Annotated in this window: 50 protein-coding genes (1 of these 50 running past the window's edge); 37 read left to right on the top strand and 13 right to left on the bottom strand. The window is 68.7% G+C overall.

The window, feature by feature from the left end; all coding sequences use genetic code 11:
- Window positions 1-114 precede the first annotated feature (114 nt).
- The 5 genes from GGQ80_RS18480 to GGQ80_RS12125 all read left to right on the top strand — a co-directional run bounded on the left by GGQ80_RS18480 (window position 115) and on the right by GGQ80_RS12125 (window position 8,460).
- Window positions 115-519, top strand: coding sequence for a hypothetical protein (locus GGQ80_RS18480; protein WP_183985173.1), 405 nt, complete (start codon window positions 115-117; stop codon window positions 517-519).
- A gap of 410 nt (window positions 520-929) precedes the next feature.
- A complete protein-coding gene (locus GGQ80_RS12110) occupies window positions 930-3,977 on the top strand; it encodes a TonB-dependent receptor (RefSeq protein WP_183985175.1) in 3,048 nt (1,015 codons plus the stop codon).
- Window positions 3,977-4,990, top strand: a complete 1,014-nt coding sequence (locus GGQ80_RS12115) for a phytase (protein WP_183985177.1) — start codon at window positions 3,977-3,979, stop codon at window positions 4,988-4,990. The genes GGQ80_RS12110 and GGQ80_RS12115 overlap by 1 nt, the downstream gene beginning before the upstream one ends.
- A gap of 13 nt (window positions 4,991-5,003) precedes the next feature.
- A complete protein-coding gene (locus GGQ80_RS12120; RefSeq protein ID WP_246347048.1) occupies window positions 5,004-6,158 on the top strand; it encodes an alkaline phosphatase in 1,155 nt (384 codons plus the stop codon).
- 187 nt (window positions 6,159-6,345) lie between these two features.
- Complete coding sequence (locus GGQ80_RS12125) at window positions 6,346-8,460, top strand: M10 family metallopeptidase C-terminal domain-containing protein (protein WP_183985179.1); 2,115 nt, start codon at window positions 6,346-6,348, stop codon at window positions 8,458-8,460.
- A 17-nt stretch (window positions 8,461-8,477) separates the two neighbouring features.
- Here the strand turns inward: GGQ80_RS12125 and GGQ80_RS12130 are convergent, their stop codons facing one another.
- Window positions 8,478-8,669, bottom strand: coding sequence for a hypothetical protein (locus tag GGQ80_RS12130; protein ID WP_183985181.1), 192 nt, complete (start codon window positions 8,667-8,669; stop codon window positions 8,478-8,480).
- A gap of 41 nt (window positions 8,670-8,710) precedes the next feature.
- A complete protein-coding gene (locus GGQ80_RS12135) occupies window positions 8,711-9,232 on the bottom strand; it encodes a DUF1993 domain-containing protein (protein WP_183985183.1) in 522 nt (173 codons plus the stop codon).
- Between the two features lie 139 nt (window positions 9,233-9,371).
- On the opposite strand from GGQ80_RS12135, the gene GGQ80_RS12140 reads away from it, so the two are divergent.
- The 4 genes from GGQ80_RS12140 (at window position 9,372) to GGQ80_RS12155 (ending at window position 17,986) form a co-directional block, all read left to right on the top strand.
- Entirely contained in the window at window positions 9,372-11,603 is a 2,232-nt protein-coding gene (locus GGQ80_RS12140) for a glycoside hydrolase family 3 N-terminal domain-containing protein (protein ID WP_221364370.1), read from the top strand.
- A 151-nt stretch (window positions 11,604-11,754) separates the two neighbouring features.
- Window positions 11,755-14,406 carry a TonB-dependent receptor gene (locus GGQ80_RS12145; protein WP_246347049.1) on the top strand — a complete coding sequence of 884 codons (2,652 nt, stop codon included), beginning with the start codon at window positions 11,755-11,757 and terminating at the stop codon, window positions 14,404-14,406.
- Between the two features lie 56 nt (window positions 14,407-14,462).
- On the top strand, window positions 14,463-16,514 hold the full coding sequence (locus GGQ80_RS12150; RefSeq protein WP_183985189.1) for a glucosidase family protein: 2,052 nt from the start codon (window positions 14,463-14,465) through the stop codon (window positions 16,512-16,514).
- Window positions 16,511-17,986: a tryptophan halogenase family protein gene (locus tag GGQ80_RS12155; protein WP_183985191.1), complete on the top strand. Its 1,476-nt coding sequence runs from the start codon at window positions 16,511-16,513 to the stop codon at window positions 17,984-17,986. The genes GGQ80_RS12150 and GGQ80_RS12155 overlap by 4 nt, the downstream gene beginning before the upstream one ends.
- On the opposite strand, the gene GGQ80_RS12160 is transcribed toward GGQ80_RS12155, so the two are convergent.
- Both GGQ80_RS12160 and GGQ80_RS12165 read right to left on the bottom strand, forming a co-directional pair.
- Entirely contained in the window at window positions 17,983-18,681 is a 699-nt protein-coding gene (locus GGQ80_RS12160) for a DUF6445 family protein (protein ID WP_246347050.1), read from the bottom strand. The two genes, GGQ80_RS12155 and GGQ80_RS12160, sit on opposite strands and share 4 nt — an antisense overlap.
- Before the next feature lie 58 nt (window positions 18,682-18,739).
- On the bottom strand, window positions 18,740-20,176 hold the full coding sequence (locus GGQ80_RS12165; RefSeq protein ID WP_183985193.1) for a GGDEF domain-containing protein: 1,437 nt from the start codon (window positions 20,174-20,176) through the stop codon (window positions 18,740-18,742).
- A 153-nt stretch (window positions 20,177-20,329) separates the two neighbouring features.
- Here GGQ80_RS12165 and GGQ80_RS12170 point away from each other — a divergent pair, with 153 nt between their 5' ends.
- Entirely contained in the window at window positions 20,330-20,554 is a 225-nt protein-coding gene (locus tag GGQ80_RS12170; protein ID WP_183985195.1) for a hypothetical protein, read from the top strand.
- A gap of 18 nt (window positions 20,555-20,572) precedes the next feature.
- Here the strand turns inward: GGQ80_RS12170 and GGQ80_RS12175 are convergent, their stop codons facing one another.
- From GGQ80_RS12175 to GGQ80_RS12185, 3 genes are all read right to left on the bottom strand, one after another.
- A complete protein-coding gene (locus GGQ80_RS12175) occupies window positions 20,573-20,827 on the bottom strand; it encodes a hypothetical protein (RefSeq protein WP_183985197.1) in 255 nt (84 codons plus the stop codon).
- Between the two features lie 112 nt (window positions 20,828-20,939).
- Complete coding sequence (locus tag GGQ80_RS12180) at window positions 20,940-21,131, bottom strand: hypothetical protein (RefSeq protein WP_183985199.1); 192 nt, start codon at window positions 21,129-21,131, stop codon at window positions 20,940-20,942.
- 137 nt (window positions 21,132-21,268) lie between these two features.
- Window positions 21,269-21,907 carry a hypothetical protein gene (locus GGQ80_RS12185; protein ID WP_183985200.1) on the bottom strand — a complete coding sequence of 213 codons (639 nt, stop codon included), beginning with the start codon at window positions 21,905-21,907 and terminating at the stop codon, window positions 21,269-21,271.
- 106 nt (window positions 21,908-22,013) lie between these two features.
- Between GGQ80_RS12185 and GGQ80_RS12190 the strand changes: the two genes are divergently transcribed.
- The 3 genes from GGQ80_RS12190 to GGQ80_RS12200 are packed head-to-tail and all read left to right on the top strand — an operon-like array spanning window position 22,014 to window position 24,413.
- Window positions 22,014-22,676: a response regulator transcription factor gene (locus GGQ80_RS12190; RefSeq protein ID WP_183985202.1), complete on the top strand. Its 663-nt coding sequence runs from the start codon at window positions 22,014-22,016 to the stop codon at window positions 22,674-22,676.
- Window positions 22,673-24,007, top strand: coding sequence for a sensor histidine kinase (locus GGQ80_RS12195; RefSeq protein WP_246347056.1), 1,335 nt, complete (start codon window positions 22,673-22,675; stop codon window positions 24,005-24,007). Before GGQ80_RS12190 ends, GGQ80_RS12195 begins: the two co-directional genes overlap by 4 nt.
- Before the next feature lie 55 nt (window positions 24,008-24,062).
- Window positions 24,063-24,413: a DUF3140 domain-containing protein gene (locus GGQ80_RS12200; RefSeq protein WP_183985204.1), complete on the top strand. Its 351-nt coding sequence runs from the start codon at window positions 24,063-24,065 to the stop codon at window positions 24,411-24,413.
- Between the two features lie 4 nt (window positions 24,414-24,417).
- On the opposite strand, the gene GGQ80_RS12205 is transcribed toward GGQ80_RS12200, so the two are convergent.
- Both GGQ80_RS12205 and GGQ80_RS12210 read right to left on the bottom strand, forming a co-directional pair.
- Window positions 24,418-26,049, bottom strand: coding sequence for an alpha-L-fucosidase (locus tag GGQ80_RS12205; RefSeq protein WP_183985206.1), 1,632 nt, complete (start codon window positions 26,047-26,049; stop codon window positions 24,418-24,420).
- Window positions 26,050-26,126: 77 nt separating this feature from the next.
- The gene (locus GGQ80_RS12210) at window positions 26,127-28,481 is read right to left on the bottom strand and encodes a putative bifunctional diguanylate cyclase/phosphodiesterase (protein ID WP_343051040.1); all 2,355 of its coding nucleotides are present in this window, start codon (window positions 28,479-28,481) and stop codon (window positions 26,127-26,129) included.
- Between the two features lie 100 nt (window positions 28,482-28,581).
- Here GGQ80_RS12210 and GGQ80_RS12215 point away from each other — a divergent pair, with 100 nt between their 5' ends.
- The gene (locus GGQ80_RS12215) at window positions 28,582-29,001 is read left to right on the top strand and encodes an EF-hand domain-containing protein (protein ID WP_221364371.1); all 420 of its coding nucleotides are present in this window, start codon (window positions 28,582-28,584) and stop codon (window positions 28,999-29,001) included.
- Between the two features lie 1,221 nt (window positions 29,002-30,222).
- Here the strand turns inward: GGQ80_RS12215 and radC are convergent.
- Entirely contained in the window at window positions 30,223-30,906 is a 684-nt protein-coding gene (gene radC / locus GGQ80_RS12220) for a RadC family protein (RefSeq protein WP_183985210.1), read from the bottom strand.
- A gap of 104 nt (window positions 30,907-31,010) precedes the next feature.
- On the opposite strand from radC, the gene GGQ80_RS12225 reads away from it, so the two are divergent.
- The 12 genes from GGQ80_RS12225 to leuB all read left to right on the top strand — a co-directional run bounded on the left by GGQ80_RS12225 (window position 31,011) and on the right by leuB (window position 41,736).
- Window positions 31,011-34,109: an intermembrane phospholipid transport YdbH family protein gene (locus tag GGQ80_RS12225; RefSeq protein WP_343051042.1), complete on the top strand. Its 3,099-nt coding sequence runs from the start codon at window positions 31,011-31,013 to the stop codon at window positions 34,107-34,109.
- Between the two features lie 41 nt (window positions 34,110-34,150).
- Complete coding sequence (locus GGQ80_RS12230) at window positions 34,151-34,324, top strand: YnbE family lipoprotein (protein ID WP_246347051.1); 174 nt, start codon at window positions 34,151-34,153, stop codon at window positions 34,322-34,324.
- 5 nt (window positions 34,325-34,329) lie between these two features.
- The gene (locus GGQ80_RS12235; RefSeq protein WP_183985215.1) at window positions 34,330-34,710 is read left to right on the top strand and encodes a YdbL family probable chaperone protein; all 381 of its coding nucleotides are present in this window, start codon (window positions 34,330-34,332) and stop codon (window positions 34,708-34,710) included.
- A 290-nt stretch (window positions 34,711-35,000) separates the two neighbouring features.
- Window positions 35,001-35,285, top strand: coding sequence for an AtpZ/AtpI family protein (locus GGQ80_RS12240; RefSeq protein ID WP_183985217.1), 285 nt, complete (start codon window positions 35,001-35,003; stop codon window positions 35,283-35,285).
- 27 nt (window positions 35,286-35,312) lie between these two features.
- Window positions 35,313-36,095 (top strand): F0F1 ATP synthase subunit A, encoded by a 783-nt coding sequence (locus GGQ80_RS12245; RefSeq protein ID WP_183985219.1) that lies wholly within the window; start codon window positions 35,313-35,315, stop codon window positions 36,093-36,095.
- 60 nt (window positions 36,096-36,155) lie between these two features.
- Window positions 36,156-36,368 carry a F0F1 ATP synthase subunit C gene (locus GGQ80_RS12250; protein WP_010544368.1) on the top strand — a complete coding sequence of 71 codons (213 nt, stop codon included), beginning with the start codon at window positions 36,156-36,158 and terminating at the stop codon, window positions 36,366-36,368.
- A gap of 19 nt (window positions 36,369-36,387) precedes the next feature.
- Window positions 36,388-36,882, top strand: coding sequence for a F0F1 ATP synthase subunit B family protein (locus GGQ80_RS12255; protein WP_183985221.1), 495 nt, complete (start codon window positions 36,388-36,390; stop codon window positions 36,880-36,882).
- Window positions 36,875-37,426: a F0F1 ATP synthase subunit B family protein gene (locus GGQ80_RS12260; protein ID WP_183985223.1), complete on the top strand. Its 552-nt coding sequence runs from the start codon at window positions 36,875-36,877 to the stop codon at window positions 37,424-37,426. The genes GGQ80_RS12255 and GGQ80_RS12260 overlap by 8 nt, the downstream gene beginning before the upstream one ends.
- A gap of 99 nt (window positions 37,427-37,525) precedes the next feature.
- Window positions 37,526-37,912: a DUF3597 domain-containing protein gene (locus tag GGQ80_RS12265; protein ID WP_183985224.1), complete on the top strand. Its 387-nt coding sequence runs from the start codon at window positions 37,526-37,528 to the stop codon at window positions 37,910-37,912.
- An 86-nt stretch (window positions 37,913-37,998) separates the two neighbouring features.
- Window positions 37,999-39,921, top strand: coding sequence for an excinuclease ABC subunit UvrC (uvrC, locus tag GGQ80_RS12270; RefSeq protein WP_183985226.1), 1,923 nt, complete (start codon window positions 37,999-38,001; stop codon window positions 39,919-39,921).
- An 8-nt stretch (window positions 39,922-39,929) separates the two neighbouring features.
- Window positions 39,930-40,661: a DNA repair protein RecO gene (gene recO, locus GGQ80_RS12275; protein WP_183985228.1), complete on the top strand. Its 732-nt coding sequence runs from the start codon at window positions 39,930-39,932 to the stop codon at window positions 40,659-40,661.
- A 28-nt stretch (window positions 40,662-40,689) separates the two neighbouring features.
- Complete coding sequence (gene leuB / locus GGQ80_RS12280; protein ID WP_183985230.1) at window positions 40,690-41,736, top strand: 3-isopropylmalate dehydrogenase; 1,047 nt, start codon at window positions 40,690-40,692, stop codon at window positions 41,734-41,736.
- Between the two features lie 130 nt (window positions 41,737-41,866).
- On the opposite strand, the gene GGQ80_RS12285 is transcribed toward leuB, so the two are convergent.
- Window positions 41,867-43,111 carry a phospholipid carrier-dependent glycosyltransferase gene (locus GGQ80_RS12285; protein WP_343051043.1) on the bottom strand — a complete coding sequence of 415 codons (1,245 nt, stop codon included), beginning with the start codon at window positions 43,109-43,111 and terminating at the stop codon, window positions 41,867-41,869.
- Between the two features lie 196 nt (window positions 43,112-43,307).
- On the opposite strand from GGQ80_RS12285, the gene GGQ80_RS12290 reads away from it, so the two are divergent.
- From GGQ80_RS12290 to GGQ80_RS12305, 4 genes are read left to right on the top strand one after another with little or no spacing between them, the layout of a single operon-like run.
- Window positions 43,308-44,513: a trans-sulfuration enzyme family protein gene (locus GGQ80_RS12290; protein WP_183985232.1), complete on the top strand. Its 1,206-nt coding sequence runs from the start codon at window positions 43,308-43,310 to the stop codon at window positions 44,511-44,513.
- Entirely contained in the window at window positions 44,510-44,905 is a 396-nt protein-coding gene (gene apaG / locus GGQ80_RS12295) for a Co2+/Mg2+ efflux protein ApaG (protein WP_183985234.1), read from the top strand. The genes GGQ80_RS12290 and apaG overlap by 4 nt, the downstream gene beginning before the upstream one ends.
- A 52-nt stretch (window positions 44,906-44,957) precedes the next feature.
- Entirely contained in the window at window positions 44,958-45,743 is a 786-nt protein-coding gene (locus GGQ80_RS12300) for a LysR family transcriptional regulator (RefSeq protein ID WP_183985236.1), read from the top strand.
- A complete protein-coding gene (locus GGQ80_RS12305) occupies window positions 45,740-46,288 on the top strand; it encodes a GNAT family N-acetyltransferase (protein WP_183985238.1) in 549 nt (182 codons plus the stop codon). The genes GGQ80_RS12300 and GGQ80_RS12305 overlap by 4 nt, the downstream gene beginning before the upstream one ends.
- Before the next feature lie 111 nt (window positions 46,289-46,399).
- Here GGQ80_RS12305 and GGQ80_RS12310 read toward each other — a convergent pair whose 3' ends face one another.
- The gene (locus tag GGQ80_RS12310; protein ID WP_183985239.1) at window positions 46,400-47,251 is read right to left on the bottom strand and encodes an ABC transporter permease; all 852 of its coding nucleotides are present in this window, start codon (window positions 47,249-47,251) and stop codon (window positions 46,400-46,402) included.
- Window positions 47,252-47,309: 58 nt separating this feature from the next.
- On the opposite strand from GGQ80_RS12310, the gene GGQ80_RS12315 reads away from it, so the two are divergent.
- The gene (locus tag GGQ80_RS12315; RefSeq protein WP_183985241.1) at window positions 47,310-48,014 is read left to right on the top strand and encodes a GcrA family cell cycle regulator; all 705 of its coding nucleotides are present in this window, start codon (window positions 47,310-47,312) and stop codon (window positions 48,012-48,014) included.
- A 443-nt stretch (window positions 48,015-48,457) separates the two neighbouring features.
- Here GGQ80_RS12315 and GGQ80_RS12320 read toward each other — a convergent pair whose 3' ends face one another.
- A complete protein-coding gene (locus tag GGQ80_RS12320) occupies window positions 48,458-49,297 on the bottom strand; it encodes an outer membrane protein (RefSeq protein ID WP_183985243.1) in 840 nt (279 codons plus the stop codon).
- 290 nt (window positions 49,298-49,587) lie between these two features.
- On the opposite strand from GGQ80_RS12320, the gene parE reads away from it, so the two are divergent.
- From parE to queC, 6 genes are all read left to right on the top strand, one after another.
- Window positions 49,588-51,564 carry a DNA topoisomerase IV subunit B gene (gene parE, locus GGQ80_RS12325; RefSeq protein WP_183985586.1) on the top strand — a complete coding sequence of 659 codons (1,977 nt, stop codon included), beginning with the start codon at window positions 49,588-49,590 and terminating at the stop codon, window positions 51,562-51,564.
- Window positions 51,561-52,193, top strand: coding sequence for a DUF1275 family protein (locus GGQ80_RS12330; RefSeq protein ID WP_183985244.1), 633 nt, complete (start codon window positions 51,561-51,563; stop codon window positions 52,191-52,193). Before parE ends, GGQ80_RS12330 begins: the two co-directional genes overlap by 4 nt.
- A gap of 104 nt (window positions 52,194-52,297) precedes the next feature.
- The gene (locus GGQ80_RS12335) at window positions 52,298-53,488 is read left to right on the top strand and encodes an acetylornithine transaminase (RefSeq protein WP_183985246.1); all 1,191 of its coding nucleotides are present in this window, start codon (window positions 52,298-52,300) and stop codon (window positions 53,486-53,488) included.
- 160 nt (window positions 53,489-53,648) lie between these two features.
- A complete protein-coding gene (argF, locus tag GGQ80_RS12340; protein ID WP_183985248.1) occupies window positions 53,649-54,566 on the top strand; it encodes an ornithine carbamoyltransferase in 918 nt (305 codons plus the stop codon).
- Between the two features lie 172 nt (window positions 54,567-54,738).
- A complete protein-coding gene (gene hslO, locus GGQ80_RS12345; protein WP_183985250.1) occupies window positions 54,739-55,632 on the top strand; it encodes an Hsp33 family molecular chaperone HslO in 894 nt (297 codons plus the stop codon).
- A 289-nt stretch (window positions 55,633-55,921) separates the two neighbouring features.
- On the top strand, window positions 55,922-56,564 hold the 5' portion of the coding sequence (queC, locus tag GGQ80_RS12350; RefSeq protein WP_183985252.1) for a 7-cyano-7-deazaguanine synthase QueC. The gene runs 56 nt beyond the window's last position; 643 of the gene's 699 nt are visible here — the first part of the coding sequence; the start codon lies at window positions 55,922-55,924; its stop codon lies off the right edge, out of view.

Raw genomic sequence — 56,564 nt, forward strand, 5'->3', positions numbered from 1 at the left:
TCCGGTTCCGCTTCGCTCCACCTACGACCGGCAATGGCAGCGGAGACGACAATGCACTAACTAACAACCCGGACCACCCCGTGGGGGCTGCTCATCCTGCCGACCGATCCGGCGGTGCTCTTCGGCACGCTCGGCTATACCTTCAACTTCGGCCGAGCAGTGAACACGCGGATCGGCTCTGCCATCGTCGATCGGGTGACGCCCGGTGGTGCGCCCGCCGTGAGCGTGGGCGTCGCCATCTCGCTCAACCCGCGTACCTCGATAAGCCTCGGCTACGCCCAGACGGTCGCACTCGGCACGAGAACGCGGCTGCGCACGATTGATCCACAAACCGGCGCGATCAGCGACCCTATCGACGTCAACACGCGCACGTTGCAGCTCGGACGCCTGCTGTTCGGCGTCAGCTATCGCACCAGTCCGGCGACAACGATCAACTGGAACGTCGAGCTGGGCGCCACCGACGATGCGACCGACGTCCGCACGACACTGCGCATCCCGCTGAACCTGAGCTTATTCTAGCGATCGCCGCGAAGTGGGATCAGGCGTCAAGAGGCGGCATACGACGCACGGGAGCTTGGCCGACGTAGCAGTCCTGACGTGATGTCCGTCGATAACGCGGGCAGCGAGGTCGCGGCTGAGAGCACGCTAGCGTTTAATAGCACCCCAATCAGGTCGGTTCGATCAGCGATGGCAGTCCTTGCCAGCGACGAGCAGCGTAGCTTCCGTCAGCGAAGCTCCGCCGGCGGCAGTACGCCCCCCGCGCGCCACCGTGTCGGCGCGGGTGGCTGCAGTATAACGCGCAGCAACGTCGATCGATCGACGTCATCAACCTGTCATCCCAGTTTCATGCAAGCGCCACGAGCCGGCCCTAGGCGCGCCGCAGGAGGCGAGCGGATTACCGCCGCCGCGCACCTTGGGGGCTTATCATCATGCACATCATCCTGCGCGGTCGCGCCGGTCGGACGCTCGCCTGTGTCCTGCTCGTCGGTTGCGGCCAGGCGGCGCTGGCGACGGGGGCGGCCGCCGTCGATCTGTCGGCAACCGCGGCTATCAATGCGGCGATATCGGCACCGGGCAGCATCGAGGGCAGCGTCACCCAGGCCAATGGCGACTATCTCGACGGTGCGTCGGTCTCGATCCCCGCGATCGATCGCACGACGACGGTCGACCGCTCGGGCCGCTATCGCATCGGCAACCTGCCCGCAGGCTCCTACGAGCTGGTCGTCCGCTACGTCGGCCTGCCCGACCAGCGCCTGTCGGTGACGGTCGGCGATGCCGCCGTGACGCAGAACGTGACGTTCGCCGAGACGATCGACGCGGCTGGCGAGGGCGCCGGCGAGATCGTCGTCAACGGATCGCGCCCGATCGCGGAATCGGAAGCGGCCGCGCTCCAGATCCAGCGGACCAGCGACTCGCTCGTCTCGGTCGTCGCCTCGGACTCGGTCGGCCGGTTGCCCGACCAGAACATCGCCCAGGCGGTCAGCCGCCTGCCCGGCGTCGCGGTGCAGCGCGACCAGGGCCAGGCGCGCTACATCAACCTGCGCGGCGCGCCGATCAATTGGACGACGCTGTCGTTCGACGGCATCAACGTCGTCAGCCCCGAAGGGCGCGATGCGCGCTTCGACAGCATCCCGTCGGCGATCGCGTCGCAGATCATCGTGCGCAAGGCGGTGACCCCGGACATGACCGGCGAGACGATCGCGGGCAACGTCGACATCATCACCCGCTCCGCCTTCGACTATCCGGGCTTCAAGGTGCAGGCCAAGGGCGGCATCGGCCATGTCGAGCTCGGCAAGAAGACCGAATATGAAGGCTCGCTGGTCGTCTCCGACCGGTTCGACACCGGCATCGGTGAATTCGGCCTCGTCTCGTCGGCAAGCCTGTATCGCCGCGGCATGGTCACCGACAATTTCGAGACCGATTGGGAAGCGGTGGGCGAGGATCGTCGCCCCGGCTTTCAGGATCGGATCTGGGCGCGCGAAACGGAAAACAAGCTCTATCGCCTGACGCGCAAGAACTATTCGCTGTCGACCCGGCTCGACTGGCGCCCGAACGACGGCAATTCGCGTCTTTTCGCCGAGACGATCTATTCGGCGTTCCAGGACGATGAGCTGCGCAACAACTATATCGTCGATCTCGACGACCAGCAGTCGCGTGCGCCCACCGGCACCGCCGCCTGCGCCGTCAACGCGACGCCGGCCGCCGGCACCACGGGCTATGCCGACATCTGCACCGGCAACACGCCGCTGCGCGGCACCGTCTATGGCATCGACCTCAATTCCAACTTCACCGTGCGCGCGTACAAGCAGTCGGTGTTCACCAACACGATCGGCGGCGATCACGAGCTGGGCGATTGGACGGTGGCGTGGCGCGGCAACTACACGCGGTCGATCGACGACCGGACGCAGCCGGCGCAGTTGAACTACGACAGCCCCAGCTTCGGCACCAACGGCGCGAACGCCGGCAACCGCCTGACCGTCGCCTACGACCTGTCGGACCCGCAGCTGGCGCGCATCCAGCTGTACCGCACGATCCGCAACGCCAACGGCACCTTCGCGCGCGGCGATCGGGTGATCGCGATCGAGGATTTCCCGCGCACCCTGGCGCGCCTCCGCTCGCTTAAGGCGAAGGACGTGACCACGGCGTACACCGCCAAGCTGGACGTGACGCGCGAGACGACGCTGGGCGCATTACCGGTGAAGTTCGCGGCGGGCCTGCGCTACGACGACCGCACGAAGACGTCGAAGGAGTATCTGCTCGAGCTTAACAGCGCCGCGCAGTTCGCCGCGGCCGGCATCAACACCGGCTATGCGGCGATCGCGATCCCCGGCGGCTTCCAGGGCGAAATCCCGCTCGGCTACACCTTCCAGTATTTCGGGCGCGACAAGATCCTGGGCCTCGTCGACCAGGCGAAGCGGGTCGGCAGCTACAACCTCGTCACCGGCAATTTCTACGATGTCGAGGAGAAGGTCTACGCCGGCTATGCGATGACGACGGCGACGACCGATTGGGGCAGCATCGTCGGCGGTGCCCGCGTTGAGCATGTCCGCAACATCAGCAACGCCATCTCGGCGCTGGGGCCGATCCAGGTGTCGTCCAATTCGACGCTGGTCTATCCCAGCCTGCACTTCAACTGGAACGTCAACGACGCGATGAAGGCGCGGCTGTCGTTCAACACCGGCGCGGCGCGGCCCGATTACGACCAACTGCGGCCGAACTTCAGCTTCAACGACGCCAACCAGACGATCTCGGGCGGCAACCCGGATGCGAAGCCCGAAAAGGCGCGCGGCGTCGACCTGTACGTCGAATATTACACCATGCCGCGCGGCTTCCTGTCGGTCGGCATCTTCTACAAGGACGTGGAGGACGTGCTGTTCGACTCCGCACGGACCTTCGGCAGCGACCGGCTGAACGCGAACGGGGTCGACCGGTCGCAGTACACCTTCTCGACCATCCTCAACGGCGGCGACGGTTCGATCTATGGCATCGAGGCGGCGATCCAGCAGCAGCTCGACCCGTTCGTCGGCGACCTCGGCCTGCCGGCGTGGATGGGCGGCTTCGGCGTCCAGCTCAACGCGACGCTGAACAAGAGCCGGTCGGTCACTCCGGACGGGCGTCGCGTCAAGCTGCCGGGCACGTCGGATGCGGTGTACAACCTGATCGCCTATTACGAGAAATACGGCTTCTCGGCCCGGGTGTCGTACCAGAACCGCTCGCCCTGGCTCGATGCGATCGGCGCGTTCGGGGCGGTCAACGGCGTCAATCGCGGCATCGACGGCGGCGATTTCTATTGGGCCAAGGACAATGAGCTCGACGCCAGCGTCCGCTATGCGATCACGCCCGCGGTCGAGATCTTCGGCGATTTCTCGAACCTGCTCAACGGCCCCGGCCGTCGCTATGTCGGCAATACGCAGTACACGATCGAGCATGAGACCTTCGGTCGCCGCTACACCGGCGGCGTGCGGGTGACCTTCTGATGGCGGCGTTGCTGGCTTCGCTGCTCGTGCAGGCGGTCGTCGCAGCGCCTGCGCCCGCTCCCGCCGCGACCGTCCCCGCTACGGCGGAGACGGCGCCGGTGGCGAGCGCGGACGATGCCGCCGACGATCCGGCGATCTGGCGCAATCCGCGCGATCCGGCGCGCAGCCTGGTCGTCGCGACCGACAAGCAGGCGGGGATCCACGTCTATAACCTGAAGGGCCGGCGCGTCAGCTACACGCCGGCGCCGCGCCTCAACAACGTCGACCTTCGTAGCGTGAAGGGCAGCGTCGTCGTCGCCGCCAGCGACCGCGCCGACGCGGCGCGGGCGCATGTGTCGCTGTTCCGGCTCGATACCGACGCCGGACGGCTGGCGCCGCTCGGTCGCCTGCCGGTCGGGCCGGGCGAGGCCTATGGCATGTGTCTGTGGACGCGGGCAAGGGACGGCGCGCTGTTCGGCTTTCTGGTGATGAAGGACGGGCGGATCGATCAGGTCGCGATCGACTTTGCCGGCACTTCGCCGACGGTGCGGCTCGTCCGATCGATGAAGCTCGGCACCCAGTCGGAAGGATGCGTGGCCGACGACCGCACCGGCCAGTTCTACGTCGCCGAGGAGGACGTGGGGCTGTGGCGGTTCGACGCCGACCCCGCCGCGCCCGTGACGGGCAAAGCGGTGGCGACGGTCGACGGCGTGCGGCTGGTCGCCGATGCGGAGGGGCTGGCGCTGGCACCGAAGGGGCGCCGTGGCGGCTATCTCGTCGTGTCGAGCCAGGGCGACAATGCCTACACGCTCTATCGGCTGCCGGACATGGCCTATGCCGGGCGCTTCCGCATCGATGGCGGCGCGATCGACGGGACCAGCGAGACCGACGGGATCGATCTGATGCTCGGCGATTTCGGGCCGGACTATCGCGAAGGGCTGTTCGTCGCGCAGGACGGCGACAATGCGCCTGACACGCAGAACTTCAAATATGCCAGCTGGGCGGCGATCCGCCGCGCGCTGAAGCTGCGCTGAGGGAGACGTCGGGATGATCGCACGCACGCTGGCGGCGGCGCTGGTCGCGGCCACGCTGATGGGACACGGCGCGGCGGCGATGCCGCGCGGCGCGCGCCACAAGGCGGTGGCGGCGAAGCCCGCCGCGCGGCCGCGCAACATCATCCTGTTCCTGGGCGATGCCGGTGGCATTCCGACGCTGAACGCAGGCGGGCTGATGGCGCATGACCGGCCGCAGGCGCTGTTCATCCAGTCGATGCCGCACATCGGCCTGTCCGATACCTCGGCGCGCAATCGCTGGGTCACCGATTCCGCTGCCGGAATGACCGCGATCATGAGCGGCCACAAGACCGACAACGGCATGGTCGGCATGGTGCCCGCCGCCGGTGACGGTGGCGCGCCGGTGGCGATCCGGTCGTTCATGGAGATCGCGCGGGCGCATGGCCTGGCGACCGGCGTCGTCACCAACCAGCCGATCTGGGATGCGACGCCCGCCGCCTGCTTCGCCCACGTCCCCTCACGCAAGGACAAGGATGCGATCTTCGCGCAGATGCTCGCGCCGCAACAGGGCAAGGTCGTCGACATTCTGGTCGGGCGCGGCCTCGGCGATGCCGACGCCGTCTTCGCCAAGCGCGGCACGACCGCCGCCGCCGCCTTCGCGCAGGCGGGCTATCGCTTCGGCAGCGACCCGGCGCTGATCGCGCAGGCCCCGCGCGCGGCGGTCCTGCTCGATACCGACTATGCGCCGACGCCTGCGGTCGAGGCGACGGTGCGCCAGCTTGCCCGCAATCCCAAGGGCTATGTGTTGATGGTCGAGTGGGACATGCACACCGACGATGCGCTGAAGGGTCTTCGTCACGTCGCCGAGATGGACGCGATGATCCGCCGCATCCGCGCGGTCGCTGGCCCCGACACGCTGATCCTGTTCACCGCCGATCACAGCTTCGGCCTGCGCATGACCGGGGGCGAGCGCGGCACGCCGCTGGCGGCGCAATATGCCGCGGCGGCGGCCAAGCCCAGGGTGACGAGCGCGACCAACCCGGTGATCAGTGTCGAGGATAGCCACACCGGCGAGGAAGTGCTCGTCGCCGCCGATGGCCCAGGCGCGGAGGCGGTGCACGGCTTTTTCCCGAACACCCGGCTGTTCCACGTGATGATGGGCGCGCTGGGATGGGACGGCGCGAATTAAGATCCGCCTGAAGCGTTTACGCGCTCGCCGCGACACCCTCTGCAAGTCTGGCTGAAAATGCTGTCACATCGCGGTGCGCCGCGCTATTCTTCCGGTTTCCGGGGGGAAGGCAGATGCCGCGAACAGACCACAGGCGCGCAGCGCTAGTAGCAGGCCAGTCGTCATCGCATGCCGAGCGCGCGGCGTCATGAGGTTCGACGAGACGGCATGGCGCGCCAATTATGGGGCGCTCCTCTATCAGAAGATCCCGCCGGCCACGCCGCCACGTTGGAACTTCGACAGCGGGATCGGAACGCCGGTCGTCGTCACGTATCGCTTCGCCGATACGGTGCCGTCGTACAACCAGATGGTGTCCGCCGCCGATTTTCGCACGTTTCCTGATGATATCCGTGCCATGACCCGCGATATCATGCGCGATATCGAGCGTTTCGCGGGCGTGACCTTCGTTGAGCGCGCCGATTGGCCGTTCGAATCGGTTCAGATCGTGCTGATGGGGCGGGTCGTCGGCGGTGGCGAAGCATTCCTGCCCGATCGCACCCCTTGGGGTGGTGATCTGGTCATCGGCATCGGCAACGGGTCGAAGGGCAACGTTCTCAATTCGTCCGACCTGTTTGCCGACGGTAATTTCGTCCAGGTTCGCGAGACGTTGCTGCACGAGCTGGGCCACGCGCTGGGCCTGTATCATCCTCGCGACTACAGCAACGGCATCGAGGCTGCGTCTTCGGCCGCCTACGCCGTCGCGATCGATCCGGCGCTCGATACCAAGCGGCAAATGATCGAGTCCTATGTACGCGACAGCGGCATCAATGGACAGTTCTTCAGCACCTATGGTCCCCTCGATATCCTGGCGTTGCAGGAACTCTACGGGGTCAATCGAACGGCAAGTGCCGGTAACGACACCTATACGGTGCGTGTGAAGAACCCGGGGATGCTGACGCTCTGGGACGCGGGCGGGATCGACACGCTCGATCTGTCCGACCAGCTCGATCCCGCCACGGTCGACATTCGATCGGCGGCCGTGTCGTCGATCGGACGAAGCGTCGTGCCGACCGACTATGGCTCGTTTCAGACTCCCGCCTCGCTCAACGTGTTGATCGGTCCCGGCACGATCATCGAGAATGTGATCGGCACCGCCTTTGCCGACGCCATCATTGGCAACGACGTGGCGAACCGGCTCGACGGCGGCAAGGGCCGGGACATGCTGACCGGCGGGCTGGGCGACGACGTCTATGTGGTCGATCGCAGCGACGACGGCATCATCGAGCTTGATGGTCAGGGAAGCGATACCGTCCTGACCGACGCCCTGGTCTACGAGCTTCCCCTCGACGCATCGGTCGAGACGTTGCGCGCCCTCGACCCGATGTCGCTGGCCCCCCAGGCGCTTCGCGGCAATCCCGGCGATCAGTCGATCGTCGGCAACGCCGGCAACAACACGCTGAACGGGTTCGGCGGTAGCGACACGCTGGCGGGCCTCGCGGGCGACGATACCTATCTCGTCCGCGGCGTCGGCGATCGCGTGATCGAGGCCAATGGAGAAGGCCGCGATACCGTCTTCACCACGGTCAGCTACAACCTCGGCGCCAACGAGGTCGAGATGCTGTCCACCGTCGTCCAGGCCGACACGACCCGGATCGACCTGATCGGCAACTACGCCACCCAGCTCGTCATCGGCAATTACGGCAACAACATCCTCAACGGCGGGTCCGGCGGCGACGACACGCTGATCGGCCTCAGGGGCGACGATATCTATGCCGTCGGCAGCCAGTCGATCGCGATCGTCGAGAATGCCGGCGAAGGGTATGACTCGCTGGTGACGAGTGTCGACTACCGGCTTGCCGCCGGCGTCTCGATTGAGGCCTTCGCGGCACAGATCCGCAACGCCGCCAGCGGCTTGCGCCTCACCGGCAACGAGCTGGTCCAGGTGATCGCCGGCACCGATGCCGCCGACACCATCGATGGCGGCGGGGGCGCCGATACGCTGGTGGGAAACGGCGGAGCTGACGTTTTCGTCCTGTCGACGACGCCCACTCCGACGGCTTTCGCCCTGCTCGCGGATTTCGCCCCCGGAACCGATCGGATCGGGTTGAAGGCGGGCGTATTCGGCAGCGTCGGCGAGCGTCTCGACGTTGGCGAGTTCGTGCTGGGCGTCGCGGCGCAGGACGCCGACGATCGCATCATCTACGATCGGCCGACGGGGCGCTTGCTGTACGACCCCGACGGCACCGGCGGTGCAACGGCCGTGCAGATCGCCCAGCTGGCGGCGGGCCTAGCGCTCAGTGATGGCGACCTGATCGTCGTGTGACGGCGTCGCTCTCAGCGTCAGCGCAGCACGATTCCCAACAGCTCGAGCAATGTCGCGCCGCCGATCGGGGCGACGAGCAGGAGGAGGATGTTGACGCCCAGGATCGCGCCGAGCGTGCGCTGCTGGCGCGGTGTCAGTTGAGGCCCCCTCTTCGCCGGCCGCGGCTGCCAGGGGGGAGGGGGCGGTTGGTCCTTGAAGTCGACGAACATCGACGGCGTCCTTCCGGGGTGATGGCGGCAGGCCCGAGCGCTTACTGCTTCATCCGCGGCACGCCCAGGAAGTCGCGCTTGCCGAGCTTCATGCCCTGCGCGCGCAGGATCGCATAGGCGGTCGTCGCGTGGAAATAGAAGTTGGGCTGCGAGAAGGAGAGGAGGAAGTTCGCGCCGGTGAAGGGCATGTGCATCTCGCCGAACGCGAATTGCGTGTCGCTGTCGAGCAGCGCGTCAACGGTCTCGCGATCGAGCGCCGTCAGTTCCGCGATCGCGCGTTGGAGCAGGCCGCGCAGCCCCGCGAGATCGGTCGGCCAGGCGCCCATGTCGGGCGAGAAGCTGCCGGCGCGGGCCCCCTCGATCCCGCCGATCGAATGGACGGCGCAGGATTTCACCTGATAGCCGAGCGGCAGCATGTCGGGGGCTAGCTTGGCGTCGATCAGCTCGGCCTCGCTGACCCCGCGTTCGGCGCAGAAGGCCGCCGCCTTGTCGAGGATACGATCGAGCGCCTGCAGGATCTGCAGGTTGGACGGGACCACGGCTTCGTAGAGCGAGAAGGACATCGGCGGCTCCTGTGCGGACGCATCGGGTATGCCGGTTGGGCATGGCGTTGAAAAGCGGCTTGTCCGGCGCCGATTGACGAGGGCTGAGCGTTCCTGTCGATGGTGCGCATCGCCGATGCGGCGGCACGGGAGAGGGACGATGATCGACCGGCGTTCGATGTTGCTGGGCACCGCGTCGGCGCTGGCGTGGCCGCTGCTGGCGGCGGCGGCGCGCGACCGGGTCGAGGCGCTGATCGCGCGGATGACGATCGAGGAGAAGGCGGGGCAGCTGTCGTGCTTTTCCGACACGATCCGCCCGCTTGGCCGCACGACCAACCCCGGCGAGGCGGCGCGCGATGCCGCCGCGATGCTGGCGGCGGTGGCGGCGGGACAGGTGGGCATGCTGTTCAACGGCCATGGCGTGGCCGGCGCGCGGCGGGCGCAGCAGGCGGCGTTGCGCAGCCGGCTTAGCATCCCCCTGGTCTTCGCCGCCGACGTGATTCACGGCTATGAGACGATCTTCCCCATTCCGCTCGGCGAGGCAGCGGCGTTCGATCCCGATCTGTCGCAGCGGATCGCGCGGGCGGTGGCGCGCGAGGCGAGCGCTGGCGGGCTGCACTGGACCTTCGCGCCGATGGTCGACGTGGCGCGCGACCAGCGCTGGGGCCGGGTCGCGGAAGGGGCGGGCGAGGACGTGTATCTCGGCTGCCGACTCGCCGAGGCGCGGGTGCGCGGCTTTCAGGGCGACGACCTGGCGGCAGTGGATGCCTTGTGCGCCACGCCGAAGCATTTCGCGGGCTATGGCGCGGTGACCGGGGGGATGGAATATGCCGCGGTCGACGTGTCGCCGGCGACGCTGAAGGCGATCCACCTGCCGCCGTTCGCTGCCGCCTTCGCGGCCGGGGCGGGGGCGGTGATGGCGAGCTTCACCGATGTCGACGGTGTCCCGGCCACCGCCAACCGGCCGCTGCTGACCGGCATCCTGCGCGACGAGATGGGCTTCGCGGGGCCGTGCGTGTCGGACTATGCCGCCGACCGCGAACTGATCGCGCATGGCGCGGCGGTAGACGAGGCGGATGCGGCGCGGCGCGCGATCCTGGCCGGGACCGACATCAGCATGCAGAGCGGGCTGTATAACGCGCATCTGCCGGCACTGGTCGCCGCCGGACGCGTGCCGATGGCGCGCGTCGACGAGGCGGTGCGGCGCGTGCTGACGCTGAAGACGCGGCTGGGGCTGTTCGAGCGGCCGTTCCGATCGCTCGACGCCGCGGCGGAGCGGGCACGGGTGGGGACGGCGGCGACGCGGGCGCTGGCGCGCGAGGCGGCGACGCGGGCGGTGGTGTTGCTACGCAACGAGGGCGACCTGCTGCCGCTGCCGGCGACGCTGCGGCGGATCGCGCTGATCGGCCCGTGCGGGGCGGGGGCGGAGCAGCTCGACGGGCCGTGGAGCTATGCCGGCTATCGGCGGACGGGGATCGATCTGGCGAGCGCGCTGCGTGACCGGCTGCCGCGATCGGCGACGCTGACGGTCGAGCCGGGCAGCGGGATCGACGCGGCGATCGACGGCGGGATCGACCGTGCGGTGGCGGCGGCGCGGGGGGCCGAGGTAGTGCTGCTGGCGATCGGCGAGGGCGCCGACATGTCGGGCGAGGCGAACAGCCGCGCGTCGATCGCGGTGCCGCCGGCGCAACAGGCGCTGGCCGAGGCGGTCGCGGCCACGGGCGTGCCGGTCGTCGTCCTGCTGCGCCATGGCCGCGCGCTGGCGCTGGAGGGCGCGGTGGCGGACGCGCGTGCGATCCTGGCGACCTGGTTCCTGGGTTGCGAGACGGGGCCTGCGCTGGTCGACATCCTGTTCGGCGAGGTGGAGCCGACCGGGCGCCTGCCGGTCAGCTTTCCCTTCGTCACCGGGCAGCAGCCCTGGTCGTACGATCGCCTGCCGACCGGGCGCCCGCCGCCGCCCGAGCCGCAGCCGCAGGGCGGCACCGGGCGCTGGCGCGATGCCCCCGATGCCGCGCGCTACGCCTTTGGCCATGGACTGGGCTATACCCGTTTCGCGATCGACGACCTGCGCTTGCCGCCGGTGCTGGGCGAGGGCAGCCAGGTAACGGCGCGGGTGCGCAACATCGGCGCGCGGCGGGGCACGCACGTCGTCCAGCTCTATGTCCGCCAGCGTGTCGCCAGCCGGGCGCAACCGGTGCGGCTGCTGAAGGGCTTCGCACGGATCACGCTCGATCCCAGCGAGACGGGCCGCGTCATCATCCCGCTCGGCCGCCGCGACCTGGCGCTGGTCGGGGCCGATGGAAGATTGGCGATCGAGCCCGGTATCGTCGACCTGTGGATCGCGGCGAGCGCGGCCGATCGTGGAAGTCAGGGGCTTACGACGCTGCTGTGACGCCGGTGTGCCCCCGATGCAACAATCGGCGAATCTTTGCGCGGAGGATGGAAACGAGGGACCCTCAGCGACTAATGTGGGTTTCGTAAACGGTTTCATTTGTGACGGAGCCGGCGCGAGACCGGCAATTCTGGGGAAGGATATTTCTGTGATGACCCACCTGCATCTGACGCTGCGCGCCGCCCTGCTGGCGGGTAGCGCCTCATTCGCCTGCGTGCCTGCTTTCGCGCAGAGCACCGATCCGACGGTTGCGACCCAGGCCGGCACCGTGCCCGCCGGCGATACTGCCGCGGCGGCGCAGACCGCCGCCGAGCCGCGCGATCCGCCGGGTGCGCAGCCGCCCGCCAGCGACGGCGAGGGGATGCAGGACATCATCGTCACCGGCAACACGTCGGGTAAGCGTACGCTGTTCGACAGCTCGTCGAACGTGACGCTGGCGAGTTCGGCCGACATCGTCCGCAAGGCACCGCGCTCGACCGCCGAGACGCTGGAACTCGTCCCAGGCATCTTCGTCGAGGGCACCGCGGGTCCGATCTCGAACAACTATTCGGTGCGCGGCCTGCGCGGCGGCGCGCAGACGTTCATCACGCTGGAAGAGGACGGCATGCCGATCCTCTACGGCGGCGGCGGCGCCGATTTCTATTTCCAGAACGACATCACGATCGCGCGGATGGAAGCGGTGCAGGGCGGCACGTCTGGCGTGCTCGCGCCCAACGGCGCCGGTGCGACGATCAACTTCATTTCGCTGAAGCCGAGCTACGACAAGGCGACCGCCTCGGCCCGGTTCACCGGCACGACCTATGGCGACTATCGCGCCGACGGCTATTTCTCGGCGCCGATCACCGACAGCATCGCGTGGAGCGTCGGCGGCTATGTCCAGTCGCAGAAGGGCGTGCGGCGGACGCCGTTCACCTTCTTCGGCTACAACATTAAGGCGATGGTCGAGAAGCGCTTCGACGACGGCGGCACGGTGCGGCTGACGTACAAGCGGATCGACCAGAACAATCCCTATTATGCCGACATGCCGCTGCGCGCGAGCGCCAACGGCGACATCAGCAGCGTGCCGGGCCTCGACCTGCTGCGCGACGACGTGGGCGGAAGCTATTTCGGCCAGTTCCTCGTCCCCAACGCGTCGGCGACGGGCAATCCGGTGCGTCCGTTCCGCTCGAGCGAGGGCGTCGGCGTCAAGGCCAACACCTATCGCATCGACATCGAGAAGCCGGTGTCGGACAGCTTCAGCCTGTTCGCGCATGTCCGCTATCTCGACGGCAGCTACGACTTCAACGGCATCTTCCCCGGCTCGGGCTCGGGCACGGCGGGGCTGACCTCGGCGGTCAATTACCTCAATCCGGCGGTGTCGCCGCTCGCGGGGCTGACGCCGCTGCGCAACGCGTCCTTCACATATTTCCAGGTCGCGCAGCTGCGCTTCCCGGGCGTCACGCAATATGGCCTGCGCGACATCCGCACCGGTGCGGTGACCGCCGCCAGCAACACCGCGGCGCTCAACGCGCTCAACGGCAACGGCCTGCTCCAGCAGACGGTGCTCAACCACCAGACGCTGTCGACCAAGGACTTCGGCAGCAACTTCGGCGCCAAGTGGGACAAGACCGGCGGCAATATCCAGAACTCGCTGACGGTCGGCGGCATGTATTACAATGTCCGTCGCCGCAACGACCAGTCGGCGACCGCTACCGTCGTCAACGACGTCGCCAACGACAGCCGGGTCTACGACATCGTCGCGCTGAACAATGCCGGCCAGGTGCTGGGCTCGCTGACCAACAACGGCCTGGTCAATTACGGCAACTGGGGCCAGGGCCTGTTCCAGGACGAGGTCAATTCGATCGCCGGCTATTTCAACGACGAATTGCAGATCGGCGAGAACCTGCACCTCGACTTCGGTGCGCGCTACGAGCACCAGAGCGTTCGCGTCGACGTCGGCAATCAGGCGGCGATCGCCGATCCGGTCCAGGCGGGCACGCAGGGGCTGTACGACAACGTCGGTGCGTCGTTCAACGGCACCTACACCCGGGTGCGCGACTCGTATGACAAGCTCGCCTATACCGGCGGCATCAACTACACGCTGACGCCGCACGTCGCGCTCTATGCGCGCGGTGCCTATGGATTCCAGACCAATGGCGGCAACGGCGGCGGGCTGGGCGGCAAGCCGACGGGGCTGACGCTGTACGAGGGCGGTGCGCGCTTCCAATGGACCGGCTTCAACGCGTCGGTCATCGGCTTCCGCACCGAGATCAACGACCTGTCTTACCAGATCATCAACCCGGACAATCAGGCACAGCAGACCAATGCGGTCGCCGACAGCCGCACCAACGGCGTCCAGGTCGACGTCGACATCCGCCCGATCAGCTTCTTCAGCCTGAACGTGATCGGCGTGTACCAGGATCCGAAGCTGACCAACCTGACGTTCAGCGCGACCATCCCCGGCAGCTACGAGGGCAATGTGCCCGAGCGGACGCCGAAGAAGCTGTTGACCGTCACGCCGTCGTTCATCTTGCCGAGCGGGCTGGGCGAGATCTATGGCCGGTGGAAATATGTCGGCCAGATCTTCGCCGACGCGGGCAACGGTATCGCGCTGCCCGAATATAGCGTGTTCTCGATCGGCGCGAGCTTCAACCTGTCGGATCGGATCAACATCAACGCCAGCCTGGACAATCTGACCAACGCCAAGGGCTTCACCGAGGGCAACCCGCGGCAGGGGCAGACCCAGACGATCGTCAACGGCTATTTCTACGGCCGCGCGATCTATGGGCGCAACGCGATCATCAGCGCCACGATCAAGCTCTGACCTGGCCGGGTCGGCGGGCGCTCGCGTCCGCCGGCCGGCTGTTCTATTGATCGGCGATGACCCCGATGCTTCGATCCGCCGTCTTCGCCGCCGCCGCCCTGTTGCCCGCGGCGCTGCTAGCCCAGTCGCAGAAGTCTGCCGATGTCGGGCCGCCGCGGCGCGAAGGACTGAACCTCAACAGCTTCACCCAAGCCGGGCCGGTCGCGGCGCATGTCCTGCTGCGCTCGGGCGACGATCCACGGCTGATCGTTGCTTTTCCAGCGGGCAACAGCGGTGTCGGACTATGGTTCGACAAGGTGGCGACCCCGGCGGAATGGACGCTCGCCGCCTCTCCAAAGCCGCTGTCGACCACCGACGCGCGGGGCCGGGCGCTCCACGGCGTGGTCTTTCCCGCAACGATCAAGGCCAAGCGGCTGACGGTGAAGCGCGCGCTGCTGACCAGCATCCGCGTGATCCGCGACTATCAGGCACTCGGCACCGCGCCCGCCGGGATCGAGGCGCCGGTGCGCACGACCGCGCGCGAGCTGACGTGGTCGCGCGACCGGCTCGACGGGGCGGCGGGCTATCGCCTGTCGCTGCGCGTCGATCGCGGGACGCTCGACGGTACGACACTGACCGCGGGCCCCGACGGGACGATCGCGGTGACGGTGACGGCGCTGACGGGCGAGGAGCCGCTGACGCCGTTCGCGCCGGGGACGCTGCTCAACGCCGATGCCGCCGCCAATCCGCAAGCGCGCGATGCGCTTCGTTTCCTGAGCTATCACGAGAAGTTCCTGGCGGGATCGTGGCGGTTCCTGACCTATTTCGGGCGCGATACACTGATGTCGGTGCGGCTGCTGATGCCGGCGCTGCAACCGGCGGCGGTCGAGACCGGGCTGCGATCGGTGCTCGAGCGGCTCGCACCCGACGGCAATGTCGCGCACGAAGAGGACATCGGCGAGTTCGCGGTGCTCGACCATCGCCGCGATGGCGAGGGGCTCTCGGCCAAGCCGATCTACGATTACAAGATGGTCGACAGCCCGTTCCTGCTGGGGCCGGTCGCGCGCGCCTGGATGATCGAGGACCCGCGCGGGCGGGCGCGGGCGAAGGCGTTCCTCGGCGAGACGCACGGCGGGCAGCGGATGGGCGATGCGCTGATGGCGAACGTCCGCTTCGTCATCGGCCGCGCGACCCCGTTCGCGCGCGATCCGCAGTGGAACCGGCTGATCGCCTTGCGCGAGGGGATGGATGCCGGCGAGTGGCGCGACAGCAACGACGGGCTGGGCGGCGGGCGCTATCCCTATGACATCAATGCGGTGCTGGTGCCCGCGGCGCTCGAATCGATCGCCGAGATGGCGCGCGCCGGGCTGCTGACGCCCTATGCCAAGCCTGCCGACCGGGCGATGCTGGCCGAGGTCGGGGCGATGGCCGCGACCTGGTCGGCGAAGGCGCCGGGGCTGTTCGCGCAGACGGTGGCGCCGGCCGAGGCACGCGCCGCGATCACCCGCTATGCGGCGGCGATGGGCGTGCCGGCGGAGCCGGCGCTTCGCGCGGTGGCCATGGCGCCGGTCCGCTACGACGCGATCGCCCTCGACCGGCAGGGCAAGCCGGTGAGAATCGTCCATTCCGACGGCGGCTTCGCGATGCTGTTCGGCAGGCCGGACGCGACGACGCTCGACACCACCGCGACGACGATCGCGCAGCCCTATCCGGCAGGGCTGATGACCGGGATCGGCATGCTGGTCGCCAATCCCGTCTACGCCGATGCGGCGCTGCAGAAGCGGTTCGGCCCCAACGCCTATCACGGCGTCGTCGTGTGGTCGTGGCAGCAGGCGCTGGTTGCGGCGGGGATCGCGCGGCAGCTGGCGCGGCGCGACCTGCCGGCGGCGACTTGCCAGAAGCTGACGAGGACACAGGGCGAACTGTGGCGCGCGATCGATGCCGGGCGTAGCGTCGCCAATTCGGAACTGTGGTCGTGGCGCTATGCCGACGGCGGCTATCGCATCGCGCCGTTCGGGGCGAGTGGCGCCGATGCCGATGAATCGAACGCGGCGCAGCTGTGGAGCACCGTCTATCTCGCGGTGAAGCGCCCCACCGGCACCCCGGCCTGCGCCACGCGCGCGCGATGACCGCGCCGATCCAGCGCGTCGTCATCCTGGGCGGCGGCACTGCCGGCTGGATGACCGCGGCGGCGCTGAGCAAGGCGCTGGCGCGGACCGGCGCCACGATCACGCTGGTGGAATCGGAGGAGATCGGCACCGTCGGCGTCGGCGAGGCGACGATCCCGACGATCCACTGGTTCAATTCGCTGGTCGGGCTCGACGAGGCCAAATTCATGGCCGACACCGGCGCGACGTGGAAGCTCGGGATCGAATTCCGTGGGTGGCAGGGCGAGGGCAGCGCCTATTTCCACCCCTTCGGCACCTATGGCGCGCCGGGCGACGCGACGATGGCGCCGCAGCGGCTGACGCGGGCGTGGCTGGCGGGCGATGACGCGAGGATCGAGGATTATTCGCTGACGACGCAGATCGCGCGGCGGCGGGCGTTCGCGAAGCCGGTGGGCGATCTGCGCTCGCCGCTGTCGACGCTGGGTTATGCCTTTCACTTCGACGCGATGCGCTATGCCGCGCACCTGCGCTCGCTGGCCGAGGGGCGCGGCGTCGTCCGGCACGAGGGCAAGGTGGCGCGGGTCGAGCGCGATGGCGAGAGCGGCCATGTCACTGCGCTGGTGATGGAGCGTGGCGAGACGGTTCCGGGCGAGCTGTTCGTCGATTGCTCGGGGCTGCGCGGGCTGCTGATCGAGCAGGAGATGCAGGCGGGATACGACGACTGGTCGCACTGGCTGCCGTGCGACGGCGCCTGGGCGGCACCCTCCGCGCCAGAGGACGCGCCGACCCCCTATACTCAGGCGACGGCGCGCGAGGCGGGGTGGCAGTGGCGGATCCCGCTCCAGCACCGCGTCGGCAACGGCTATGTCTTCTCCAGCCGCTTCCAGTCGCCCGAGGCAGCGCGCGACCTGCTGGTGAAGGCGATGGCCTCACCGCCGCTCGCCGAGCCCAGGCTGATCCGCTTTAAGCCGGGGCGGCGGCGTCGCGCCTGGGTGGGGAACGTCGTCGCAATCGGCCTGTCGAGCGGCTTCATCGAGCCGCTCGAATCGACAAGCATCCACCTGATCCAGACCGGCATCGGCAAGCTGTTGTCGCTGTTCCCCCGCGCCGACGTCGATCCGATGCTGGCCGAACAGTATAACCGGCTGTCGGTGCGCGAGATCGAGGAGGTCCGCGACTTTGTCATCCTCCACTATCACCTGACGTCGGGGCGGACGGAGTCGCTGTGGCGGCATTGCCAGATGATGCCAATCCCGGAGACGCTGGCGTACAAGGTCGAGCAGTTCCGCCGATCGGCGCGGCTGATGCTGACGCCCGACGAGCTGTTCCGCGACGCCAGCTGGTTCGCGGTGATGCACGGGCAGGGGGTACGGGCGACGGACTATACCCCGCTGCTCGACACGATGAGCGATGCCGACAACCGCCAGCAACTTGGCCAGGTGCGGCGGATGATCGCGGAGGCGGCGGCGCGCGTGCCGTCGCTGGCGCGCTAGGTCTGCGCCGAGCGGGGGCGGCCACGCACGAAGAAATTGGCGGTCAGCCGGCCTGACCGGGGATCGTCGCTGAAGCTCATGCCGGCCGGGATCATGCCCGAATGGAGCAGGCTGCCCTGATAGACGATGACCCGGTCGGGCAGCGCCTCAACCGCGTCGATCCGCTCGAAGGAGGGCGTCGAGCCACCGATATAGCCGCTCCAGCCCGCCGCCTCGCGCTCGGCGGCGGCGATGAAGGCGGCGCGGTTGGCGTCGGTGACCCGGTCGATCCCGGTCGCCCGCTGGCGGTAGAAGGCGGTGCCGCTGTCGTCGGTGCCGCCGAGATAGTGGAGGATGGCGAGGTAATGGGGGTCGACCGAGTCGAAGTGCGGCATCCGCTGCGGCAGCGCCAGCCGATCGGGCGGCGCGGTGACCATCGAAAAGCTGGCGGTGAGCAGATCGAAGCCCTCCAGCGCGAACGTCGCGTTGATCAGCGGCACCAGCCGGCGCAGCAGGTCGCGGCTGTAGCCGGCGGCGGCGCGGTCGCCATTGCCGATCATCCGCCGCAGGCCGGGATAGGCGTTACCGCGCGCGGGCGGGAACGGGGCGAGCGCGGCGGCGATGTCGATCACGGCGGGCGCGTTGCCGCTCACGCCTTCCGCGATCAGCAGGCGGCCGCCGCTGTCGCCCACCGATCGGCTGTCGTGTCGCATCATCGCCGCGATTCTACACCGACGGTGCGCGAAGGCGACCCCCACATTCGATCGCGGTCTCTTAAGACGCCAGCCTGATCGCATTACGACCCGCCGCCTTCGCCGCATAGAGCGCGGCATCGGCGCGGCGGGCGAGATCGGCGAACGCTTCGCCGGGAGCGGCGGTCGCGACGCCGATGCTGAGGCTGAGCATTGTGACGTTCGTCTCGTCGATCGCCAGCGGCCATTGCCGCACGGCGGCAGCGATCCGCTGGGCAACGAGGTTCGCCTGCGCGAGGTCGCTGCCCGGCAGCAGGACCATGAATTCGTCGCCGCCCAGCCGCCCGATCACATCGTTCGCACGCACCTCGGCATTGAGCAGCCGCGTCAGGTGGCCGAGCGCAAGGTCGCCCGCCTGATGACCCCAGCGATCGTTGATCGTCTTAAAGTGATCGAGGTCGATCGCGATCAGGCTGACCGGCGGCGCGTCGTCGCGGCGGTGGAAGGCGCGCGCGACCATCTGGTCGAACCCGGCGCGGTTGAACAGGCCGGTCAGCGGATCGGTGATGGCCTTTTCCATCATCTCCTTGTCGTGCTCGGCGAGGGCGGCGGTGAGCCGCGCGCGCTCGGTCACCTCCGCGGCGATCGGCAGCAAGGTGAGCAGGAGAACGCCGATGAACGCCTGGAACAGATGCGCCTGCGCTGCCGGGCCGACCGCGAGCATGGCGATCGGACCATGGGCATCGGCCGTGGCGACGCCGCCGATCAGCGCGACGATCACCACCGCCGCCTTGGTCCCCAGCCGACCCAGGCGGAAGGTGACGAGCATGATCGGCGGGAAGAGGACGAAGAGGAGCGGTCGCTCGGCGACGAAGAAGACGGCGTAGGAGATCATCGCGGTCAGGCCGAGCAACGCCAGCGTCTCGCCGCGCATTGCCCAGGTCTTGCTGCGGAAGCAGTCGATGAACTCGCCGCGGAAGATGGCGAGGAAGACGGGGGTGAAGACGACGAGTCCAAGCCCGTCGCTGAGCAGCCAGACGAGGAACGACCGGTCGATCGGCTCGCCGGAAACCAGGAAGGCGGTGGTCGCGCCGATCACGCCGCTGACGCACGGCGCGATCAGGCCTGCCGCGACGATGAACCGCATGGTACCGCTGGTGGTGAGCAGCAAGCCACCGCTGGGGCACGACCGGCCGATCAACCGAGCGGCGATCGCGACCTCGACGAGGTTTGCGACTGAGTACAGCAGCGGTGCCGACACGGTGCCGCGGGTGATATAGTTCGCGACCACATTGCCGACGAACCCGGCGCTGAGGACGGTCAGCCAGCGGGGCTTCTCGTCGGCCAGCAGCAGCGCCAGCAGGATCGCGTTGGCGGGCCAGATGGTCGCGATGTCGCGGCCGTCGCTAGTGAGGTGGATCGTCGCGGCGGCGGCGACGAAATACAGGGTGGCGGCGACCAGCCAGAGGCGGGTGGTGTCGGCGTCTGGATGGACGGCGGGCTGAAATCGAAACGCCATCTGCAAACGGTTGCGCGTCAATGGTTAACAAAAGCTTAAATATTAACCTAAGTAATTGTCCTACAATAGCTTGTGGCGATGCGGATGGAGGGTCCGCGGGTCCGCGCGATCGAGCGACTGCCGTTGGCGCGCCGGTCGTGTTATGGACGGATCATGCCCGATATCGACACCCTGGCCAAGGCCATCGCCCACGTCCGCGACTTCCGTACGAGCCTGTACGACGGCGACGAGATCGACGAGGCGAGCGGGCTGAGTGCCGCCGACCTCGACATTGTGATCGCCGCGGCGGAGCGGCAATTGCAGTCGGAGACGTCGGCGGGATCGGATCTGACGCCGGGTGGCAGCTTGACCGTCGACGACCTGGGCGATGTCGCCTGATCGCCGGGCCGCGTACCGTCAGTGCCGCGGACGCTGGCCGACGAAGCTGCTGAGCGACACGGTGACCAGGCAGAGCTTCCACTCGCCGGTCTCCAAATCCTCGACCCGTAGCTGGGTGGTACGCCGGCCGGGGCAGTTCTCCAGCGCGATCAACGCCATGGTTGCGGCGTCCAGCAGGTTTTCCCGCACCGCCCCTTCCAGGCTGTCGCGATCGACCTCGACGCCCGAAACGAGCTGATCGCCATCGTCGAGCGTCACGCTGTATCTGCCCATGGATCGGTCCTATCCACGCGTCGGGGCGAGTCCAGCGGCAGTTGCGCGAAATAGCGCAAGGTATCCGTTTCGGATGAGATATTTGGCGCCGCCGCCGGTCGCCGCGCGTGGTTCAGCTGGGCTGCGCCTCGCTCTCGTCGATCTCTGGGCCTTCTTGCGTCGGGACCGGATCGGCGTCGTCGGCGGCCTCGTCCGTCGCGTGGTCGAACGCGTTCTGCTCGTCCGCCACGCCCGAGCCGGTCGGCTGGTTGGCGAGGTCGGCGAAGCTGTCGGGCTCGTGCTTCGTGCCGCGGTCGTCGGTCATGCTCGGTGCTCCATCTCCACCCCGCGGGGGCGCGGAGCCTGTCGATAACGACGCGGTGCGACGCCCCGTTCCCGTTCCCCTCGGCGGCGAGGCCCCCCTCCGCCCTGCGGGCCGAAGGGGGCCGGCACGACGTGGCGTCAGCGGTTGGCCGGCGCCGGGGCGGCGAGCGGCGGGGCGACCGTGCCCTGGGGCGGGGGCGGCGGTGCTCCGGCGCCGGGCGGGGGCGGGGGCGGTGCGCCCGGGCCACCCGGCGGCGGCGGCGGGGGAGCGCCCGCTCCCGGGGGCGGCGGGGGCGGAGCGCCGGCGCCGGGCGGCGGGGGCGGCGGTGCGCCCGCACCGGGCGGCGGCGGGGGCGGCGGGGCGCCGGCGCCGTGGTGCGGCGGACGCGGACCGACTTCCTGCACGCCGCCGGCCTGGTCAACCAGGAAGCGGGCACGAAGCTGGCCGTCGTTGTAGCGACCCTGGACCAGCACCGGTGCGCCTGCGGTCAGCGTCGGCGCGTCGCGACCCGCGTCGACCAGCGTCTTGCCGCTGCGATCCTCGATCACGAAGCGATCGCCATAGACCGCCGCCACCCGGCCGCGAACGGTGACGATGCCGCTAGTCGACGGCAGCTTGGCGACCGCGGTGGGGATGGTGGGGGCCATCTCGACGCTGGGCCGGGTCATCGAGACCGCGCCCGCGCCGCCCGCCGCACCGATCGCCAGCAGCGCCGCGGCGCCGAGGCCGAGCCGCTGCTTGCCGGTCAGATGGGGAATGCTGTGCCTATTCATCATGTCATCTCCTGCTTGGGATGACGGTGATGTACGCCGGGGCACGGCCACCCCCGCTGAACCGAACCGTTCAGTTTCGGTTTAAGCCGCGAACATAGGACATGTCGCCATGCGCATCCTGCTGGTCGAGGACGACCGCGATCTCGGCCCCCGCATCGCCCGCGCGCTGCGCGACGAGCATTTCGCCGTCGACGTGGCGACGAACGGCGTCGACGCGCAGCATCTGGGCGAAACCGAGCAATATGACGCCGCGGTGCTCGACCTGGGCCTTCCCGACATCGACGGCATCGGCGTGCTGAAGGCGTGGCGCGCGGCGGGGCGCGAATTGCCGGTGCTGGTACTGACCGCGCGCGACGGCTGGTCGGACAAGGTAGCGGGGTTCAAGGCGGGCGCCGACGATTACGTCCTGAAGCCGTTCCGCGTCGAGGAGCTGGTGATGCGGCTGCGCGCGCTCGTCCGTCGTGCGGCGGGGCACGGCCAGCCGCGACTCGAATGCGGGCCGCTGTCGTTCGATGCGCAGACCGGCGCGTTCGAGCTCGACGGGCTGGCGCTGAAGCTGACCGCGTTCGAATGGCGCGTGCTGTCGCAGCTGATGCTCCGTCGCAACACGGTGATCGAGCGGCTCGACCTGCTCGAACGCGTGTACGAGGGCGATGCCGACGTCGATTCGAATAGCCTGGAGGTGATCGTCGGGCGACTGCGCAAGAAGATCGGCGCGACGATGATCGAGACGGTGCGCGGCCGCGGCTATCGGCTGGCGTGCGGCGGATGATGCCGCGCTGGCTGCCCCGATCGCTTCGCGGGCGGATGCTGCTGGTGTCGAGCATCGCGACGCTGGTCGCGCTGGCCATCGCGGGCGCGGTGATCGCTGGGTTGCTCGGACGGTTCGTGATCGAGGGGCTCGACCGGCGGCTCGATGCCGAGGTGGCGCTGCTCGCCAGTACCGTCGACACCGATGGCCGGGTCGACCGCGCCCGGCTGGCGCAGCGGATCGGCGGGTTCGAGGTGGGCCGCGGCTGGCGCTGGCGGATCGAGGGGCCCGACGGCGCTATCGGGTCGAACGACTTTCCCCGGCCGGCGGCGGGCCCACCGGCGCCGCCCGCGCCGCCGGGGGCCGAGCGGCCGGCCCCCCCGCTCGCCGGGCCGCAACCGTGGGACGGCGAGGCAGACGACGGCGAGCGGCTGCATGCGCGGCAACTGGTGATCGAGACGCGGCGCGGATCGGTGACGCTGACTGCCGCGGCGCCGCGGGGCGTCGTGCGGCGGCCGATCGTCGAGGCGCTGACGCCGCTGCTGCTCGCGCTGGCGGGGCTGGGTGCGCTGCTGACGATCGCGCTGCTCGTCCAGCTGCGCGTGGCGCTGCGGCCGGTGCGGCGGCTGCACGACGAGGTCGCCGCGATCCGTGCCGGGCAACTCGCGCGCGTCGACGAGGACCAGCCCGACGAACTCCGCCCGCTCGCCGCCGAGCTGAATGCACTCGCCGCCGACAATGAGGCGGCGCTGGCGACCGCGCGCGGCAGCGCGGCGAACCTCGCCCATGCGCTGAAGACGCCGGTGGCGGCGCTGGCGCTCGATCTCGCTGGCCAGTCAGGCCCGGCAAGCCAGGTCGCGCGCATCGACCGGACCATCCGCCACCATCTCGCCCGCGCGCGCACCGCCGCGATCAACCGGCGCAGCGCGACGCCGCTTCTCCCCGCTGCCAGCGATCTTGCCGACGCGATCCGGCGGCTGCACGACGGGGTGGCGATCGCGGTGGCGGTGCCGCAAGGGCTGGCGGTCGCAATCGATCCGCAGGACCTCGACGAGTTGCTCGGCAACCTGGTCGACAATGCAGCGCGCCATGCCGCCGGTCGCGTATCCGTGAGCGCCAGGGGCGAAGGGCGAATGGTCCACATCGAGGTCGCCGACGACGGCCCAGGCATTCCTGCCGCCGATCGCGCGCGAATGACGCAGCCCGGCACCCGGCTCGACCAGCGCGGCGACGGGCATGGCTTCGGGCTGTCGATCGTCGCCGAACTCGCCGCACTCTACGGCGGCGCCCTGACGCTCGGCGAGGCGCCAGAGGGCGGCCTTCTCGTCACGCTGATGCTGCCCGCGGCCTGATCTGCGGCAACCCCGAACGCCCGAGCCGCGTTGGCGCTGCCAGCAGGAGGACCCGATGGCCAAGGACGACGATCACGCACAGATCTACGACGACTTCAAGGAAGCGGTGAACATGAGCCCCGCCGAGCTGGAAAAATGGCTCGACACCGACGACAGCAGGCAGGTCGGCTGGAAGGGCGAGGACGGCAAGGGTTCGGGCGAGAGCGTCGGCCATCATGAGGGCGCGCGCATCGTCGAGATCAAGCGCAAGAAGAAGTCCGACCTGACCGACGACGACTATGCCGACATGAAGAAGGTCGCCGCCTATGTGAAGCGCCACCTGGCCCAGGGCGGCCCGGCGAAGGACAAGGAGCACAGCAAGTGGCGATACTCGCTGATGAACTGGGGGCATGATCCGCTGAAATAGCGGATCAGACCAAGCCGTCGCCCTCGATACGGACGCCGACGCCGATGTCGTTGCGAAAGGCCGCGGGCAACGTCACCTCAAGCGCATCGGCGGTACGGCGGAAGGCGAGGGGGGAAGCGTCGCCCGGAATCGTCACTCGCCGCACCACGCCGATGCGCGCCAGCACCGGGAAGCGCGCGATGCCGTCGCCGGGCCAGCCCAGCGTGAACGCGCCGACGGCTGCGCCTTGCCGGACGTAGCGCACGTCGGCGGGCGTATAATGCGTGTCCTGCCCACCCTCGGCGAATTGGCCACCCTTGGACGCCGTCGGTCCCTCGCCCAGGATGCGCCACGGGCGCGAGCCAGACAGGAGGTCGCCGTAGCGCCCCATCCAGGCCGCGATCGCCTCGACGATCGCCTCTTCCTTGTCGTCGATCGTGCCGTCGCCGCGCATGGGGACCGACAGCATCATGTTACCGTTCTTGGCGACGACGTCGCACAAGGTATGGATGATCTTGCGCGGCGTCTTGTAGCCGTCGCGCGCATAGAGATCGCGGTCATAGTGCCAGTTGCCGAGGCATGTCTCGGTCTGGAAGGGATAGGCCTGGATGCTGTCGTGCGTGCCGCGCTCGACGACGTCGACGATGCCCGGCCGCCGCTCCGGCGGTGTCGCCTTGGCGGTGACGACGGCCTGGAGGTCGCCGCCGTTCCAGCGCATCGACTGGTTATAGGCATAGGCCGCCATGTCGAGCCCCGCCTGGCCGAGCGGCAGTGTCTGGTTGTCGAAATAGACCATGTCGGGGCGGTAGCGGTCGATCAGCTCGCGGCAGCGCGCGGTCCAGAGCCGGACGAAGCCGGGATTGCCGGCGGGCGGCGCTTCGTTCCAGATCCGGTCGTTCGCCTCGTGCCAGGCGTTCGCGGCGGCGATCGAGGTGAGGCCGGCGGGCATCGGCATCGTCGCGCCGGTATAGAGCGTCTGCGGATCAAGGCCTTCCCACCACTGGCCGACGCTCTTGGCCCGCGTCAGCGTCGCCGCGTCGTAGCGCTCGCCGGCGCGGGGGCCTTCGGGATCATAACCATAGGCCGGTTGATACCAGTGCCAGGCATGCGCCGAATGATTCGATACCGCGAAGCGCATCCCCGCCGCGCGGGCGGCGCGTTCCCATTCGCCGACGATGTCGCGCTTCGGGCCGATCCGCGTCGCGTTCCACGGGTGGTGGCTCGACGCATAGCTGTCGAAATTGTCATGATGATTGGCGAGCGCCATGAAATAGCGGGCGCCGGCCCGCTTGTAGAGCGCGATCAGCCGCTCAGGGTCCCAACGCGCGGCGGTCCAGCGCGGATACATCTGCATGAAGCCGGTGTCGGCGGGGTGTCCGTAATGCTTCAGATGGTGCGCATAGGCGCGACTGCCCGGCAGATACATCTCGCGTGCATACCAGTCGCCGGCCTCCGGCACGCATTGCGCAGACCAATGGGCCCAGATGCCGAACTTGGCGTCACGAAACCATTCGGGTGCGCGATAGCCGGCGACCAGCGACGACCAGCTCGGTTGAAATGCGGCCGGCGCGGCGCGAGCGCCAACTCTGGCGGCAACAAGCGACGCGCCGGCAGTCGCAGCGGCGTGTGACAGAAAGGTTCGCCGATCGATCGTCATGCTTCGCTCCCCGGCCGGACAACCGAGACGCTAAATCGAACAAGACCGCTTTCATATAAGAAACTTCGCTTCGTGCCTTACGCTGCGCGGACATCGTCCCAGCGGCGGCCGGCGAGGGCGCGGGCTTCGTCGACGGGGAGGGGGCGGCCGAAGTAATAGCCCTGGACCTTGGTACAGCCGAGCTCCTGGACCAGCTTGTGCTCGGCTTCGGTCTCGACGCCTTCCGCGGTCGTTGCCATGCCCAGGCTCTGCGCCAGCGCGACGACGGCGCGGATGATCGCGATCGCCTCCTTCACGCCCTTGGCTGCGCCCTGGACGAAGCTGCGGTCGATCTTGATCGACGAGAAGCGGGTACGGCTGAGATAGCCGAGCGACGAATAGCCGGTGCCGAAGTCGTCGAGGCTGAGCTTCACGCCGAGATCGAGCACGCGTTCCAGCGTCTTGGTCGCGCCCAGCCCTTCGTGCATGAACACGCTCTCGGTCACCTCCAGCTCGAGCCGGTCGGCGGAGAGCCCGGAATTGGCGAGCGCCGAGGCGACGACGTTGACGAAATTGGCGTTCTGCAGCTGATCGGGCGAGACGTTGACCGCGACGCGGACATGGCCGGGCCATTTCGCCGCCTCGTCGCAGGCGGCGCGCAGCACCCATTCGCCGATCGGCTTGATGAGGCGCGATTCCTCGGCCAGCGGGATGAACTTGGCGGGCGACACGTTGCCGAATTTCGGGCTGTTCCAGCGCACCAGCGCCTCGAAGCCCTTGAGGTTGCCGGTGCCGGCATCGACGACGGGCTGGTAGTTGAGGTGGAGCTCGCCGTTCTCCAGCGCCTGGCGAAGCGCCATTTCGAGCACGCGGCGCTCCTCGGCCTGGACGTGGAGCGCAGGTTCGTAGGCGTGGAAGACACCGCGGCCCGCGTCCTTGGCGCGATAGAGCGCGAGGTCGGCCGAGCGGATCAGCATTTCCGCGGTGCGCCCGTCGCGCGGCCCCACCGCGAGGCCGACCGAGGCGCCGATGATCAGCGTGTGCTGGTCGATCTCATAGGGGCGCGAGAGCGTCTCGATGATCTCGCGCGCCAGCCGCTCCATCATGGTGATGTCGGCGGCGTTGCGCACGACCACCGCGAATTCGTCGCCGCCGAGCCGCCCGCACATCTCGTTGGCGCTCATCAGCTGCGCCAGCCGCTCCGACACGCGGCTGAGCAGCCGGTCGCCGATCGGATGGCCGAGCGTGTCGTTGACCGCCTTGAATCGGTCGAGGTCGATCATCATGAAGCCGCAGCGGCCGCCCCATTTGTCCGATTCCGCCATCGCGCGGACCAGTGTTTCGTTAATCATCAGCCGGTTGGGCAGGCCGGTCAGCGGGTCGAAGCGCGCCATGCGGTTGATCTTGTCGGCCGAGGCGCGCTGCTCGGTGACGTCGGAGCCGACGCCGCGGAAGCCAGAGAAGGCGCCCGATTCGTCGAACCGCGGCGAGGCGGACAGCTCCCACCACCGCTCCTCGCCGTTGACGTGGATCGGCAGGCGCAGGTCGCGGAAGCTTTCGCGGCTCTTCAGCTTGTCGGCGAGGCTGCGCAGGCCGGCAGCGAAATTGCCGCTTTCCCAGGATGGGCCGGCCAGCACCTGAAGGAACGGCAGGCCGTTGATCGAGACGGGATCGAGCCCGCAGGCGAAGGCGAAGCGCGGGGACGCCTTGACGACGCGGCGGGCGGCATCGGTTTCCCACAGCCAGTCGGCGCTCGATTCCTCGAACTCGCGCAGCAGCAGGCTGACCGTCTCGTCACGCTCCGCCAGCACGATCTGGCTGGCGCGGATCGTGACCAGCGCCCGCGCGCGGCCGAAGCAGATGGTGACGAGGAGCGCGGCGAACAGCGCCATGCCGAAGGCGGCGGGGTAGAGATGATGGCTGGCGAGGATCGCGATGCCGGCGGCGGCGATCCCGGCGAGATAGGCGAAGGTGGCGAGCGCGAGCGGCGCCATGGTCACCGCGGCGCTGGTCATCAGCACCGCAACGATGATGCCGATCCCCGCCAGGGCGCCGGCATCGAGGCCGGGCCCGAACCAGACGAGCAGCGCCGCCCAGCTCAGCGCCATCGCCACGCCTTCCCAGGCGGTGCGGCGGACGTCGTGGCCGCTCGCATAGCCATCGCCGCGGTGATGCGACAGCAGGCGGCGGGCGCCGACGCCGAGCGCAATGGCGATGGTGGCGAGCGTCCATACGCCGATCTGCCACAGCGGTGCGGTGCCGCGCAGCAGCATCGCCGCCGCCAGCGCGCCGAGCGCGTTGACCGCGACGTGGAGCGGCACCAGCCGGCGCGCGGCGTCGAGCTGAGTCGCGCGGATCCGACCCCATTCGGCCGCGTCCGCGCCGTCCCGCAGGCCGAGCAGGGTCAGCAGGTCGTTGGCGAAGCTGGCGGTGCTGGTGCGTCGGTTGGTCACGCGGCGGCCATACACTGGCTCAGGTTAGCGGATCGTTTCCGATACGGCGGAAATGGTCGCTTCCCTTGCGCTGGCTGTTGCGCCATCGCGGCGCGCGATGGTGCTTGCCCTGCTCATGTCGCTGATCCCGGTTCCGCAGGTCGGCGACCAGGTCCTGGCGCCGTTCAAGGCCCTGCCGCCGCGCGGGGGCAAGACGGTGGCCGTCGATCCCGAGCCGTCCCCGTTCGCCAGCCCGGCGGTACAGGCGGACGTCCGCCGGCTGGTCGACCGCGACTTCGCGCGCTTCGATCGCGACGGCGACGGGCGACTCGACCAGGCGGAGTTCGCACGCTGGATGGTGGCGCTGACGATCGGCGGGCAGGGCACGGCGCAGCGCAGCTGGGTCGAAACCGCCTATCGCCAGGCCGACGCCAACATGAGCGGCGGCATCGACCGCGCGGAACTGACCGCGTTCATCGGCAAGACGACGGGCTGGCGGCTGGAGTCGGGTTCTACGGCGAGAGCGGGGCCGGCGGGGTGAGGAAGATTGCGCGACGCCGCGGCTGCTGCTGCGCGAGGGGCCTGAGTGGGACTGCTGACCGCCGAGGTTGCGCAACGCTAAACGCGCTTAATTCTGAAGTGTCTAGAGTCGGTGGATCGATCCGGCGACGCCGTCTGGGCACGTGCCTCCCAGCACCTCACGATAGCCCAGCGCCTTGCACGATCTTTGCTTATCTCCGCAGGATTTGAACGGCTGGCGACAGTGAAAGCGGCCTGCTCGCCCTCGAAGTGCCTGCTAGAAGAGGTTTCAGCCACGGGAAGACCGCGTCGAGTGGGCGATCCACGGGGGAGTTGGTCGGTTCAACATAGATATCGATCTGCGGATATGTGGATCGGGTAAAACCGTAAGCTTGTGCAGTTATCTCTCGGAGTGCTTCAGGGGTTTTGGGGTTTTGGCTGTACGCTATTTTGAAGCATATTCGAACCTCCCCCTGCTTAGGGGCACCTGCCTGGTTCGATTGAGATGTAGTGAAGAGTGACGGTTTGCATACGAGTCTCTTTCTGGTAAGCGGAGTATTGGCTATCGCGCTTAGTCTTGCGATTTCGTCGTGCCCAGCGTAATGGGCGTCGTTGCCGTATACTAACCTCGGGAGGGTTCCAGCATCTTCGGATGGTGCGACCCTGGGGCCCTTCATCTGCTCTGGCCGCCAACGTTGAAGCAAGAGCACCAAAACGCTTCCGTCGCCTAGCCGGACTGGTACAGCGTCTCCCGCAAAGCTTGCGCTAAATTCGTCCATCATCCTGACGGGCGGGCGAGTTAAGACGAGTTGCCATACGGCGGACCCCTTGTGCGTTTCCAATCCATCATGAACGACAACGCTAATGCGATAGCGAAACTCCGCTGATCGGGGTGTATCGGCACCCATTGTGCACCCTGTAAAAAGCACTATCAAAGTTGTTTGTAGAACTGCTTTATACATTAGCAATCTCAATGATGGGTTCCATGGTGCAGACTCGACGTTCTCACGTCCAAAGTGTCAAATAGGAAATTAGTGCCTCAAAGGCTAAGCTGTTATTGATGAGGATCGGTTTCCATATGATCATTACCACCGATACAGGCTATATTTTGACGAGTTACCGAAGTGCTCTGCAACAATACTCGCATTCCGCAGGGTTGCGTAGGGTAACACCGGATGGGGCGTCCGCAAATGGGGGCGTAAGCGGACATTCGTATCGACCACGACACCTCAATCCCACCCCATCAAATCAACCCCTGCGCCCTCAGGCTCGCATGGCCGTTGCGGCCGATGATGACGTGGTCGTGGACGGCGATGCCGAGGCGCTTGCCGACGTCGACGATCTGGCGCGTCACCTCGATGTCGGCGCGGCTGGGGCTCGGGTCGCCCGAGGGGTGGTTGTGGACGAGGATGATCGCCGCCGAGCCGAGGTCGATCGCGCGGCGGATCACTTCGCGGACGTGGACGGCGGCCTGGTCGATCGAGCCTTCGCTCATCACCTCGTCGCGGACCAGCATGTTGCGGCTGTTGAGGTGGAGGACGCGGAACCGCTCGGTCAGGTCGTGTGCCATGTCGGCACGCAGATAGTCGAGCAGCGCCTGCCAGTTGGCGAGCACCGGTCGCTCGGCGACGTCGGTACGCAGCAGGCGGATCGCGGCGGCATGAGCGATCTTGATCGCCGCCGCCGACGTCTCGCCCATCCCCGGCACCCGGCCGAGCGCCTCGGCATCGGCGGTCAGCAGCCCGCCGATGCCGCCGAATTCGCGCAGCAGCGCCTTGGCGAGCGGCTTGGTGTCGCGGCGCGGGATGGCGAGCGCGAGGAGATATTCGATCAGCTCGTGATCGAGCAGCGCGTCGCCGCCGCCTACGAGCAGCCGTTCGCGCAGGCGGGCACGGTGGCCTTGGGCATCGGGCGGGGTGTCGGCCATTAGGGGCACGCTATCCGCCGCGCGGGCGCACGGGAAGCCGGTTTGCATCGCCGGCCCGCCAGCGCTTAAGGGGAGGGCAAGGCACCGCGGAGTAGACGACAGGCGTGGAGGAGACCGAGCAGCCGTCCCGCCGCCGCCCGATCCCGCGGCTCGGCCGTAGGGGTCGTATCCTCAGCGGCCTCGCGCTTGCCGTGCTGGCGGTGCTGGTCGCGCTGTGGATCGAGCGACGGCCGATCGCGAGCCGTTTCATCGACGACACGCTGGCGGCGAAGGGGGTTCCGGCGCGTTATCGGATCGAGGCGCTGGCGCCGGGGCGGCAGCGGCTGACGAACGTCGTCATCGGCGATCCGGCACGGCCCGACCTGGTCGCCGACTGGATCGAGACGCGTACCGGCTTTGGCTTCGATGGACCGCGGCTGGTCGGCGTGCGCGCGGGGCGGGTTCGAGTATCGGCGCGGCTGGTGGATGGGCGGGTGTCGCTCGGCAGCCTCGACCGGCTGATGGGGCCGCCGTCCGGCAAGCCCTTCACGCTGCCCGCGCTCGACGTCGCCATCGAGGAGGCGCGGATCGCGCTGGCGACGCCTTATGGCGCGGCGCGGATCGCGGTGAGCGGCGCGGGGCGGCTCGACGATGGCTTTTCCGGGCGTGCGCGGCTGAGCACGCCGCGGCTGGTGGTGGGTGGCTGCTCCCTGGCGCAGACCAGCGGCGAGCTTCGGCTGTGGGTCGACGCCCGCCGGCCGCACGTGATGGGGCCGGTTCGCGCCGACGCGGTGGCCTGCGACGGCGTTGCGGTGACACGGCCGGCGGCGACGATCGAGCTGGGTTTCAGCGAATCCCTCGCCGACTGGAGCGGCCACGCACGGATCGGCACGGGGCGGGTGGCGACGGCGGCGGTGACGGCCGCGTCGCTGGCGGGGCAGGTGACGCTCGACGGCAGCGGCAAGGGCGGCGGGGGACGCGTGGCGTTGACGGCGCGGGCATTGTCGCGGCCCTCGCTGACCGCCGCCGCCGCCGCCGCGACGGTGTCGGGTGATTATCGCTACGGCCAAGCGCCCGGCTTCGCGGGACGGGTCGTCGTTCAGCAGGCGCGGGCCGCGTCCGTGCCGCGGATCGCGGCGCCGGGCACGCCGCTGGCCCCGCTTGCCGAGGCCTTGAGCCGCGCCGTGGCGGCAGCGGGACGCGACCTCGACGGCGAGGCGGCGCTGGTCGTCGATCGCGCCGGAATGATCGTCCGCGACGTCGCGGTGACGGCGGCATCAGGAGCGGTGGCGCGGCTGAGCGGGCGCGGCATCGGCTATGGCTGGCAGCGCGGGCTGGCGTCGGTCGATGGCGTGCTGGCGGTGTCGGGCGGCGGCTTGCCGGGCGTCGAGGCGAGCGTGGCGCGAACGCCCGCCGGCGTGCTGACGGGGACCGCGCGGGTGGCGCGCTACGCCGCCGGCGACGCGTCGCTGGCGCTGGCGCCGATCGCGTTCCGGCTCGATGGGGATCGCGGGCGGTTCGAGACGGTGGCGCTGGTCAGCGGGCCGCTCGGCAACGGTCGCATCGATGGCTTGCGCTTGCCGCTGACGATCGAGCGGCGCGGCGGTGTGCTGGCGATCAATCCCGGCTGCACGCCGCTCGCGTGGACGCGGCTGGCGATGTCGGGGTTGGTGCTCGATCCGACGACGCTGACGCTATGCCCGACCGGCGGCACGCTGGTGCGGGTCGACGGTACTGGCGTCGACGGTGGCGCGCGACTGGCGGCGACGCGGCTGGCGGGGCGGATCGGGGCGACACCGCTGGCGGTCACGTTGAAGGGCGGCGGCGTCCGACTCGGCGATCGCGGTTTTGCACTGAGCGGCGTCGAGGCTCGGCTGGGTCGGCCAGAGAGCCTGACCGTCATCACTGCGGCGACGCTCGACGGGCGGCTCACCGAGCGCGGCGTGGCGGGGCGGTTCGCCGGCGGTGGCGGGCGGATCGGCGCGGTACCGCTGCGGCTGTCGAAGGCGGCGGGTGACTGGCGCTTCGCCGACGGTGCGTTGACGCTTGGCGGGACGCTGGCGGTTGCCGACACCGCGACGCCGGCGCGGTTCAATCCGCTCAACGGTCGCGACGTGACGCTGACGCTGGCGGGCAACGTCATCCGCGCGACCGGAACGCTGATCGCACCCGACACCGATGTCCGCGTTGCCGACGTCGGGATCGAGCAACGGCTGGCGAGCGGCACCGGCAGCGCCGATCTGACGGTGCCCGGCATCACCTTCGCCAAGGCGTTCCAGCCCGACCGGCTGACGCCGATCACCTTCGGCGTGATCGCCGACGTCCGCGGCACCGTGTCGGGATCGGGACGGATCGCCTGGGGGCCCGGGGGCGTGACGTCGACCGGCACCTTCACGACGCAGGGCATGGACCTTGCCGCCGCCTTCGGCCCGGTGACGGGTCTGAGCGGGACGATCCGCTTCACCGACCTGCTCGCGCTGGAAAGCGCGCCGGGGCAGGTGGCGACGGTGGCCTCGATCAACCCCGGTATCGCGGTGACCGATGGCCGCGTCGTCTATCAGACGCTGCCCGGCACGCGGGTGCGGGTGGAAGGCGCGCGCTGGCCCTTCGCGGGCGGATCGCTGACGCTCGACCCGACGCTGCTCGACTTCTCCTCCGCCGAGGCGCGGCGGCTGACCTTCCGCGTGACCGGCGCCGCCGCCGACCAGTTCCTCCAGCAGTTCGATTTTTCGAACCTCAATGCCACCGGCACCTTCGACGGGGTGCTGCCGATGATCTTCGACGATGCCGGCGGGCGGATCGAGGGCGGGCGGCTGACCGCGCGGCCGGGCGGCGGCGGCATCGCCTATGTCGGCGACCTGACGCAAAAGGATCTGGGGTTCTGGGGCAACCTTGCCTTCCAGTCGCTCAAGTCGCTGCGCTATCGCAACCTCGACATCCGCATGAACGGCCCGCTGGCGGGCGAGATGGTGACCGACGTGCGCTTCGCCGGGGTCAGCCAGGGCGCGGGCGCAAAGTCGAACTTCCTGATCCGCCGGCTCCAGAAGCTGCCGTTCGTGTTCAACATCCGCATCAAGGCGCCATTCCGCGGGCTGATCGATTCGGCGCAGTCGTTCTACGACCCGCACCGCCTGATCCAGCGCAACCTGCCGACGCTGCTGCGCGAGCAGAACCGCCGGACCGCTCCTTCCATTCAGCCCCCTGCAAGCGAGACCGTGCCATGAGGATATTGACGTTGGCGACAAGGAGCGCGACCGTTCCGACGATGGGCAAGTGGATGGCGATCGGGCTGGCTTTTTCGAGCGGCGGATGCGTCAACATCTCCGCGCCGGACAAGCCGATCGAGATCAATCTGAACATCAACGTGACGCAGGAAGTGGTCTATCGCCTCGACAATGATGCGAAGAACCTGATCCAGCAGCAGCCGGGAATCTTTTGACCGCCATGACCAAGAAAGCCTTTTTCCTCGCCGGCCTGGGTGCCGCGCTGATCGGCCTTGGCGCCGCGACGGCCTATGCCCAGCGCGACCCCGCCTATGCCGCCGCCCGCGCCGCCGGGCAGGTTGGCGAGCAGCCCGACGGCTATCTCGGCGTCGTCAGCGGCGGCGCGGATGTCCAGGCAATCGTCAACAACATCAACATCCAGCGCAAGGCGGCCTATACCCGCAGCGCCGCCGCGGCGGGGGCGACGGTAGAGCAGTTCGCCTTCACCAGCGGCTGCAACCTGATCGCTCAGACCAAGCCGGGCGAGATGTATCGGACGCCGGGAGGCTCGTGGGAGAAGCGAGGGTCCGGCGCGCCGCAGCGTGATCCGCGCTGTGCGTGACATCGCCGATGACGGGAGGGTAGGCGGATCGTCCAACCCTCCGTCATCCTGAACTTGGTTCAGGATCGCTCGCGACATCGCGATTCGCTTCTGCTGCACCAGATGCCGAAACGAGTTCGGCATGACGATGTTGGAGGGGATACGCACTTCCTTTGCGCCCCGGCAGCACCGTCACCCGGTTGACTTGATGACAACCCGTTTATAAACGCGCCGACAGCACGGGCTTGCCCGTTGCGGCGTCTCGTCGCCGGCCGCAGGGTCCGGCGGCGTTTTTCTATCAGGATCCCTCCTTGGCCGACGACCACCAGATCGACGACCTCGACCGGCGCATCGCGACTGCGCGTGCGGCCGATCGTGCGCGCGCGACCGGTGGGCACAAGCCGGCGAAGGGATATAGCCAGGGTGCCCGCGTCCTGGCCGAACTGGTGGGCGCGCCGCTCGGCGGCGGCTTGCTGGGCTGGGCGCTCGATCGCTGGCTCGGCACCGCGCCGTGGCTGATGATCGTGCTGCTGGTGCTCGCGATCGTCGTCGCGGGCCGTAACATCTATCGTATTTCGCAGGAGCGCGCCGAATGATCGCGCCCGCCATCATCGAGGGTACGCATGGCCGCCGGTAAGATCGATCCGATGGAGCAGTTTATGGTCGAGCCCGTGCTCGGCCGGCGAATCGAGATCGGCGGGTTCGACCTGTCGTTCACGAATTCGGCGCTGTTCATGATCGTCGTGTTCGTGCTGCTCGCGCTGTTCGTGTCGGGCGGGCTGAAGCGCCAGCTGATCCCCGGCCGCTGGCAGGTCGCGGTTGAGGGCGCGGTGAGCTTCATCGACAATATGGTGCTGACCAGCATCGGGCCGGAGGGCAAGAAGTTCGCGCCCTACCTGTTCTCGCTGTTCTTCTTCATCCTGTTCGCGAACCTGGTCGGCGTGATGCCGATCGCGATCCTGCCGGGGCTGCACACCTTCGCCGTCACCAGCCACATCACCGTCACCGCGGTGCTGGCGTTCCTGTCGTTCGGCATCGTGCTGGCTGTCGGCTTCTGGCGCCACGGCTTCCACTTCTTCTCGCTGTTCGTGCCCCACGGCGCGCCCGGCTGGCTGATGCCCGTCATCATCCCGGTCGAGTTCGTGTCGTTCATGGTCCGCCCGTTCAGCCTCGGCCTGCGACTGTTCGTCGCGATGACCGCTGGCCACATTCTGCTCGAGGTGTTCGGCAGCTTCGTGGTCCAGGGCCTGCAGGCGGCGAGCCCGCTGGGCAGCTTCGTCAGCCTGCTGAGCTTCATCATGATCATCGGCGTCTCGGCGCTCGAACTGCTGGTCTGTGCGATCCAGGCCTATGTGTTCGCGCTGCTGACGTCGCTGTACCTCAACGACGCGGTGCATCTGCACTGAGTTGATCCCGTTTCACCCTACCGTTTTATCTAGGAGCTTCCCATGACTGATCTTGGTGCAATGTACATCGGTGCCGGCCTTGCGGCGATCGGCATCGGCCTCGCCGCGCTGGGCGTGGGCAACGTGTTCGGTTCGTTCCTCGAGGGCGCGCTGCGCAACCCGGGTGCCGCCGACGGCCAGCAGGGCCGCCTGTTCATCGGCTTCGCCGCGTCGGAGCTGCTGGGCCTGATCGCGTTCGTCGTCGCGATCCTCATCCTCTTCGTCGTCAAGTAAGAGAGCAGGCGCTCGTCCCATGCCTCAGCTATCCCAAATCGGTGAGATCTACGCGTCGCAGTTCTTCTGGCTCGCGATCGTGTTCGGCCTCATTTACTTCGGGATCGGCAAGGCCATGGTCCCGAAGATCGAGCGGACGATCGACGATCGCGCCGCTCGCATCGCCGCGGACCTGGCGGCGGCGGAAGCGGCGCGGGCCGAGGCCCGTTCCGCGGACGAGCGCTATCAGGCCGGCCTGGAGAATGCTCGTTCGCAGGCGCTCAAGGCCGTGACCGAGGCCAAGGCGGCGGCGACTGCCGCTACCGAGGCGCAGATCAAGGCGAGCGACGAGGCGATGAACACGCGCCTCGCCGAAGCGACCCGCCGCATCGACGAAACCCGCGCCGCCGCGCTGGGCGAGATCGAAGCGACGACGGTCGACGCGGTCGAGGCGATCGTCGCCAAGCTGTCGGGCGCGAGCGTCGATCGCGACCAGGCGGCCAGCAAGGTGAAGGCGGAACTCGCCCATGGCTAATCCCACCGCGCCGATCGCGGCGACCCTCCCCGAGAACGCGCTCCACGTCGAGCCGGCGGTGTTCGGCATCAGCGCGTCGGGCTTCGTCGCGCTGTCGATGCTGGTCGTCATCGGCATCATCCTGTGGAAGAAGGTGCCGGCGCTGGTCGGCCGCGCGCTCGACGCCAAGATCGCGTCGATCCGCCACGACCTCGACGAGGCCAAGTCGCTGCGCGTCGAGGCCGAGGCGATGCTCGCCGAGGCGAAGAAGCGCGACGCCGCCGCGCAGAACGACGCCGCCGCGATCGTCGCCCATGCCCAGCAGGATGCCGAGGCGATGCTGGCGAAGGCCAAGGTCGACGCCGCCGAGCTGGTCCGCCGCCGCACGCAGATGGCCGAGGACAAGATCGGCGCTGCCGAGCGTAGCGCCCTCGCCGAGGTGCGTGGCCGTGCCGCCGCCGCCGCGGCGGGTGCCGCCGCGGCGATCATCGCCGAGCGTCACACCGCCGAGGCCGACCGCGTTCTGGTCGACCGCGCCATCGCCGGGATCGGCCGGGCGCACTGATCCGCCGCCTCGTTGTGCCCGATCGATCGGGTGCGGCGGGCATGGCTCTCAAGCCGCATCGACGCGTTGTGCTCTCTCCATCGTGAGGGAGCATTTTGCATGAGCATCTTCGGCAGCATCAAGGACGCGATCTTCGGCCATCCCGCCGCGGCCCAAGCCGCGCCGGCCCCCGCGCCGACGCCGACGCCGACCCCGGCACCCGCCCAGGCCGCACCGGCGCAGCCCGCGCCTGCGCCCGCCGCTCAGCCCAAGCAGGTCGATCCCGAGGCGGCGCTGGAAAAGATCGCCGCGTCGAAGGGCAATCCCGACCTCAACTGGCGCGAGTCGATCGTCGACCTGATGAAGCTGATCGGGATGGATTCGAGCCTCGACAACCGCAAGCAGCTGGCGACCGAACTCGGCTACACCGGCGAAAAGGACGGCTCGGCCGAGATGAACATCTGGCTGCACAAGGCGGTCATGGAGCGCATCCGCACGGGCAAGTGAGCATCGGCCGTCATCCCGGCTCCCAGCCGGGGTGACGGCAACGTCGCCACTGGCGGCGGAGTCGATGCGATCCTAAGTCGGGGCGGATGTCATCCGCTGGACCAACCGACCGATTCAACGAAGAGCGCGCGACCTATTCGGTGCGCGGTTCGGATACGCCCGACCTCGATGCCGGCGTCGCCGCGATCCGCAACGTGCTGGCGACGCTGCCGCAACGGTCGGGCGTGTACCGGATGCAGGATGCGCGCGGCGAGGTGCTGTACGTCGGCAAGGCGCGATCGCTGCGCAGCCGCGTCGCCAATTACACGCAGATCAAGCAGCTGCCGAAGCGGCTCCAGCGGATGGTGTCGCAGACCCGGTCGATGACGATCGTCACGACCAACAATGAGGCCGAGGCGCTGCTGCTCGAGGCGCAGCTTATCAAGCGCTTCCGGCCTGCCTACAACGTCCTGCTGCGCGACGATAAGTCGTTCCCGTTCATCCTGTTGCGATCGGACAGCGACTTTCCGCGCGTGCAGAAGCATCGCGGCGCACGGCGCGCGCCCGGTAATTACTATGGCCCCTTCGCCAGCGCGGGCAGCGTTAACAACACGCTGAACGCGCTGCAAAAGCTGTTCCTGCTGCGGAGCTGCACCGACGGCTTCTTCAAGACGCGCGACCGGCCCTGCCTGCTGTACCAGATCAAGCGTTGCTCTGCGCCGTGCGTTGGGCGGATCGACAAGGAAGGCTATGCCGAGCTGGTCGACGACTGCCGCGATTTCTTGGGCGGCAAGTCAACCAAGGTGCAGGCGAAGCTAGGCGCGCAGATGCAGGCGGCGGCGGAGGCGATGGACTTCGAGCTGGCGGCGCTGATCCGCGACCGGCTGAAGGCGCTGACCTTCGTTCAGGGCACGCAGGCGATCAATGCGGAAGGGGTCGGCGACGCCGACATCTTCGCGCTGGCGTGCAAGGACGGCGTGATCGGCATCCAGGCGTTCTTCATCCGCGGCGGCCAGAATTGGGGCCATCGCAGCTTCTTCCCCGCGCACACCAGCGATGTGCCCGAGGACGAGGTGATGCTCCAGTTCATGACCCAGTTCTACGAGGAGGTGCCGCCGCCCAAGACGATCCTGCTCGACCGCGAACTGACCGAAGGCGTGCTGTTGGGCGAGGCATTGGCGGAACGCGCGGGCTACAAGGTCGCGATCTCGGTCCCGCAGCGTGGCGACCGGCGGCGGCTGATGGACCAGGCGAAGCGCAACGCGATCGAGGCGCTCGAGCGGCGGCTGGCGGAATCGACGACTCAGGCCAAGCTGCTGCGCGAGTTGGCCGAATTGTTCGACCTGGCATCGCCGCCCGACCGGATCGAGGTCTACGACAACAGCCACATCCAGGGCACCAACGCGCTGGGCGCGATGGTCGTCGCGGGGCCGGAGGGGTTCCGCAAGGGCCAGTACCGCAAGTGGAACATCAAGGGGAACGAGGCCGCAACCGACAGCGACGTCGGCATGATGCGCGAGGTGTTCCGCCGCCGCTTCGCCCGCCAGCTTGAGGAAAACCCCGATCGCGACGACGGCACCTGGCCAGATCTGGTGTTGATCGACGGCGGGCGCGGCCAGCTGAACGCGGCCAAGGCGGTGCTGGAGGATCTGGGGATCGAGGACGTCTGCCTGGTCGGCGTCGCCAAGGGCCCGCATCACGGCCGCGAGGGGCGCGAGGTGTTCCACCTGATGAACGGCACCGAACGGATGCTGCCGGTCAATTCGCCGCTGCTGTTCTATATCCAGCGCCTGCGCGACGAGGTCCACCGCTTCGTCATCGGCGCCCACCGCGACAAGCGCGCCAAGGCGATGGGGGCGAGCCCGCTCGACGAAGTCCCCGGCATCGGTCCCGCGCGCAAGAAGGCGTTGCTGATGCATTTCGGCACCGGCCGCGCGGTGCGCAACGCGAGCCTCGAAGACCTGAAGAAGGCGCCGGGCGTATCGGCCGGCGTCGCGCAGCAGGTCTACGACTTCTACCACGCGCGCTAGCGGCGCCGATGCACATCGTCGCCGACGCCATCGTCCTCTCGGTTCGCCATCACGGTGAGCATGGGGCGGTGGTGCGAGCGTTGACGGCGGCGCATGGGGTGCAGCCGGGCTATGTCCGCGGGGGGCGGTCGCGACAGCATCGGCCCGTTCTGCAACCCGGCAATGCGGTGCTCGGCGAGTGGCGGGCGCGGACGGGGGACCAGCTGGCGGCGCTGACGGTGGAGCCGGTGCATAGCCGCGCGGCGCTGCATGGCGAGCCGCTGGCGGCGGCGGCGATCGAGTGGGTGACGGCGCTGTCTGCAGCGGCCCTGCCCGAATTGCAGCCCTATCCGCGCCTCTATGCCGCGCTGTCGGCGACGCTCGACGCGGTCGAGGCAGCGCCTAGCGCGCGCGGCTGGGCAGCGGCGCTGGCGCGGTACGAGCTGCTGCTGCTGGCGGAGCTCGGGTTCGGGCTCGACCTGACCCGGTGTGCGGCGACGGGGACGACGGGCGACCTCGGCTATGTCAGCCCGAAGAGCGGCGGCGCGGTGAGCCGGGCGGCGGCGCTGGGCTACGAAGCGCGACTGTTCGCGCTGCCAGCCTTCCTGGTCGAGGGCGGGGCGGCGGACTGGCCCGATATCCACGCCGCGCTCGCGATCACCGGACACTTCCTCGGCCGCGATATCCTGCTGGATCGGCGGGCGGAACCGCTGGCGGCGCGCGAGCGGCTGGTCGAGCGGCTCAACCGCGCGGTTGCGTGATCGATCGGCCCGAGGCAAGCAGCGCGGCATGACGAAGCTCATCGCAGTGCTCGCCGGCGACGGCATCGGCCCCGAAGTCACCGCCGAAGCGGTCCGCGTCCTCCAGGCGACGGGGCTCGACCTGGCGTTCGAGGAGGCGCCGGTTGGTGGCCAGGGTTATCGCCAGACGGGCCGCCCGCTGCCGCCCGAGACGCTGGCGCTCGCCAGGCGCGCCGATGCGGTGCTGTTCGGCGCGGTCGGCGATCCCGAGTTCGACGCGCTCGAGCGGCGGCTGCGCCCCGAGGCGGCGATCCTGGGCATCCGCCGCGAGATGGCGACCTTCGCCAACTTGCGGCCGGCCAAGCTGTTCAAGGGGCTGGAGGATGCCTCGGCGCTGCGGCCCGAAGTGGCGGGCGCGATCGACCTGCTGATCGTGCGCGAGCTGAACGGCGACGTCTATTTCGGCGAGAAGGGCTTTCGTACCAGCCCGGCGGGTCATCGCCAGGGTTACGACGTGATGAGCTATGACGAGGCCGAGGTGCGACGCATCGCCGCGGTCGGCTTCGACGCGGCGCGGCGGCGGCGCGGCAAGCTGTGTTCGGTCGACAAGGCGAACGTGCTGGAAACCTCGCAGCTGTGGCGCGACGTCGTCAGCGCGATGGCGGCGGAGTACCCGGACGTCGAGCTGACCCACCTCTACGTCGACAATGCCGCGATGCAGCTGGTGCGCGATCCGGGCCAGTTCGACGTGATCGTCACCGGCAACCTGTTCGGCGACATCCTGTCGGATCAGGCATCGATGTGCGTCGGCTCGATCGGACTGCTGCCCTCCGCGTCGCTCGATGCCAATGGCAAGGGGATGTACGAGCCGATCCACGGCTCGGCGCCCGACATCGCCGGGCAGGGCAAGGCGAATCCCTGCGCCGCGATCCTGTCGGCGGCGATGCTGCTGCGCTTCTCGCTGGGCGAGGGGGAGGCGGCGGACCGGATCGAGGCGGCGGTGGCGCGGGCGATCGCGGGCGGTGCGCGGACGGGCGACCTGGGCGGCACCTTGTCGACGACGGCGATGGCGGACGCGGTACTGCGCGAGATGTGATCGCCCCGCCGCCCAACCGGGCGTCACCCTGAACTTGTTTCAGGGTCTCTGGCGATGGCGCGATACGGCGGGGAAATGTTGAAACAAGTTCAGCATGACGACGCTTGGCCACGGGGCGGGGCAGGGGCGCTCAGGGCCACCCCTTCAGCCACATCCATTTGCGGAACGCTCCCGGCCCCGACAGCGGCGTCGCCGCGAGGATCGGGTAGAAGTGGACGAACAGCACGGCGGCGAGGAGGACGAACGCCTCGTCCCAATAGCGGAAGCGATCGCGTCCCCAATCGAACGCCACCGCCAGCGCGGTGCTCAGCCAGATGCTGGGCAGATAGTAATAATAATAGAATCCCAGCGACTTGGGGATCGCCGCCCACACCGCGAAGCCGGCGATCCACAGTCCCGCTGCCAGCGCGAACGCCGCGGCCCTGGTCCGCAGCCAGCCGGCGACGCACGCCGCCACTGCGACGAGCCCGCCCCACATGATCGCCGGATTGCCGAGCAGCAGGATGCCGCGCTGGGCGCCGTCGACGGGCTCGTAAAGATACCAGATCGGCCTCAGGTCGAGCGGCCAGGTCCACCAGCTCGACTGATAGGTGTGCGCGGGCAGGATCTGCGTCTGCTCGGCATACATGCGCGCCTGGAACGGGACCAGCGCCGCCAGCGTCAGCGGATCGCGCACATAGAAGAAGGCGGGGGCGAAGGTGAGCGCGTAGGCGAGGATGCTGGCGATGCCGAGGATCGACAGCGCGACGAGGGGCGACAGGCCCGGCCAGCGCGCGGGACGTTGCCACTTGAGCGCAAGATAGCCGATGCCGGCGAAGGCGACATAAGGCGCCGCGGCCCATTTGCACGCCGTCGCGAGCCCCAGCAGTATGCTGCCGGCCAGCCAGCGCCGCCAGACCTGCGCGCCCGAGCCGCGCGCGCTCCAGGCGAAGCAGGCAAGGGCGGCGACGACGAAGGCGGCCATGAACCCGTCGAGCATCGCGATCCGCGCCTGGACGAAGACGGTGAAGTTCAGCATCGTCAGCAGCGCGGCGACGACGGCCGGGCGCATCCGCCCCAGCATCAGCCAGATCGCCGCGAAGACGCCGACCACCACGACGCTGCCCGCCAGCGCGGAAAAGAACCGCCAGCCCAGCGCATTGTCGCCGAACAGCGCGATGCCGGCGGCAATGATCGCCTTGCCGAGCAGCGGATGCTCGGTGTTCACCGCCCGCTCCAGCGCCAGCATCGTGCGGGCGGCGGGGACGTAGTGGACCTCGTCGAACACCAGCGTCGATGGCGTCGCGATGCGGAAACCGAACAGCGCCAGCGACGCCGCGCCGAAGGCGGTGGCGGCATTGATCGGGCGGGAGAGGGGGGCGAGCCGGCGGTTCACGACATGACCTCGTCACCCTGAACTTGTTTCAGGGTCTCGTCCGGCAAGCGCTTCGCTCGTGGGCTAAGATGCTGAAACAAGTTCAGCATGACGGTGCAGGAGGGGGCGGCACTCACCCCGCCCTTCTCCCCAGTCCCGGGCTCACACGCAAGCAGGGGTTGTCCCTCGCGGTCCCACGCGGCAAAGCGGGCGGATCATGAAGCGCAAGACCGGCCAGGACCGTTCCGTCACCGCCAATTGGCGGCCCGCTACCCGTGCGATCCGCGGCGGCACCGCGCGGTCGGAATGGGGGGAGACGTCGGAGGCGCTGTTCCTGACCTCCGGCTATGCCTATGACTGCGCCGAGGACGCCGCCGCGCGCTTCTCGGGCGACCAGGTCGGCATGACCTATTCGCGGCTGCAGAACCCCACGGTCGAGATGCTCGAGGAGCGGATCGCGCTGATGGAAGGCGCCGAAGCGTGCCGCACCATGGCGACGGGCATGGCGGCGATGACCGCGGTGCTGCTGTGCCAGCTCCAGACCGGCGACCATCTGGTCGGCGGACGGGCGGCGTTCGGGTCTTGTCGGTGGCTGACCGATACGCTGCTGCCCAAGTTCGGTATCGGCACGACGACGGTCGATGCGCGCGATCCGCAGGCGTTCCTCGACGCGGTGCGGCCCGAGACGAAGGTCTTCTTCTTCGAAACCCCCGCCAATCCGACGATGGACGTCGCCGATCTGGCCGCGATCTGTGCGATCGCGCGCGAGCGGGGGATCACGACCGTCGTCGACAACGCCTTCGCGACCCCGGCGCTGCAGCGGCCGATGGAGTTCGGCGCCGACGTCACCGCCTATTCGGCCACGAAGATGATGGACGGGCAGGGCCGCGTCCTCGCCGGGGCGGTGTGCGGGACGCGCGAGTTCATCGATAACACGCTGCTGCCCTTCACCCGCAATACCGGGCCAACGCTGTCGGCATTCAACGCCTGGGTGGTGATGAAGGGACTGGAGACGCTCGACCTGCGCATCCGCCGCCAGTCCGAGCATAGCGTGAAGGTCGGCCAATTCCTCGAAGCGCGCGTCCCGCGCATCCTTCACCCCGGGCTGCCCAGCCACCCACAGCACGAATTGGCGATGCGCCAGATGGACGCGTGCGGATCGATCTTCGCCTTCGAGGTGGCGGATCGCGCGCAGGCGCATGCGCTGCTCAACGCGCTGGAGCTGATCGACATCTCGAACAACATCGGCGATTCGCGATCGCTGATGACCCACCCCGCCTCGACCACCCATGCCGGCGTCAGCGCCGAGGTGCGCGCCGAGATGGGCGTGACCGAGGGTCTGTTGCGGATCAACGTGGGGCTCGAGGATCCGCAGGACCTGATCGACGACCTCGACCAGGCACTGCGCCGGGCGGGGTTGTGAAGGAGTTCTTCCCTTATTCCGAAACCACCGGCGACGTGACGGTGCGCGTCTCGGTCAGCTATCTGGCCGAGCAGTCGGAGCCCGAGCGCGGGCGCTGGTTCTGGGCCTATCACATCCGGATCGAGAACGACGGTGCCGCGCCGATCCAGCTGCTCACCCGCCACTGGATCATCACCGACGCCAGCGGCGCGCGCCATTCGGTCGAGGGCGAGGGCGTGGTCGGCGAACAGCCGGTGATCGCTCCGGGGGCCAGCTACGACTATGTCTCGGGCTGTCCGCTGGCGACGTCGAGCGGGGCGATGCAGGGCAGCTATCGCCTGATCGCTACCGACGGCCGGCGGTTCGATGCCTCGATTCCCAAGTTTGCCTTGGCCGCACCGGTGGGGGTGTGAACGCGATGCTGAAACAAGTTCAGCATGACGGTGTCGCGGGGGTGGCCAGAGCATGAAGCGCACCCACCTTCCCCTCAACGGCCTGCGCATGCTGGACGCCGCTGCCCGGCATCTGTCGTTCACCCGCGCCGCCGACGAGCTGGCGGTGACGCCGGCCGCGGTCGGGCAGCAGATTCGCGCGCTGGAGGATACGCTCGGCGTCGTCCTGTTCCGCCGCACCACCCGCGGGCTCGAGCTGACGCCCGAGGGCGAGGCGGGGCTGGCGCCGTTGCGCGACGGCTTCCTCCAGTTCGAGGAAGCGGTGCGCGCGATGCAGGCGGGACAGTCGTCGAAGTCGCTGACGATCGCGGCACCGCGCGACGTCACCGAGAAATGGTTGTTGCCGCGCCTTGCCGCCATCGCCGCGTCCGATCGCGACCTGCGCTTCCAGCTCGTCGCCGCCGACGACAGCCTCGACTTTACCGAAGCCAATCTCGACCTCGCGATCCGCTGGGGCGAGGGGCCGGGCGAGCATGAGGGGGAGGCGATCGAGTCGGACGGAATGGTCACCGTCGCCGCGCCGGGCGCCGCCGATGCCGCGATCGGCTGGCCGGGGGCGCCCGACGAACCGGGCGTGCTGATCCGGGTCGCCGACGCGGGGCTGGCGATCGACGCCGCGGCCGCCGGGCTTGGGCGCGCGACGGTGCCGGCGCTGCTGGCCGTGAGCGAGATCGAGGCCGGGCGGCTGGCGGTGATCGGCGAGCCGCAGGCGTCGCGGCTGGGCTATTGGCTGGTCGCCCCGCTGCCGCAATGGCGCCAGGCTAAGGTGCGCCAACTGGTCGATCAGCTGGCGCAATGACCGGGCAGGCGCTCGGCCAGCCGTGCTTCGCCACCGAACGGCTGGCGATGCGGCCGATGACGGTTGGCGATGCAGAGGCGCTGCACGAGCTGTACCGGGACGTCGACGCCATGCGCTGGTGGTCGTCGCCGCCGCATGCGTCGCTCGCCGACACGGTCGACTACGTCACGGCGCGACTGGGCTCGGCGTCGTGGCGCGGCTGGGTGATGACGGTGAAGGGCGACGATACCGCGATCGGCACGCTCGGTGCCAGCGAGACCAAGCCCGGGGTGTTCGAGATCGGCTATTCGCTGGTGCCGCGCCATGCCGGTCGCGGCTATGCGCGCGAAGGCGTGGCGCGGCTGGTCGAGTTGCTGTTTAGCGACGGTGGCGCGCGGCGGCTGTGGGCCGATATCGATCCCGACAACGCGCCATCGCGGGCGTTGGTGGAGCGGCTCGGCTTCCAGCTCGAGGGCCGGCTGCGTGCGCTGTGGGAAACGCATATCGGCGTGCGCGACAGCGTGATCTATGGGTTGCTGGCGGACGAGTGGCTGGCCAAGGGCTAACCACTTACCTCCGTCATGCTGAACTTGTTACAGCATCTCTCGCCGTAGCGCCCGCCGCCACCAGATGCTGAAACAAGTTCAGCATCACGGCGGGAGGGACAAGCAGGACAATCAGTTCTTCAGCTTCCACCCGCGCTTGAGCAGCGTGTAGCAGGTCAGCGCCAGCACCACGTCGATCCCCAGGATCACGACCGCGCCCAGCAGCACCGGCGAGTCGGCAGTGGTCAGAAAGCCGTAGCGGAAGCCCGAGATCACGTAGAAGAACGGGTTCACATGGCTGAACGCGCGGAACGCGGGCGCCAGGTTGTCGACCGAATAGAAGGTGCCCGACAACAGCGTCAGCGGCGTGATGACGAAGTTGGTCACCGCGGCGGCATGGTCGAACTTTTCCGCCCAGATCGACGTCAGCACGCCGGCGAGCGCCAGGAACACCGCGCCGAGCAGCCCGAACCACAGAATCGCGCCGATATGCCGCGGGGTCACGTGGACGCCCGGCCACAGCGCCATCGCCAGCGTTACCGCCAGCCCGACCAGCACCGCCCGCGTCACCGCACCGCCGACCAGGCCGGCAAGCAGTTCGCCGGTCGACAGCGGCGGTTGGAGATAGTCGACGATCGTCCCCTGGATCTTGCCGACCAGCAGCGAGAAGGACGCGTTGGCGAAGGCGTTGTTGAGCATCCCCATCACGATCAGCCCCGGCGCGACGAAATCGGCGAAGGCGACGGTCTCGCCACCGACCAGCACCGGCCGCTTCGCCCCCGTCGCGACGGTGAAGATCACGAGGAACAACAAGGTGGTGATGGCGGGGGCCCAGATCGTCTGGAGCTGCACCTTGAAGAAACGGCGCACCTCCTTCACATAGAGGGTTCTCAGGCCGCCCCAGTTGACGTGCCGGATGATCGGCACGCCAGGTGCCGATCGGATGGCGGACGGGATTTGGCCGATGGGAGGCTGGCTGCTCATACCCTGCGGGGTAGTCCGGGTAGCGGTCGCCCGCAACCGAGCTTGAAAAGGAAACTGCATGTCCTGGACCGACGAGCGGATCGACACGCTCAAGACGATGTGGGAGGGCGGCCAGACCGCCAGCCAGATCGCGGAAGCGCTCGGCGGCGTCAGTCGCAATGCCGTGATCGGCAAGGCGCACCGGCTGGGGCTGCAGTCGCGGCCGTCGCCGGTGAAGGCGAACGACGCGGACAAGGCGGCACCGGTCGCCGCGGCGCCTGCGCCGGCTCCGGCCCCCACGCCCGCCCCGCCGCCGCCGCCGTTCGCCACTGTGCCGGCACCGACGCCCGCGCCGGCCCCGGTGCGCGACGAGGTAGAGGCCGACGACGAGCCGGCCATGGCGGCCGAAGCTGCGGTGGAAACGCCGACGCCCACGCCGGCGCCGCAGCCGATCCTGCGCTCGGTCGGCCCCGGCGGCTTCGTTCGCCAGTCGCCTGGTGAGCAGCAGCCGCCCGCGACGCCCGCCCCGCCGCGCCGGCTGGTCCCGGCAAAGCCGTCGGCCGACATCGCCGGCAAGACGACGCTGCTCGATCTCAACGACCGCATCTGCAAGTGGCCGTTGGGTCATCCGGGTGAGCCGGACTTCCACTTCTGCGGCGACAAGGTGAACCCGGGCTTCCCCTATTGCGTCGAGCATTGCGGCCACGCCTATCAGGCGCAGCTTCCGCGCCGCGATCGCCGCCCCCCGCCGCCCCTGCCGTTCGGCGGGCCGCGCGTTCGCTAAGCGAAGCGCAGCGACGCCAACGGCGGCCCGCCCGGCCGACGCGGCTACAGCCGCGTTCGACGTCATGGGATTTACTCCCATGACGGGGTCGTTGGGTGTTCGTTGAGCTAACGCTCCACCCCGGCGAACGCCGGGGCCCAGTTACGGCGTCTCATGACGTAGCGGCATCGCGTTGCCGTCGAGCGTCTCGCCACTGGGCCCCGGCCTTCGCCGGGGTGGGGTGTTATGGGAGTGCGCTCAGCTCTCCTCGGCTTGAGGCCGGGTAGCGGAGTGGCTGACCCAAAAACAAAAACATCCGCCGCAGGCTGGTCCCCGCGGCGAATGTCTTGCGTTCCACCGGCCCCGTCATGGACGTAAATCCCATGGCGTCGAACGGGACCTGCGGTCCCGCCGGCCGGGCTTGGGCGAGTCCTGCCCCAGCGTGGCGCAGGCCGCCCGTCGCTTCAGAACCGGAACGCCGCCGTCCCGCGGATCGAATGCCAGCGGAACTTGCTGTCCGACCGCGCCAGATCGGTGCCGGTCGTGTTGGGCGACAGCACGAACGGATTGGTCGCCGGCGCGGTGCCCTGGGTCACGCGGACGCGATAGTCGTTGTCGTTATACTGGTGGTACATATACTCCATGCCGATGGAGAAATTGCGGCCGAGCTTCTGCTCGATGCCGCCGCCGCCGGTGATGCCCCACTGGTTGCGCTTGCCACGTCCGGTGAAGGCGTTGGCGGTGTTGGTGCTGGTGAATTCGCGATCGATGCGGGCATAGCCGGCGCCGAACGTGCCGTAGAACAGCGTCGTGTCGAACGCGAGGCCGGCGCGGCCGCGGATCGTCGCTTCCCAATCGACCGAGCGGGTCATCACGTAGTTGGCCGGCGTCGTCGAGAAGGCGCTGACGCTGTCGGTGATCTCGGACTTGCCGAATTCGCCGACCGCGCCGACCACGACGTTGCCGCGCTGCGTGTCGGCGCCGACGCGGGCGTAATAGTTCCAGCCGTCGCGATCGTTGCGGCAGCCGCCCGGCGCGCGCGTCGCGCCGAGTGCGCGACCGTTGCAGAAGCCGGGCGAGAAGGCATCCGCGCCAGCGCTCGTGCGGACCGGGTCGTTGAAGCGACCGTCGAGGTTGCGGTCGAACAGGATGCGCGAATTAACGTCGTTGCCCTGGATGTCGTAGCCGCCGGCGACGCCGACATAGGCGCCGCTGAACGGCTGGTCCTGGGTGGTTTCCTGGGCGGTGGCGGGCAGGGCGAGCGCCGACAGGCCGGCCGCGCCGGCAATGAGCATGAAACGCATGATGATCTCCCGATGATGCGTTGGGTGGGTCGGCAGCAGAAACGTGCGCATCGCGACAAATATTCACGGACAAACCAGAAGCATCCGCATTGTGACTTATATGCATCACGTCGGACACGAGCGGGCAATATTTGCGCGCACGCGATAATGGCGCCGACATGTCGGCGGCCGACGCCTCGCCGCGGGGACAGGCGCGGCAACGCAGAGGGGACAAGCACCTTCCCGCGTGCCGCCCGGCCCACCGACCCATGCGACTTGCCCTGACGCCGGGCGTACCCCATACGTTCGCGATGGCCGACGACCTGTTCGCATCTAACAAGCCTGCCGCCGCTTACGACGCCTCCGCGATCGAGGTGCTGGAGGGGCTCGAGCCCGTCCGCCGCCGCCCCGGCATGTACATCGGCGGGACCGACGAACGCGCGCTGCATCACCTCGCCGCCGAGGTTATCGACAATGCGATGGACGAGGCGGTGGCGGGCCATGCGACGCGGATCGAGGTGACGCTGGAGCCCGGCAACCGGCTGACCGTGGTCGACAATGGCCGAGGCATCCCGGTGGATCCGCATCCGAAGTTCCCGAACAAGTCGGCGCTAGAGGTGATCCTGTCGACGCTCCATTCGGGCGGCAAGTTCACCGGCAAGGCCTACGCGACGTCGGGCGGCCTCCACGGTGTCGGCGTGTCGGTGGTCAACGCGCTGTCGAGCGATACCGTCGTCGAGGTCGCACGCGATCGCCAGCTGTATCGCCAGCGCTTCAGCCGCGGCGAGACGCTGGGCCCGCTGGAGACGGTGGGCGCGGCGCCCAATCGCCGCGGCACCTCGGTCGCGTTCACCCCTGATACCGAGATCTTCGGGCGCGAGCTGCATTTCAAGCCGGCGCGCTTGTACCGGCTGGCGCGGTCGAAGGCGTATCTGTTCGCGGGCGTCGAGATCCGCTGGCGCTGCTTGCCCGAACTGATCACCGACGATACGCCGCCCGAGGCGGTGTTCCAGTTCCCCGGCGGCCTCGCCGACCATCTGAAGGAGCAGATCGCCGGCCGCGAATGCGCGACCGCGGATTTCTTTGCGGGCAGCCAGGAGTTTCCGGGCGAGCAGGGCCGCGTCGAATGGGCGGTCGCCTGGCCGCTGTGGAGCGACGGCAGCTACAGCTGGTATTGCAACACCATCCCCACCCCCGATGGCGGCACTCACGAGCAGGGCGTGCGCCAGGCGCTGGTCCGCGGGCTGCGTGCCTTCGGCGAGCTGGTAAACAACAAGAAGGCCAAGGAGCTGACCGCCGACGACGTGATGGTCGGCAGTGAGCTGATGCTCAGCGTCTTCATCCGCGATCCGCAATTCCAGAGCCAGACCAAGGACCGCCTCACCAGCCCGGAGGCGGCGGGGCTGGTCGAGAAGGCGGTGCGCGATCATTTCGACCATTGGCTCGGCCACAATATGGAGCGGGGCCGCGCGCTGCTGGGCTATGTCCTCGACCGGATGGACGAACGCCTGCGCCGCAAGCAGGAGCGCGAGGTCAAGCGCAAGACCGCGACCAGCGCGCGCAAGCTGCGGCTGCCGGGCAAGCTGACCGACTGTTCGAACGACGGCAACGACGGCACCGAGCTATTCATCGTCGAGGGCGACAGCGCCGGTGGATCGGCCAAGCAGGCGCGCGACCGCAAGACGCAGGCGATCCTGCCGATCCGCGGCAAGATCTTGAACGTCGCCAGCGCGACCAGCGCGAAGATCATGGCGAACCAGGAGATCGCCGACCTCGTCCTCGCGATGGGATGCGGCACGCGCAAGGACTGCCAGCCCGACAATCTGCGCTACGAGCGGATCGTCATCATGACCGACGCCGACGTCGACGGCGCGCATATCGCGACGCTGCTGATGACCTTCTTCTTCCAGGAGATGCCCGACCTGGTCCGCCGCGGGCACCTCTATCTGGCGCAGCCGCCGCTCTACCGGCTGACCAGCGGCGCGAAATCGCTCTACGCCCGCGACGATGCACACCGTGCCGAGATCGAGCGAACGGCGTTCAAGGGCAAGAAGGTCGAGGTCGCTCGCTTCAAGGGGCTGGGCGAGATGAACCCCGGCCAGCTGCGCGAGACGACGATGGACCCGGCGAGCCGCAGCCTGATCCGCATCACCCTGCCGCAGGAATATGAGGAGCGAGCGGGGGTGAAGGATCTGGTCGACCGGCTGATGGGCAACAACCCCGCGCACCGATTCGCCTTCATCCAGGAGAATGCGGCCCGTCTCGACGAGGAAGCGCTCGACGCGTGAGGCGGCACGATCGCAGGGCGTGGTGGCTGGCGACGGGGCTTGCGGTGATCGCGGGCTATGTCGATGCGATCGGCTTCCTGCACATCGGCGGCCTGTTCGTATCGTTCATGAGCGGCAATTCCACCCGGCTGAGCGTCGCGGCGGCGGCGGGGCAAGCGACCGCCCTGGTCGCCGCCGCGTTGATCGCGAGCTTCGTCGCGGGCGTGATCCTGGGCGCCTTCGTCGCGATGGCGGCGGGCACGTGGCGCAAGCCGGTGGTGATCGTCACGCTCGCGGCGCTGCTCGCCGCCGCCGCGCTCGCCGAGCCGCATGACGCCGCGGTGTATCTCATGGCGGCGGCGATGGGCAGCGCCAATGCGGTGTTCCAGCAGCGCGGCGAGGTGAGCATCGGCGTGACGTACATGACCGGCACGCTGGTGAAGTTCGGCCAGCACCTCGCCGCCGCGTTCGCCCGCCGCGGCCCCGCGTTCGCTTGGGCGCCGTACCTGTTGCTGTGGTGCGGCCTGATCGCCGGCGCGTTCGCGGGCGCCGTCAGCTACCCCCTGCTCGCCGCCGCGGCGCTGTGGATCGCAGTGGCGGCGGCGCTGCTGCTGGCCGCGGTCGCAGTGCGAATGGGGCCGGTCGGGTGAGCGGCGCCGCGTCATGGTGTTGCACCCCCGTCGCCACGCTCGTATGTAGCGCGGCGGGCGACCCATCCCGGGTCGCCCTTGCTGTTTGAAGAGGAGCCCGTCCCGTGGCCACACCCGCACTGATGCCCGTCTACCCGCGCAGCGCGGTGCGGCCGGTGCGAGGCGAGGGAATGTATCTCTTCGGCGAGGACGGCACCCAGTATCTCGACATGGCCGGCGGCATCGCGGTCAACGCGCTTGGCCATGGCCATCCCGTGCTGGTAAAGGCGATCGCGGAGCAGGCGGCGACGCTGATGCACGTGTCGAACCTGTACGGCAGTCCACACCAGGAGCGGGTCGCCGAGCAGCTTGTCGCCAAGACCTTCGCCGACACGGTGTTCTTCACCAATTCGGGCGCGGAAGCCGTGGAGTGCGCGATCAAGACCGCGCGCCGCTATCACCACGCCAACGGCAACCCGCAGCGGCACACGCTCATCACCTTCAACAATGCCTTCCACGGCCGCACGCTGGGCGCGATCTCGGCGACCAACCAGCCGAAGATGCGCGACGGGTTCGAGCCGCTGCTGCCGGGGTTCAAATACGCAGCCTTCAACGATCTCGACGCGGCGCTGGCGCTGGTCGACGACAATACCGCGGGCTTCCTGGTCGAACCGATCCAGGGCGAGGGCGGCGTGTCGGTGGCGACCGACGCGTTCCTGAAGGGGCTGCGCAAGGCATGCGACGAGCATGGCCTGCTGCTGGTGCTCGACGAGGTGCAGGCAGGCTATGGCCGCACCGGCACGTTCTTCGCGCACGAGCATTACGGCATCACGCCCGACATCATGGCGGTGGCCAAGGGCATCGGCGGCGGCTTTCCGCTCGGCGCGTGCCTGGCGACCGAGGAAGCGGCCAAGGGCATGGTGATCGGCACCCATGGCTCGACCTATGGCGGCAATCCGCTGGCGATGGCGGCGGCGGAAGCGGTGCTCGAGGTGATGGGCGAGGACGGTTTCCTCGAACATGTCACGCAGATGGGCGAGCGGCTGCGCGGCGCGCTGGAGCAGATGATCCCCAACCACGACCATCTGTTCGAGGAAGTGCGCGGTCGCGGGCTGATGCTCGGCCTGAAGCTGAAGAGCGACAGCCGCCGCTTCGTCGCCTTCCTGCGCGACGAGCATCAGCTGCTGACGGTCGCGGCGGGCGAGAATGTCGTCCGGCTGCTGCCGCCGCTGATCATCGACGAGAACCATATTGCCGAGTGCATCGAAAAGCTCAGCGCCGCGGCGCGGGTCTATGTGCCGGCGGCGGATGATTGATTGAATGACGCTTAAACCTCCCCGGCACGGGGAGGGGGACCGCTCGGCGCCAGCCGAGTGGTGGAGGGGCAGCCCCAAGCACCGTCGCTCGTGGCTGCCCCTCCACCATGCTGGCGCATGGTCCCCCTCCCCGTGCCGGGGAGGTACAGGGGGCTGACGAATGCGCGATTTCCTGAATCTCTCCGATGCCGGCGCCGACGGCATTGCCGCGATCCTGGCCGATGCGCTCGATCGCAAGGCTGCCCGCCTCGGCTGGGCGCGCGGCAAGGTCGACGCCGATGCGCCGCTCGACGGCCATCTGCTGGCGATGATCTTCGAGAAGAACTCGACGCGCACGCGCTTCTCGTTCGACGTCGCGATGCGCCAGCTCGGCGGCATGCCGATCGTCGCCGATGCGGGGACGATGCAGCTCGGCCGAGGCGAGCCGATCAGCGACACCGCGCGCGTGCTCGACGGCTATGTCGACGCGATCATGATCCGCACCGACGATCACGCCAAGGTGATCGAGATGGCCGAGCATGCCGCCATCCCCGTCATCAACGGCCTGACCGATGCCTCGCACCCGTGCCAGATCATGGCGGATATGCTGACGATCCTGGAAACGGGCCGCTCGCTGCCCGGGCTGAAGGTCGCGTGGCTGGGCGACGGCAACAACGTGCTCGCCTCGCTGATGGAGGCGGGCGGGCTGATGCAGTTCGACGTCGTCGCCGCCTGTCCGCAGGGCTATCAGCCGAGCGAGAGCGACCTCGCGCTGGGCCAGGGCCGCGCCCGCTGCGTCGCGCGTGCCGAGGAAGCGGTGGAGGGGGCCGACATCGTCGTCACCGATACCTGGATCTCGATGGGTCAGGCGCATGCCGACACGAAGCTGGCGGCGATGATGCCCTATCAGGTCGATGCCGCGCTGATGGCGCGGGCGAAGCCCGACGCGCATTTCCTCCACTGCCTACCCGCGCACCGCGGCGAAGAGGTGACGGCGGCGGTGATCGACGGCCCGCAGTCGCTGATCTGGGCGGAGGCGGAGAACCGCCTCCACGCGCAGAAGTCGATCCTGCGCTGGTGCTTCGGACAGATCGGCTGAACAGTTGATCCCGGCGTCTGCGGCTCCCAGATAAGCGCGACGCCAATCCATCCCCGTCATGCCGAACTTGGTACGGCATCTCCCTCCACCGGCAATGTCGCGCATGAGGCACGAGATGCTGGAACGAGTTCAGCATGACGGATGATGGCTTGGGCGGCCAATCGGAGACCCCATGACGACGACCCCCGACACCGACCGAGCGATCGGCTTCACCATTCCCGGCCGTCATGCGCGCGGGCGGATGGTGAGGCTCGGGCCGGCGCTGGGCGAGGTGCTGGCGGCGCACGCCTATCCCCCGGCGATCGAGGCGCTGCTGGGCGAGGCGCTGACGCTGGTCGCGCTGATCGGATCGACATTGAAGGATCCCGCCGGCCAGCTGACGATGCAGTCGCGCACCGAAACCGGCGTCGTGACGCTGCTCGTGTGCGATTATCGCGGCGGCGAGGTGCGCGGCTATGTCGAATATGATGCCGACCGGCTGGCGGCGCTGCCCGAGCAGCCGACGCTCTTCGCGCTGTTCGGGCAGGGATATCTCGCGATCACCTTCGACCTAGCGACCACCGGTGAGCGCTATCAGGGGATCGTGCCGCTCGACGGCGACACGCTGGCCGCGGCGGCGGAGAGCTATTTTATCCAGTCGGAGCAGATTCCGACGATCGTTCGCGTCGGCCTCGGTCGCGATGCCACCGGCGCGCCGATCGCGGGTGGCCTGTTCCTCCAGCATCTGCCGGAGGGCGAGGAGGGGCGCGAGCGACTCCACACCAAGCTCGATCACCCGGAATGGGAGCATGTCGCGGCGCTCGGCGGCACGATGGGCGCCGACGAGCTCGCCGATGCGGCGGTGCCGCTCGAGACGCTGATCTGGCGGTTGTTCAACGAGGAAGAGAACGTGCGCACCCTCGGCGAGACGCGCATCTCGCGCGGCTGCCGCTGCACGCCCGAGCATATCGCGGCGGTGCTGTCGCGCTTTCCCGCCGAGGATCGCGCGGCGATGGCGAACGAGGACGGCGTCATTATGGTCGACTGCCATTTCTGCGCGACCCAGTTTCCGGTGCCGGCGGCGTGAGCGCCAATCGCGCCAACCCGTTATGCTGAACTCGTTTCAGCATCTCTTCGAGGCGAACGGCAGCCCGTGCCACGAGGAGACCCTGAACCAGGTTCAGGGTGACGAGGGTGTTGGGGCAGCAAATGCCGCGAGCCTGCTAACCCGATGTTAACCCTCTCGTCCTAAACAGAAATCCGTGCAGAGTTCAGCACGCGTTTCTCCCTTGTGAGCCCTAGGCTCAACTCGAAAGGGCCGCCTTCAGCAGCGGCCCTTTCTTTTTGCCCGGCGAAGGCCTAGCTCGCGCCGCATCATGGCAAATCAACCTTTGGCCGTCGCGCTCGTCTCGGGCGGACTCGACTCGATGGTTTCCGCCGCGTCCGCGCGCGAGGCGGGCTATCGGCTGCTCGCGCTGTCGATCGACTATAACCAGCGACATCGCATCGAGCTGGACGCCGCTGCCCACGTCGCCTCGGCGCTGGGCGCGGAGCGGCATATCGTGCTGCCGATGGACCTGTCGCAGTTCGGCGGATCGGCGCTGACCGCCGATATCGACGTGCCCAAGGACGGCGTCGGCACCGAGGACGGCGGCGGCATTCCGATCACCTATGTGCCGGCGCGCAACACGATCTTTCTCAGCCTCGCGCTCGGCTGGGCGGAAGCGGCGGGCGCGCGCGACCTGTTCATCGGCGTCAATGCGCTCGACTATTCGGGTTACCCGGACTGCCGCCCCGAATTCATTTCGGCGTTCGAGGGGCTGGCCGAACTGGCGACGAGGGCGGGGGTCGAGGGCGAGCCGTTCCGCATCCGTGCCCCGCTCCAGCACATGACCAAGGCCGACATCGTGCGCGAAGGCGCGCGGCTGGGGCTCGACATGGGGCTCAGCTGGTCGTGCTACGATCCGACCCCGACGGGCGAGCATTGCGGGCTGTGCGACAGCTGCCGCCTGCGCATGA

Source organism: Sphingomonas jinjuensis, from assembly GCF_014197105.1.
Lineage (GTDB): Bacteria > Pseudomonadota > Alphaproteobacteria > Sphingomonadales > Sphingomonadaceae > Sphingomonas > Sphingomonas jinjuensis.

Bases quoted from the DNA above. Each gene is read 5' to 3' on its own strand.
- GGQ80_RS12130 (WP_183985181.1), bottom strand. From the start codon at position 8,669: ATGTTCGTCGACTTCAAGGACCAACCGCCCCCTCCCCCCTGGCAGCCG.
- radC (WP_183985210.1), bottom strand. From the start codon at position 30,906: ATGGCCGACACCCCGCCCGATGCCCAAGGCCACCGTGCCCGCCTGCGC.
- GGQ80_RS12255 (WP_183985221.1), top strand. From the start codon at position 36,388: ATGCCTCAGCTATCCCAAATCGGTGAGATCTACGCGTCGCAGTTCTTC.
- GGQ80_RS12200 (WP_183985204.1), top strand. From the start codon at position 24,063: ATGGCCAAGGACGACGATCACGCACAGATCTACGACGACTTCAAGGAA.
- GGQ80_RS12145 (WP_246347049.1), top strand. From the start codon at position 11,755: ATGACCCACCTGCATCTGACGCTGCGCGCCGCCCTGCTGGCGGGTAGC.
- GGQ80_RS12260 (WP_183985223.1), top strand. From the start codon at position 36,875: ATGGCTAATCCCACCGCGCCGATCGCGGCGACCCTCCCCGAGAACGCG.
- leuB (WP_183985230.1), top strand. From the start codon at position 40,690: ATGACGAAGCTCATCGCAGTGCTCGCCGGCGACGGCATCGGCCCCGAA.
- GGQ80_RS12245 (WP_183985219.1), top strand. From the start codon at position 35,313: ATGGCCGCCGGTAAGATCGATCCGATGGAGCAGTTTATGGTCGAGCCC.
- GGQ80_RS12250 (WP_010544368.1), top strand. From the start codon at position 36,156: ATGTACATCGGTGCCGGCCTTGCGGCGATCGGCATCGGCCTCGCCGCG.
- GGQ80_RS12170 (WP_183985195.1), top strand. From the start codon at position 20,330: ATGCCCGATATCGACACCCTGGCCAAGGCCATCGCCCACGTCCGCGAC.
- GGQ80_RS12265 (WP_183985224.1), top strand. From the start codon at position 37,526: ATGAGCATCTTCGGCAGCATCAAGGACGCGATCTTCGGCCATCCCGCC.
- GGQ80_RS12125 (WP_183985179.1), top strand. From the start codon at position 6,346: ATGAGGTTCGACGAGACGGCATGGCGCGCCAATTATGGGGCGCTCCTC.
- GGQ80_RS12300 (WP_183985236.1), top strand. From the start codon at position 44,958: ATGAAGCGCACCCACCTTCCCCTCAACGGCCTGCGCATGCTGGACGCC.
- GGQ80_RS12165 (WP_183985193.1), bottom strand. From the start codon at position 20,176: ATGGCGTTTCGATTTCAGCCCGCCGTCCATCCAGACGCCGACACCACC.
- GGQ80_RS12185 (WP_183985200.1), bottom strand. From the start codon at position 21,907: ATGATGAATAGGCACAGCATTCCCCATCTGACCGGCAAGCAGCGGCTC.
- GGQ80_RS12175 (WP_183985197.1), bottom strand. From the start codon at position 20,827: ATGGGCAGATACAGCGTGACGCTCGACGATGGCGATCAGCTCGTTTCG.
- recO (WP_183985228.1), top strand. From the start codon at position 39,930: ATGCACATCGTCGCCGACGCCATCGTCCTCTCGGTTCGCCATCACGGT.
- GGQ80_RS12205 (WP_183985206.1), bottom strand. From the start codon at position 26,049: ATGACGATCGATCGGCGAACCTTTCTGTCACACGCCGCTGCGACTGCC.
- GGQ80_RS12135 (WP_183985183.1), bottom strand. From the start codon at position 9,232: ATGTCCTTCTCGCTCTACGAAGCCGTGGTCCCGTCCAACCTGCAGATC.
- GGQ80_RS12230 (WP_246347051.1), top strand. From the start codon at position 34,151: ATGGGCAAGTGGATGGCGATCGGGCTGGCTTTTTCGAGCGGCGGATGC.
- GGQ80_RS12160 (WP_246347050.1), bottom strand. From the start codon at position 18,681: ATGATGCGACACGACAGCCGATCGGTGGGCGACAGCGGCGGCCGCCTG.
- GGQ80_RS12235 (WP_183985215.1), top strand. From the start codon at position 34,330: ATGACCAAGAAAGCCTTTTTCCTCGCCGGCCTGGGTGCCGCGCTGATC.
- GGQ80_RS12190 (WP_183985202.1), top strand. From the start codon at position 22,014: ATGCGCATCCTGCTGGTCGAGGACGACCGCGATCTCGGCCCCCGCATC.
- parE (WP_183985586.1), top strand. From the start codon at position 49,588: ATGGCCGACGACCTGTTCGCATCTAACAAGCCTGCCGCCGCTTACGAC.
- GGQ80_RS12310 (WP_183985239.1), bottom strand. From the start codon at position 47,251: ATGAGCAGCCAGCCTCCCATCGGCCAAATCCCGTCCGCCATCCGATCG.
- GGQ80_RS12315 (WP_183985241.1), top strand. From the start codon at position 47,310: ATGTCCTGGACCGACGAGCGGATCGACACGCTCAAGACGATGTGGGAG.
- GGQ80_RS12150 (WP_183985189.1), top strand. From the start codon at position 14,463: ATGACCCCGATGCTTCGATCCGCCGTCTTCGCCGCCGCCGCCCTGTTG.
- GGQ80_RS12195 (WP_246347056.1), top strand. From the start codon at position 22,673: ATGATGCCGCGCTGGCTGCCCCGATCGCTTCGCGGGCGGATGCTGCTG.
- hslO (WP_183985250.1), top strand. From the start codon at position 54,739: ATGACGACGACCCCCGACACCGACCGAGCGATCGGCTTCACCATTCCC.
- GGQ80_RS12320 (WP_183985243.1), bottom strand. From the start codon at position 49,297: ATGCGTTTCATGCTCATTGCCGGCGCGGCCGGCCTGTCGGCGCTCGCC.
- GGQ80_RS12155 (WP_183985191.1), top strand. From the start codon at position 16,511: ATGACCGCGCCGATCCAGCGCGTCGTCATCCTGGGCGGCGGCACTGCC.
- GGQ80_RS12305 (WP_183985238.1), top strand. From the start codon at position 45,740: ATGACCGGGCAGGCGCTCGGCCAGCCGTGCTTCGCCACCGAACGGCTG.
- GGQ80_RS12120 (WP_246347048.1), top strand. From the start codon at position 5,004: ATGATCGCACGCACGCTGGCGGCGGCGCTGGTCGCGGCCACGCTGATG.
- GGQ80_RS12290 (WP_183985232.1), top strand. From the start codon at position 43,308: ATGAAGCGCAAGACCGGCCAGGACCGTTCCGTCACCGCCAATTGGCGG.
- uvrC (WP_183985226.1), top strand. From the start codon at position 37,999: ATGTCATCCGCTGGACCAACCGACCGATTCAACGAAGAGCGCGCGACC.
- GGQ80_RS12140 (WP_221364370.1), top strand. From the start codon at position 9,372: ATGATCGACCGGCGTTCGATGTTGCTGGGCACCGCGTCGGCGCTGGCG.
- GGQ80_RS12110 (WP_183985175.1), top strand. From the start codon at position 930: ATGCACATCATCCTGCGCGGTCGCGCCGGTCGGACGCTCGCCTGTGTC.
- GGQ80_RS12180 (WP_183985199.1), bottom strand. From the start codon at position 21,131: ATGACCGACGACCGCGGCACGAAGCACGAGCCCGACAGCTTCGCCGAC.
- GGQ80_RS12115 (WP_183985177.1), top strand. From the start codon at position 3,977: ATGGCGGCGTTGCTGGCTTCGCTGCTCGTGCAGGCGGTCGTCGCAGCG.
- argF (WP_183985248.1), top strand. From the start codon at position 53,649: ATGCGCGATTTCCTGAATCTCTCCGATGCCGGCGCCGACGGCATTGCC.